The 57671-nt window shown below is 46.2% G+C and carries 52 protein-coding genes, 1 tRNA gene, 1 riboswitch and 1 other annotated feature; of the genes, 37 read left to right on the top strand and 16 right to left on the bottom strand.

Annotated elements, in window-relative coordinates; all coding sequences use genetic code 11:
• Positions 1 to 76: 76 nt before the first annotated feature.
• The 7 genes from H6F77_RS06115 to mltA all read left to right on the top strand — a co-directional run bounded on the left by H6F77_RS06115 (position 77) and on the right by mltA (position 8135).
• A complete protein-coding gene (locus H6F77_RS06115; RefSeq protein ID WP_190486361.1) occupies positions 77 to 1120 on the top strand; it encodes an aspartate-semialdehyde dehydrogenase in 1044 nt (347 codons plus the stop codon).
• A 102-nt stretch (positions 1121 to 1222) separates the two neighbouring features.
• Complete coding sequence (gene dapA, locus H6F77_RS06110) at positions 1223 to 2107, top strand: 4-hydroxy-tetrahydrodipicolinate synthase (RefSeq protein WP_190486448.1); 885 nt, start codon at positions 1223 to 1225, stop codon at positions 2105 to 2107.
• A 420-nt stretch (positions 2108 to 2527) separates the two neighbouring features.
• Entirely contained in the window at positions 2528 to 4300 is a 1773-nt protein-coding gene (locus tag H6F77_RS06105; protein ID WP_190486353.1) for a ribonuclease J, read from the top strand.
• A gap of 448 nt (positions 4301 to 4748) precedes the next feature.
• The gene (locus H6F77_RS06100; protein ID WP_190486351.1) at positions 4749 to 5126 is read left to right on the top strand and encodes a Mo-dependent nitrogenase C-terminal domain-containing protein; all 378 of its coding nucleotides are present in this window, start codon (positions 4749 to 4751) and stop codon (positions 5124 to 5126) included.
• Positions 5127 to 5194: 68 nt separating this feature from the next.
• Positions 5195 to 5965, top strand: a complete 771-nt coding sequence (locus H6F77_RS06095) for a hypothetical protein (protein WP_190486349.1) — start codon at positions 5195 to 5197, stop codon at positions 5963 to 5965.
• Between the two features lie 249 nt (positions 5966 to 6214).
• Positions 6215 to 6475: a hypothetical protein gene (locus H6F77_RS06090; protein WP_190486347.1), complete on the top strand. Its 261-nt coding sequence runs from the start codon at positions 6215 to 6217 to the stop codon at positions 6473 to 6475.
• A 475-nt stretch (positions 6476 to 6950) separates the two neighbouring features.
• Entirely contained in the window at positions 6951 to 8135 is a 1185-nt protein-coding gene (gene mltA, locus H6F77_RS06085; RefSeq protein ID WP_190486346.1) for a murein transglycosylase A, read from the top strand.
• Between the two features lie 80 nt (positions 8136 to 8215).
• Here the strand turns inward: mltA and H6F77_RS06080 are convergent, their stop codons facing one another.
• The 6 genes from H6F77_RS06080 to H6F77_RS06055 form a co-directional block, all read right to left on the bottom strand.
• Positions 8216 to 9085, bottom strand: coding sequence for a DUF5895 domain-containing protein (locus tag H6F77_RS06080; RefSeq protein ID WP_190486343.1), 870 nt, complete (start codon positions 9083 to 9085; stop codon positions 8216 to 8218).
• A gap of 638 nt (positions 9086 to 9723) precedes the next feature.
• Positions 9724 to 10101 carry a response regulator gene (locus H6F77_RS06075; protein ID WP_199321199.1) on the bottom strand — a complete coding sequence of 126 codons (378 nt, stop codon included), beginning with the start codon at positions 10099 to 10101 and terminating at the stop codon, positions 9724 to 9726.
• A gap of 494 nt (positions 10102 to 10595) precedes the next feature.
• Positions 10596 to 11657, bottom strand: coding sequence for a dTDP-glucose 4,6-dehydratase (gene rfbB / locus H6F77_RS06070; protein ID WP_190486341.1), 1062 nt, complete (start codon positions 11655 to 11657; stop codon positions 10596 to 10598).
• Between the two features lie 24 nt (positions 11658 to 11681).
• A complete protein-coding gene (gene rfaE1, locus H6F77_RS06065) occupies positions 11682 to 12710 on the bottom strand; it encodes a D-glycero-beta-D-manno-heptose-7-phosphate kinase (RefSeq protein ID WP_190486339.1) in 1029 nt (342 codons plus the stop codon).
• Positions 12711 to 12826: 116 nt separating this feature from the next.
• Positions 12827 to 14353 (bottom strand): energy transducer TonB, encoded by a 1527-nt coding sequence (locus H6F77_RS06060; protein WP_190486337.1) that lies wholly within the window; start codon positions 14351 to 14353, stop codon positions 12827 to 12829.
• Positions 14354 to 14606: 253 nt separating this feature from the next.
• Positions 14607 to 15344: a precorrin-2 C(20)-methyltransferase gene (locus tag H6F77_RS06055; RefSeq protein ID WP_199321198.1), complete on the bottom strand. Its 738-nt coding sequence runs from the start codon at positions 15342 to 15344 to the stop codon at positions 14607 to 14609.
• A 1-nt stretch (position 15345) separates the two neighbouring features.
• Between H6F77_RS06055 and H6F77_RS06050 the strand changes: the two genes are divergently transcribed.
• The 8 genes from H6F77_RS06050 (at position 15346) to H6F77_RS06015 (ending at position 23372) form a co-directional block, all read left to right on the top strand.
• Entirely contained in the window at positions 15346 to 16047 is a 702-nt protein-coding gene (locus H6F77_RS06050) for an esterase/lipase family protein (protein WP_190486335.1), read from the top strand.
• Positions 16048 to 16522: 475 nt separating this feature from the next.
• Positions 16523 to 16674: riboswitch (guanidine-I (ykkC/yxkD leader) on the top strand.
• A 117-nt stretch (positions 16675 to 16791) separates the two neighbouring features.
• Complete coding sequence (locus tag H6F77_RS06045; protein WP_199321197.1) at positions 16792 to 17997, top strand: agmatinase family protein; 1206 nt, start codon at positions 16792 to 16794, stop codon at positions 17995 to 17997.
• A 119-nt stretch (positions 17998 to 18116) separates the two neighbouring features.
• Positions 18117 to 18497, top strand: a complete 381-nt coding sequence (gene hypA / locus H6F77_RS06040) for a hydrogenase maturation nickel metallochaperone HypA (RefSeq protein ID WP_190486333.1) — start codon at positions 18117 to 18119, stop codon at positions 18495 to 18497.
• Positions 18442 to 19188 carry a hydrogenase nickel incorporation protein HypB gene (gene hypB, locus H6F77_RS06035; protein WP_514131584.1) on the top strand — a complete coding sequence of 249 codons (747 nt, stop codon included), beginning with the start codon at positions 18442 to 18444 and terminating at the stop codon, positions 19186 to 19188. Before hypA ends, hypB begins: the two co-directional genes overlap by 56 nt.
• 357 nt (positions 19189 to 19545) lie before the next feature.
• Entirely contained in the window at positions 19546 to 20610 is a 1065-nt protein-coding gene (locus H6F77_RS06030) for an aliphatic sulfonate ABC transporter substrate-binding protein (protein ID WP_190486328.1), read from the top strand.
• A gap of 46 nt (positions 20611 to 20656) precedes the next feature.
• Positions 20657 to 21502 (top strand): ABC transporter permease, encoded by an 846-nt coding sequence (locus H6F77_RS06025; protein ID WP_190486326.1) that lies wholly within the window; start codon positions 20657 to 20659, stop codon positions 21500 to 21502.
• A 123-nt stretch (positions 21503 to 21625) separates the two neighbouring features.
• Positions 21626 to 22399, top strand: a complete 774-nt coding sequence (locus H6F77_RS06020; protein ID WP_190486325.1) for an ABC transporter ATP-binding protein — start codon at positions 21626 to 21628, stop codon at positions 22397 to 22399.
• A 277-nt stretch (positions 22400 to 22676) separates the two neighbouring features.
• Positions 22677 to 23372, top strand: coding sequence for a cytochrome b N-terminal domain-containing protein (locus H6F77_RS06015; RefSeq protein ID WP_190486323.1), 696 nt, complete (start codon positions 22677 to 22679; stop codon positions 23370 to 23372).
• A gap of 84 nt (positions 23373 to 23456) precedes the next feature.
• On the opposite strand, the gene H6F77_RS06010 is transcribed toward H6F77_RS06015, so the two are convergent.
• The gene (locus H6F77_RS06010; RefSeq protein ID WP_190486321.1) at positions 23457 to 25400 is read right to left on the bottom strand and encodes a cation:proton antiporter; all 1944 of its coding nucleotides are present in this window, start codon (positions 25398 to 25400) and stop codon (positions 23457 to 23459) included.
• Between the two features lie 474 nt (positions 25401 to 25874).
• Between H6F77_RS06010 and H6F77_RS06005 the strand changes: the two genes are divergently transcribed.
• The 6 genes from H6F77_RS06005 (at position 25875) to H6F77_RS05980 (ending at position 31395) form a co-directional block, all read left to right on the top strand.
• Positions 25875 to 26528: a hypothetical protein gene (locus H6F77_RS06005; protein WP_190486319.1), complete on the top strand. Its 654-nt coding sequence runs from the start codon at positions 25875 to 25877 to the stop codon at positions 26526 to 26528.
• Positions 26525 to 27124, top strand: coding sequence for an RES family NAD+ phosphorylase (locus tag H6F77_RS06000; protein ID WP_190486317.1), 600 nt, complete (start codon positions 26525 to 26527; stop codon positions 27122 to 27124). The genes H6F77_RS06005 and H6F77_RS06000 overlap by 4 nt, the downstream gene beginning before the upstream one ends.
• 291 nt (positions 27125 to 27415) lie before the next feature.
• Positions 27416 to 28912 carry a DUF3370 domain-containing protein gene (locus H6F77_RS05995; protein ID WP_190486315.1) on the top strand — a complete coding sequence of 499 codons (1497 nt, stop codon included), beginning with the start codon at positions 27416 to 27418 and terminating at the stop codon, positions 28910 to 28912.
• A 439-nt stretch (positions 28913 to 29351) separates the two neighbouring features.
• Complete coding sequence (locus tag H6F77_RS05990; RefSeq protein WP_190486313.1) at positions 29352 to 29822, top strand: MarR family winged helix-turn-helix transcriptional regulator; 471 nt, start codon at positions 29352 to 29354, stop codon at positions 29820 to 29822.
• Positions 29819 to 30571 carry a nitroreductase gene (locus H6F77_RS05985; protein WP_199321196.1) on the top strand — a complete coding sequence of 251 codons (753 nt, stop codon included), beginning with the start codon at positions 29819 to 29821 and terminating at the stop codon, positions 30569 to 30571. The genes H6F77_RS05990 and H6F77_RS05985 overlap by 4 nt, the downstream gene beginning before the upstream one ends.
• A gap of 59 nt (positions 30572 to 30630) precedes the next feature.
• Positions 30631 to 31395: an NADPH-dependent F420 reductase gene (locus H6F77_RS05980; protein WP_190486311.1), complete on the top strand. Its 765-nt coding sequence runs from the start codon at positions 30631 to 30633 to the stop codon at positions 31393 to 31395.
• A 437-nt stretch (positions 31396 to 31832) separates the two neighbouring features.
• On the opposite strand, the gene H6F77_RS05975 is transcribed toward H6F77_RS05980, so the two are convergent.
• The 5 genes from H6F77_RS05975 to rpaB (H6F77_RS05955) form a co-directional block, all read right to left on the bottom strand.
• A complete protein-coding gene (locus H6F77_RS05975; RefSeq protein ID WP_199321195.1) occupies positions 31833 to 33524 on the bottom strand; it encodes a CapA family protein in 1692 nt (563 codons plus the stop codon).
• A 134-nt stretch (positions 33525 to 33658) separates the two neighbouring features.
• Positions 33659 to 34192: a DUF456 domain-containing protein gene (locus tag H6F77_RS05970; RefSeq protein WP_190486309.1), complete on the bottom strand. Its 534-nt coding sequence runs from the start codon at positions 34190 to 34192 to the stop codon at positions 33659 to 33661.
• Positions 34193 to 34198: 6 nt separating this feature from the next.
• Positions 34199 to 34867: a cofactor assembly of complex C subunit B gene (locus H6F77_RS05965; protein ID WP_190486306.1), complete on the bottom strand. Its 669-nt coding sequence runs from the start codon at positions 34865 to 34867 to the stop codon at positions 34199 to 34201.
• Between the two features lie 200 nt (positions 34868 to 35067).
• On the bottom strand, positions 35068 to 35802 hold the full coding sequence (gene rpaB / locus H6F77_RS05960; RefSeq protein WP_190486304.1) for a response regulator transcription factor RpaB: 735 nt from the start codon (positions 35800 to 35802) through the stop codon (positions 35068 to 35070).
• A gap of 88 nt (positions 35803 to 35890) precedes the next feature.
• Positions 35891 to 36619: a response regulator transcription factor RpaB gene (rpaB, locus tag H6F77_RS05955; RefSeq protein WP_190486302.1), complete on the bottom strand. Its 729-nt coding sequence runs from the start codon at positions 36617 to 36619 to the stop codon at positions 35891 to 35893.
• A 170-nt stretch (positions 36620 to 36789) separates the two neighbouring features.
• Here rpaB (H6F77_RS05955) and radA point away from each other — a divergent pair, with 170 nt between their 5' ends.
• Both radA and H6F77_RS05945 read left to right on the top strand, forming a co-directional pair.
• Complete coding sequence (gene radA / locus H6F77_RS05950; protein ID WP_190486300.1) at positions 36790 to 38373, top strand: DNA repair protein RadA; 1584 nt, start codon at positions 36790 to 36792, stop codon at positions 38371 to 38373.
• A gap of 545 nt (positions 38374 to 38918) precedes the next feature.
• Complete coding sequence (locus H6F77_RS05945; protein ID WP_190486298.1) at positions 38919 to 40259, top strand: MFS transporter; 1341 nt, start codon at positions 38919 to 38921, stop codon at positions 40257 to 40259.
• A gap of 72 nt (positions 40260 to 40331) precedes the next feature.
• Here H6F77_RS05945 and H6F77_RS05940 read toward each other — a convergent pair whose 3' ends face one another.
• The 4 genes from H6F77_RS05940 to H6F77_RS05925 all read right to left on the bottom strand — a co-directional run bounded on the left by H6F77_RS05940 (position 40332) and on the right by H6F77_RS05925 (position 43667).
• Positions 40332 to 40856: a hypothetical protein gene (locus tag H6F77_RS05940; protein ID WP_190486296.1), complete on the bottom strand. Its 525-nt coding sequence runs from the start codon at positions 40854 to 40856 to the stop codon at positions 40332 to 40334.
• A gap of 51 nt (positions 40857 to 40907) precedes the next feature.
• On the bottom strand, positions 40908 to 41978 hold the full coding sequence (locus H6F77_RS05935; protein ID WP_190486293.1) for a tetratricopeptide repeat protein: 1071 nt from the start codon (positions 41976 to 41978) through the stop codon (positions 40908 to 40910).
• A gap of 91 nt (positions 41979 to 42069) precedes the next feature.
• Positions 42070 to 42777 (bottom strand): Uma2 family endonuclease, encoded by a 708-nt coding sequence (locus tag H6F77_RS05930; protein WP_190486291.1) that lies wholly within the window; start codon positions 42775 to 42777, stop codon positions 42070 to 42072.
• A gap of 143 nt (positions 42778 to 42920) precedes the next feature.
• Positions 42921 to 43667: a creatininase family protein gene (locus H6F77_RS05925; RefSeq protein WP_190486436.1), complete on the bottom strand. Its 747-nt coding sequence runs from the start codon at positions 43665 to 43667 to the stop codon at positions 42921 to 42923.
• Positions 43668 to 43796: 129 nt separating this feature from the next.
• Here H6F77_RS05925 and H6F77_RS05920 point away from each other — a divergent pair, with 129 nt between their 5' ends.
• From H6F77_RS05920 to H6F77_RS05855, 14 genes are all read left to right on the top strand, one after another.
• Positions 43797 to 44549 (top strand): response regulator transcription factor, encoded by a 753-nt coding sequence (locus tag H6F77_RS05920; RefSeq protein WP_190486289.1) that lies wholly within the window; start codon positions 43797 to 43799, stop codon positions 44547 to 44549.
• Positions 44550 to 44655: 106 nt separating this feature from the next.
• Positions 44656 to 46002 (top strand): sensor histidine kinase, encoded by a 1347-nt coding sequence (locus tag H6F77_RS05915; protein WP_190486286.1) that lies wholly within the window; start codon positions 44656 to 44658, stop codon positions 46000 to 46002.
• Between the two features lie 352 nt (positions 46003 to 46354).
• Positions 46355 to 47023: a phosphate signaling complex protein PhoU gene (gene phoU, locus H6F77_RS05910; RefSeq protein ID WP_190486284.1), complete on the top strand. Its 669-nt coding sequence runs from the start codon at positions 46355 to 46357 to the stop codon at positions 47021 to 47023.
• 455 nt (positions 47024 to 47478) lie between these two features.
• Entirely contained in the window at positions 47479 to 49431 is a 1953-nt protein-coding gene (locus H6F77_RS05905) for an iron uptake porin (protein WP_190486282.1), read from the top strand.
• Positions 49432 to 49744: 313 nt separating this feature from the next.
• Positions 49745 to 50887: a phosphate ABC transporter substrate-binding protein PstS gene (gene pstS / locus H6F77_RS05900; RefSeq protein WP_190486280.1), complete on the top strand. Its 1143-nt coding sequence runs from the start codon at positions 49745 to 49747 to the stop codon at positions 50885 to 50887.
• Between the two features lie 153 nt (positions 50888 to 51040).
• Entirely contained in the window at positions 51041 to 51403 is a 363-nt protein-coding gene (rplS, locus tag H6F77_RS05895; RefSeq protein ID WP_190486278.1) for a 50S ribosomal protein L19, read from the top strand.
• A 93-nt stretch (positions 51404 to 51496) separates the two neighbouring features.
• Positions 51497 to 51569 (top strand) — tRNA-Trp (locus H6F77_RS05890).
• A gap of 193 nt (positions 51570 to 51762) precedes the next feature.
• Positions 51763 to 51996, top strand: a complete 234-nt coding sequence (gene secE / locus H6F77_RS05885) for a preprotein translocase subunit SecE (RefSeq protein ID WP_190486276.1) — start codon at positions 51763 to 51765, stop codon at positions 51994 to 51996.
• Positions 51993 to 52619, top strand: a complete 627-nt coding sequence (gene nusG, locus H6F77_RS05880; RefSeq protein WP_190486274.1) for a transcription termination/antitermination protein NusG — start codon at positions 51993 to 51995, stop codon at positions 52617 to 52619. Before secE ends, nusG begins: the two co-directional genes overlap by 4 nt.
• Before the next feature lie 9 nt (positions 52620 to 52628).
• The gene (gene rplK, locus H6F77_RS05875) at positions 52629 to 53054 is read left to right on the top strand and encodes a 50S ribosomal protein L11 (RefSeq protein WP_190486272.1); all 426 of its coding nucleotides are present in this window, start codon (positions 52629 to 52631) and stop codon (positions 53052 to 53054) included.
• 124 nt (positions 53055 to 53178) lie between these two features.
• A complete protein-coding gene (rplA, locus tag H6F77_RS05870; protein WP_190486270.1) occupies positions 53179 to 53895 on the top strand; it encodes a 50S ribosomal protein L1 in 717 nt (238 codons plus the stop codon).
• A 39-nt stretch (positions 53896 to 53934) separates the two neighbouring features.
• Positions 53935 to 54099, top strand: a sequence feature (ribosomal protein L10 leader region).
• 60 nt (positions 54100 to 54159) lie between these two features.
• Positions 54160 to 54708 (top strand): 50S ribosomal protein L10, encoded by a 549-nt coding sequence (gene rplJ, locus H6F77_RS05865; protein WP_190486268.1) that lies wholly within the window; start codon positions 54160 to 54162, stop codon positions 54706 to 54708.
• A 156-nt stretch (positions 54709 to 54864) separates the two neighbouring features.
• Positions 54865 to 55260: a 50S ribosomal protein L7/L12 gene (rplL, locus tag H6F77_RS05860; protein WP_190486265.1), complete on the top strand. Its 396-nt coding sequence runs from the start codon at positions 54865 to 54867 to the stop codon at positions 55258 to 55260.
• A gap of 685 nt (positions 55261 to 55945) precedes the next feature.
• The coding region (locus H6F77_RS05855) for an ATP-binding protein (protein WP_190486263.1) at positions 55946 to 57671 on the top strand (1726 nt) is incomplete at its 3' end.

Raw genomic sequence — 57671 nt, 5'->3', positions numbered from 1 at the left:
GCCAGTAAGCGCCAAATATTGGTAAATTTTATGATAAGAACGAGAAATTATCCTATATCAACTGGAGGGAGCCTAATTGTCTGATTCATATCGCGTAGCTATCTTGGGGGCGACAGGTGCGGTAGGCACGGAGTTGCTGGAACTGCTCGAAAGTCGCCAATTCCCCTTGGCGGATTTGAAGCTACTAGCTTCACCCCGCTCGGCTGGCCGTAAAATGTCTTTTAGGGGAGAAGAACTGCCCGTTGAGCCAGTGAGCGATCGCTCCTTCGATAATATAGACTTGGTATTGGCCTCTGCTGGTGGCTCTACTTCAAAGCTGTGGGCACCAAAAGCTGTAGAAGCTGGAGCAGTGGTAATTGATAACTCCAGTGCCTTTCGGATGCAAGCCGACGTGCCTCTAGTTGTCCCCGAAGTCAACCCAGAAGCAGCCGCAACGCATCGTGGAATTATTGCCAACCCCAACTGTACGACAATTTTGATGGCAGTAGCCGTGTGGCCGCTGCATCAGGTACAGCCAGTTCAAAGAATTGTTGCAGCAACCTACCAATCTGCTAGCGGTGCTGGAGCAAGGGCAATGGAAGAAGTGAAGGTGCAGTCCATGGCTATTTTGCAAGGCGAAACACCAAAACCAGAGGTTTTTCCCTACCCGTTGGCGTTTAATTTGTTCCCCCACAACTCCCCCATGACTGAACTGGGGTATTGTGAAGAAGAAATGAAAATGGTTAAGGAGACGCGCAAAATCTTTGGAGCGCCTGAGTTGAGAATTACTGCTACCTGTATACGGGTTCCTGTACTCAGGGCACACTCAGAAGCCCTTAATATAGAGTTTAGCGAACCATTTCCTGTAGAGAAAGCGAGGGAAATATTAGCAAAGGCAGCCGGAGTTCAACTGGTGGAAGACTGGCAAGCGAATTATTTCCCCATGCCAATTGAAGCTAGTGGTCGCGATGAAGTTTTAGTGGGTAGAATTCGTCAAGATATTTCTAACCCAAATGGTTTGGAACTATGGTTGAGCGGAGACCAGATTCGTAAGGGTGCTGCTTTGAATGCAGTACAAATTGCAGAATTGTTGGCGACAAAGAATTTGATGAAACGCTCTAAGCCAGTACTTGCTAGTTGATTGTTCTAGTAGATTGTTGGCTCTTGACTGTAAACAGTGAACGGCGAACAAGGGACGAGGCACAATAAACGATGAACAATGAACGATGAAAGTGAGAAGAGTGTGGTAAATTTTGGGCGCGTGATCACCGCGATGGTGACGCCATTTAAGGAAGATGGCAGTGTAAATTACGCTGTGACAGAACAACTGGCGGCTCATTTGGCGGAGAGTGGCACGGATGCGATAGTAGTATGCGGCACAACTGGCGAATCTCCGACACTAACCTGGGAAGAAGAGTACGAATTATTTCAGGTAGTGCAAAAAGCTGTAGCAGGGAAAGCAAAGGTAATTGCCGGAACTGGTTCAAATTCGACCAACGAAGCGATCGCAGCAACCGAAAAAGCCGCTAAACTAGGGTTAGATGGATCTTTACAAGTAGTTCCCTACTACAACAAACCACCGCAGTCGGGGCTTTATAGCCACTTCCTGGCGATCGCCAAAGCAGTACCCGACCTGCCCCTGATGCTATACAACATACCAGGCCGCACAGGTCAAAACCTCCAGCCAGAAACGGTGGCCCGCCTTGCGGAAATACCGAACGTTGTAGCGATTAAAGAAGCCACAGGCAACCTCGATCAGGCAAGTCAAATACGATGCCTGACGCCGCCAGAATTTAAAATCTACTCTGGAGATGATTCCCTGACTCTACCATTATTGGCTATTGGGGGTGCAGGAGTCGTTAGCGTGGCTAGTCATCTTGTAGGCACTCAGATGCAACAGATGATCCAAGCGTTTGAAACTGGTCAAACCGGGGTAGCAGCCCAGATTCACCAAAAACTCTTCCCACTATTTAAAGCTTTGTTTTGTACCACCAACCCGATTCCGGTCAAAGCAGCTCTAAAACTGCAAGGCTGGGATGTTGGCGGGTGTCGTCCACCAATGTGCGACATCCCAGAGGACTTAATAAAAACCTTAGAGAGCGTACTCAAAGATCTTTCTTTGATTTGAGGAATAAGTTTTTGCATACACAAGAAGCGAGAAGATAGTTAGGGGTAAGGGAGTTAGACATTAAACAATCCGCTTATCTATAACCTTTAAGAGTTATGAGTTAAAACCTTTAACCCAATTGATTGCAACTTGTATTAATTCAATACGCGAGCTAATCTGCGTCTCTACACTCGATAAATCCGCGTCTGTACAAAACTCGTTAAGCACCTACCTATCCAAAAAGCTTGTTGACGCCTTGTTGCTGTCCAAGAAGCGATCGCACCAAATTGAAAGCTCGGCGCATTTCTCAAAAATAAGCAACGCCAGGATAACTGTCGGTTGATCGAGGACAGCAAATAAAAAGTTTAACGTGGTGTCTAATGACTGGACAACCTTGTTTTGATTACAAACAACACACTTTCAACAGATAAAAGGACTCAAATGACTAAAAACGGAACTGCACCCTCATTAAAAATTATTCCCCTCGGCGGACTGCACGAAATCGGCAAGAATACTTGCGTATTCGAGATGAATGATGAAATCGTGCTATTAGATGCAGGTTTAGCATTCCCCTCAGACGGAATGCACGGCGTCAATATAGTTCTGCCGGACGTAACGTATCTGCGAGAAAATAGCCACAAAATCAAGGGCATGATCGTCACCCACGGTCACGAAGACCACATTGGCGGAATTGCTTATCACCTCAAACAGTTTGATATCCCAGTCATTTATGGCCCCCGTTTGGCTATGGCTTTACTGGAAGGCAAACTAGAAGAAGCTGGCGTTAGAAACCGCACAGAGCTGAGAACTGTGCGACCCCGCGATATCGTCCGCATTGGCTCCACGTTTTTTGCAGAATTTATTCGCAACACCCACTCTATCTCCGATAGCTTCACCGTAGCTATCCATACCCCAATCGGTGTCGTTATCCATACGGGTGACTTTAAGATCGACCACACCCCAGTAGATGGTGAAGTTTTTGATTTGCAAAGGTTGGCCGAGCATGGCGAAAAGGGCGTTCTATGCCTGATTAGCGACTCCACAAACTCGGAAGTACCTGGATTTACTCCCTCAGAGCGTTCGGTATATCCAAATCTCGATCGCATCATTTCCCAGGCACAGGGGCGCGTGCTGCTGACAACTTTCGCCTCCTCAGTTCACAGGGTCAATATGGTTCTGGAACTGGCGCAAAAGCATAATCGGAAAGTGAGTGTGGTGGGTCGCTCGATGTTGAACGTGATTGCTCACGCACGCAACTTGGGTTATATCAAGTGCCGAGACGATTTGTTCTTGCCTATGCAGGCGATTCGCCAGTTACCTGACGAACAGGTTTTGATTCTAACCACAGGTTCTCAGGGTGAACCTATGGCGGCGCTAACTCACATTGCCAACGGCGAACACAGGCAAATACAAATCCGCAAGGGCGATACTGTAGTGTTCTCGGCTAACCCGATTCCCGGCAATACTATCGCTGTAGTTAATACCATCGATAAGCTGATGATGCTGGGAGCAAATGTGGTTTACGGACGTGAAAAGGCAATCCACGTTTCCGGTCACGCCTGCCAAGAAGACCAAAAGCTGATGATTGCTTTAACTCGCCCGAAGTTCTTCTTGCCAGTTCACGGCGAACATCGGATGCTAGTCCAGCACTCCAAGACTGCCCAGAGCATGGGCATCCCTGCTGAAAATATGGTGATTATTGATAATGGGGATGTCGTGGAAGTCTCTGAGGAGGCGATTCGTGTCAGTGGGAAAGTTCCTTCGGGGATCGCTCTGGTCGATAATGCTGGTGTGCTGCATGACAATGTGTTGAAGGAACGGCAGCAGTTAGCTGAAGATGGTGTGGTGACGGTGGCGGCAGCAGTGACCAGCGATGGTAAGCTGATGGCGAATCCAGAAGTACATCTGCGCGGGGTTGTAACAACGGTAGAACGCAGTCTCCTCCAGTCATTAGTTCAAAAGACGATTGAAAATCTGCTTACAGAACGCTGGTCGGAGTTTGCCCGTACCTTTGAAACCTCGGAGATAGATATTGACTGGGCTGGCTTGCAGGTGCAACTTGAACGCGATTTGCAGCGCCTAATCCGTCGCGAACTACAAGGTCGTCCGCTATTAGTTTTCTTGCTGCAAACTCCTTCAGAGGAATCAGCAGCGGTTAAATCATCGGCTGTAGGCGGACGGCGCCGCCGCCCATCTGCCAAGGTGGCTTCTTAAGTGAGAAAGTAGGGCTGGCATCGCTAGCCCTGTTGACTTCCAAACTGAAGGACAGACAATGGACGAAAGGCGATAGGCGAGGGGGTTTCCCTTGCCTATCGCCTTTTTGCATCTGCGTGGAATCACGCAAATTACTACAAAGGCTCACAAAAGTTCAGTGATACTGCTCACGCATGAAGCTTTGTATCTTGGGCAGGATATAAGAGTAAGGATTAACTGCATGGGAGCGATGTAGCTTTTACATCAGGTGCAACCCAGCACCGCACTAGCCCAATAAAGTTATTAAAGTAGGACAGATAAACGCAGCTTGATTCCGGAACCAATATTGGGTGTTTGCCCCTCATCATCCTGGTAAAATCCCACAGATAGTTCCGGTAAAAACAGAAAGAGACTTGTAGGAACAGTGTAGTCAGTCTGGTTGGAATTTGGAAAGCACAGAAGAGGACTTATGAATGTATCTCAATATACAACACGGAATATAAACTTGGCAAGTTGGGTATGGATGCCCCAAGAAGAGACACCCAACAACGCATCAACCAAGTTCAGCCCAACTGCTGTGAAGAAAAAGTTTGATTTGTTGCAACCGTTACGCCAGTGGATGGATGGGCTACAAGTTCGCGATCGCGACCTAGCTCACCAGCTGTGCAAAATGATTCCCTCCCAGTGCCCCTTTGAGCGCGACGTTAAATTATTTGGTCGCACCCTGTTTCACATCCCCCCAATGTGCAAGCTGAATCCGCTCTACGAAGAAGTAGTTGGTCTGCGATTCCGGGCACTCTGCTATCTGGCAGATGAATGTGGTGAAGACATCACAGCATACTGCTAAGATTAATATCCCAGTCAGGCGTCTGCTGCAAGCAGGTCTTGGGGATAACGTTGATATAGAAGGATGTCATGGCAATCATTGCTCTGAGAGCTTGGTATCTCCAAGAGTATGAGCCAATTGAAGAATTGGAGAAACGCGCTCACGATATCAGACTGAGTAAAAATAGCTTGCTCAAGTCAGGTTTACGAGCAGACTTTTTAGAAGACAGCCAGGAAGTGAAAAGCTCGGTTTGGTTTAAGCGCTACCTGGAAGGAGAAACCGTCGAGTTTTACATTGAAGGCAGTGGCAGCTACACAATTTCCAACATTGACTTGATCAGCCACGAGATTTACTTTACAAAGCAAGATGCGATGGCTGGCTTAGAGCCAACGCTGTTTTTCTGCCCTCAAAGGGAGTATGCTGCATCGAGTGAAGCCTTGCGCGAAGCCCTCACTCAAACATTAGATACCCTGAATGAGCGATCGCGGGTAGCCCTAAATTTGGTAGAAGCCCAACGCCCCGCCGACGCCCCAATCCGGCTTAACAGCACAGCGATCAGAAGAATTCGTAAGAGTCTGCTGTTTATTGCCGATGGTACGCCTATTACTAGCATTTCTGGGGAGAAAACGCCGAAACTAATTCCCAGCCCCAATGTATGTGTAGAAATGGGTTACGCGCTCCAGAGTAAGAAGACTGAACAAATTTTGCTCGTACAGATGGAGCGAACAGACTTATCAGGGCAGTTGACTTTTGACTTGCCCAACCATCAACAGTTATTCTTCAAAAATGCAGCGGAACTTGATAAAATGCTGCCTACGGTGATCGAAACGTTGCTACAGCGGTTTAATTTGTTTTCCTGATTTTGCTTTAGTCCGCTCTCATCTACTTATGGTGATAATTTAACCTGATAAATGGAATCAATTTTTGAGGATGCATTCTCAATCCTCATTGTCTATAATCGCTCTGGGGTTTCATGATTCCCAAAACCAGAGTTTTCCATGCACTTGTGCAAGAAAAGGGTAAGGAGAGAATTTTGCTGGAAATGTAGCGTGATTTTCGACAACCGTTACCCCATAATAATCAGGATGGATTAAGGATTATTCGACCCTATGCCCAGGACTCCCGATGAATATGCGGTACACCTGATGATCGAAGGTGGCCACCGGGAAATAGTGCGTTTTGCGACTATTCAAGAGTTTCAGAAGTGGTACAGCGGTGAACTGATGCCCAAGGCTCAGTCTCCTGACTTTATCAGCGTGCCGATAAAAAATGTCCCAGGCGAGTACATGGTTGTGCGTCCCGTCAGCATTAGAGCCATCCGCGTGGAACCTGTATTCGGCTCCAGCGTAGATAGATACGCAGACGAATAGCAATAGCTTTGTGCTGGGCAGCATATTCCCAATAATCGAGATAGAGGCAAAAATTTGTCAGCGTTTGTTGTGTCTCTTTTTGCAATATCTCTGCTTGTAAAACCTAGTAGGGCAAAATTAAAAGCGAAAAGGAGGCAATCTAAACAAACCGACCACTGACAATACTGCTAGCAAAGGTTCTAGAGTTAGGAGCTGTTATCAAAAACTCCGGATGAGTATGTCGTACACCTGTTGATGGAAGGTGGATGCAGGCAATAACTGCGTTTTACAACCATTCAAGAGTTTTACAAGTAGTACAGCGTGGACTGATGTACAAGTACGCGCTGTACTACTTGATAAGTGTGACGATTAAAAATCTTCTAGGCGAGTAGATGGTTGTATGCTCGGTCAGTATTATATGCACCAGCGTGGAACCTGTATTCGCTTCTTGTGTCGATAGGGATTAACTAGAGCTATTAATTTCGTTTTGGGAGTTATGAGAAAAACAATTTCGCTGCTGTCGGTCAGTTTGGGTTTGGCGCTGGGAATTTCCAGTTGGCAAAGCCTTGCCAGCACTCCACTGAATCGTGATAATCAGGCCAAGCAGAAAATGGCCTATTCTCAGGAAGAAGTGCTGGGACTCGATGAGCAGCTTTGGGGTGATGTCAGTAAAGCGGGGGATCGTCAAGCGCTGTTGCAGTCTATTGATAATAGTCTGCGTTATTTACAGACCAACGATGCAGCGAAAGCTTATCGGCAGTATCAGGTAACTGGGATTACACGCGATCGCGTGGTACGTTCTCTCACGCGCTTTCGGCAGCTAGTGGTTAATTCTAAGTCAGCGGAGGAACTACAAGCCGCTGTACGCCAAGAATTTATCTTTTACCAGTCTGTAGGTAAAGACGATAAGGGAACAGTCACCTTCACTGGCTACTACGAGCCAATTTATCAGGGAAGCCGCGTCCGGACGGCAGAGTATCGCTATCCTTTATATCGAAGACCTGCCAACCTCGCTTCTTGGAAAAAGCCACATCCCACACGCGCCCAGCTAGAAGGGGTGGATGGAATACCTGGAGAGAAGAGTCCGCTACGGGGATTGGAACTGGTTTGGCTGCGCGATCGCTTTGAAGCTTTCCTAGTGCAAATTCAAGGTTCTGCAAGGCTTACGCTTACTGATGGCACTGTAATGACGGTCGGGTTCGGAGGCCGAACCGATTACCCCTACACCAGTATTGGGCGAGAAATGGCCAAAGATGGCAAAATATCTGGGGCAGGTCTGACGCTACCAGGCATGATCAAGTTTTTCAAGGAAAATCCAACCGAGTTGAGTACCTACCTACCGCGAAACCAAGGCTTTATCTTTTTTAGGGAAACTAACGGTGCCCCAGCAATGGGTAGCATCAACGTGCCAGTAACGCCGGAACGGTCGATCGCTACAGATAAATCCCTGATGCCCCCCGGCGCATTAGCTTTGGTGCATACGCGACTTCCCTACGCTACAGATCAAGGCCAGATACAGCAGCGTTTGGTGAGCAGATATGTGCTAGACCAAGATGCAGGCAGCGCCATCAAAGGGCCAGGTAGAGTGGATTATTTCATGGGTGTTGGCAAAGTGGCGGGCGATCGCGCTGGCGTTACAGGCGGAGCCGGACAACTCTATTATTTGCTACTAAAACAGTAATCTCTTTTCAAAATAAAAAGTAAAAGGGCAAAAGAAAAACTTCTTGCTTTTGCCCTTTTACTTTTCATTTTTGCCTTGTTTTAATAAGGAGGTTCGCCATATTCAAATTCATCAGGGTAGTCGTAAGAACTAGAAACGCCAGCCAATTCCATCTTAGGCATTTCTGGTTTTACTGGTTCCTTACCAAAGTCCTTGTATTCCTCAAAAATCTTGGATATGGTAGCAGACTCTAACGAATCGGAAGCTATCATAAATTTTGTCAAATTATCAGCTGTCGGATGCCCGTAGTCGATCGTGGTAGATACCAGAGCTGTATTTAATCCAGTGCCCCTTTCCTCGACTTCAATAATAGGACAAAAGATACCGTGAGCGTGGAATAGAGGGCCTTTTGGTGCCAGGGGTTGCTGGCGATATTGGGCATAAGCTTTCTCTAGTTCAGCTATAAATCCACCAGCTACGCCGTTGGTACGATTGGAGTAAGCTTTATTAAAACTAGCGCTTGCTGCACCGCTTAGCGAGATTTGCAGCGGCGATTCATGCAAAAATTTTCTGTTTTTACCCACTAAGAAAATTAGGTGACGGGTGAAGGTTTTAAACTTCAATTTGTCTGCTAAGAAAGCTTGTTCGTATTCTTTAAAAGTACCTAGTTTCTTGCCTGTTTCGCGGTCTTTAACAGATAATGGCCCGCGACGTACTATAACTAAACGCGGGGTGGGCGTGATAAAGAGCGTTTTGACTTCATTATCGCTAAACTCATGCTCCACCCGCTCCCAAGTGTCATCTGGAATGAAATTGACCGCATTGGCATTTTCTAGCGAAATCGCCAAACCGTGCGACTGCATCTCAGTTTGGCTAACGCGAGGATTGATCATCTGACACCAGGGGAGTACCTGAGATGGCGGTGCGCTGTATTTTTCGTCGTCGAAGTCGAAATTCGCAGATGCTTTCATGGTTATAATCTTTTATTTTCTCTGCTGATATTTACTGGTCTGGGAGAAGCGATAGTGAGCGACAGGGGCGATGAGTCACTATTAAACCGCGATTGTACCCCAGCTTACACGCGATCGCAGCGATCGCCTTCTCGATCCTTGATGTATTAGTACAAGTGTACTGTTAAGAGCGATGCTTGTCACCCCTAATCTCAGCTGGAATAACAAAAGATGTATAAAGTAAGTTTTAAGCCGATAATACTCGCAGCATGAGGTAAGCGATCGCATTATTACTTAACTAACAAAAGAATATTGCCCATATGTATTGTTCAAGGCGAGATAAAAGCCACTTCATGTTTCTTTCTGGTTGACCATTTCCAATTTCACATTGCCTACAATACCAGCGGAGGTTTCTAGCTTTTCAACCTAGCCTTTTAATATGGTTTTTATTTATTAGACTTTTACTTTAATATCGATATCCACCTTATAATATATAATCTTGTATTTTCCTATCAAATGCATTATACAATTTCAATAAATCTCGAACTTAGCTATAATACAACTCCTTCTGTGTTAGCTGCTATCACAACAGGAAATAGTAACTACTACAGAAAATTAACTTCTAATATTAATAGATACACTATCCTCTAACTCATAACTTAATTATATTCAGTTTCAATTGCCATTAATAGATCATTTAATTGAACTGATTTATTTAAATAAGCATTAGCGCCCAATTTTAATGCACAAGCTCTTTTTTCGGCGTCTGCTTCAGATGTGAGAAACAGGAAAGGGGTCTTTGCTGTATCCGGATTGCTGCGTAATTCTTTTAAAACTTCATATCCATTGATACCAGGCATATTAACATCACAAATTATCAGATCTGGGTGATGTTCTGTAGCAAGTTTTAAGCCGATTAAACCATCTTCAGCATCGATAACCTGAAAATCGAATAAGGTGAGAAAATCGCTAAGCGTTGAGCGAAAAGCCTCGTCATCTTCAATTATTAAAATTTTTTTCATGGTGGGTTTTCCCATAATTTAGAGTTAGTTTATTAATTTAGAGAACCAAACTCGTCAGTCTCAAGAATGAATTTGGGTTAAATTTTATTGTTGCCAGCGTTACAAAATTTAAATAAACTTTGCCCTATATGCACATATATTATTTACAAAGAATAAGCGATCGCTCTACCACTTGCTAATTGCATTTATGGTAACAATAATATAATTTGCTGAGGAGTAAAAGGGCGATCGCTCAATACTAAACCAACTTTTTATTGTGGGAATTAGGCTGAAAAAAACCAGATTATCAAAAGTTTTTAATGGTTGACTATGTATTTTCGCTTGCGTCTGCTTTATGTAAGTTTTTGTAGCTAATTGCGTAATTGTCTAGACTTATTAAGCTTGTTGCCAGCAACAGCGCAGTTATAATTTTAAATTGTGGATTTATTTTATAGCAAATGTTAATCCCATTCCCAACCAGCCGTATTAAGAACGAGCAAAATCTAAAACCCCAGGATAGAACAGTCAGCCTAAGAAATATAAACCTGTCGGTAATAAGCTTGATACTCCTCTGACAGCAGCGATCGCCACCAATTTTGATGCGTAAGATACCATTCAACTGTCTGACGCAATCCCCGATCAATCGTCACTGACTGATTCCACCCCAGCTTATTTTTAATTTTACTAGCATCAATAGCATAGCGGCTATCGTGCCCTGGGCGATCCTTGACAAATGTAATTAATTTACTTGAAGGACGCACGGGCAAATCGGGCGCTAATTCATCCATTAAGTGACATAGCATATTAACTAAATCGAGATTTTTGACTTGATTATCACCACCAATATTATAAGTTTCACCCGGCTTACCTTGATGAATTACCATATCCAAGGCGCGACAATGATCGCCCACAAAAAGCCAATCGCGCACGTTTTGCCCATCTCCATAAACAGGCAAATCTTTACCCATTAAAATGTTGATGCACATCAGGGGGATTAGCTTTTCGGGAAACTGATAAGCGCCGTAATTGTTAGAGCAATTTGTGATAACTGTAGGTAAGCCGTAGGTGTGGTAATAAGCCCGAACTAAGTGATCGCTTCCAGCTTTTGAGGCAGAATAGGGACTATTAGGAGAATAAGGCGTTATTTCTGTGAAAGCTGGGGCGTTAGGAGAGAGACTGCCGTAAACTTCATCGGTGGAAACGTGGAGAAAGAGCAAATCGATTTTGGATTGCGAGTGCTGGCGGAAAGCTTCTAACAGCGTAAAAGTGCCAACAATATTAGTTTGAACAAACGCTGCTGGGCCTAAAATAGACCTGTCAACGTGGGATTCAGCGGCAAAATGAGCAATTGTGTCGATGTTTTCTTCTGTTAGCAGACTATCGACTAAAGCGCGATCGCATATATCCCCTTTCACAAAGCGAAAGTTTTCTCCACCCTCCAAACTTGCTAAATTGTCTCGATTACCAGCATAAGTAAGCGCATCCAAAACTACCACGCGATCGCCTGGGTAGCGATCGCACCAATAATGCACAAAATTTGAGCCAATAAACCCCGCGCCACCAGTCACCAACAACCGACGACACTCTCTCATCTTTCCCTTTCCTCTGCGTTTCGTTTATTCTCCCTCCAACAACGTCAACAAAGCCGCCTTCATCTCATCAGGGCTTGTCGTCGCCGTCCCAAATTGACGCACCACAATACTAGCAGCCAAATTGCCCAACACCGCCGCTTCCCAAAACGACGCCCCCGCACACAAAGCTAACGTCAGCGCCGCCACTACAGTATCTCCTGCACCAGTAACATCAAATACATCGGTACGGTTAAAAGCGGGAATATGCTGTTGCTCTCCAGCGCGGTCAAACAAACTCATTCCCTCATCACCCCGCGTAATCAAAATTTGCTCTGCCTGCGTCATCTCCAAGAGATCGCGCCCAGCTTTAGCAAGCGATTGAGGAGTAGCGATCGCATAACCCACCGCCTGCTCTGCTTCTGGCAAATTAGGAGTAAACAGCGTCGCCCCTCGGTATCTTTCTAGACCAACTTGGGCATCGACAATTACATGCGAGTGAGACAAGACAGCAGCGATCGCAGGGTTAGTAAACACCCCATCGCCATAATCCGAGCAAACAACGGCATCGACGGCATCAATCTGCGACCGAATATAACTGGCAAGCTGCAACTGCAACTCCAAGTCTGGCAACTCATCCGATTTACGGTCAACCCGCACAATCTGCTGAGTTACAGACTGCCGCGCATGACCAGAAATGCGGGTTTTAGTCACCGTTGGGCGGTCTGGATCTAGCAAAATACCGCCAGTATCAATACCAGCTTCTTCAAAAATGCGGCACAGCGCTTGCCCTTGGTCATCCTTACCCACAAACCCCGCGCACCGCACCTGCGCTCCCAGCTTCGCCAAGTTATAAACAGCATTAGCGCCACCCCCAGGCACTTGCCGGGTATTTTCGTGGCGAATAATCAAAACAGGAGCTTCCCTGGAAATCCGCTCCACCTGACCCGTGAGAAACTCATCCAGGGTTAAATCGCCAACCACCAGCACCCGTACCTGGGCGCATTTGTCCAAGATTTGGAATAATCGATCGGCTGAAGTTCGCAGCCGATCCGCAAATGTTGCATCTAAAGCCATAGAGGATGGTAACAACAGTCCAACGCTCTATTATCCTGCAAGCCGTTGTAATAGTCCGGAGTTCAGAGAAATAAGGATGAGTTCTAGAAGCGCGATCGCACTTCTGGAACCCATCCTTAACCCGCAGGTGGGGCTTCTGGAAGGCTCAACTGCGGACAAATTTCCTTCTTGTATTCAAACTTAACTTCGACCAGGTAGGGCTTTTTCTTACCAGTTTTGTCAAAGGTGTGTTTCTTAACAGCCGAGAGTGCTTCTGACTCAAAGATTTTGTAATCGGAAGCAATCATCATAGGCTCATCGATTACCTTCCCATTAGCATCCGCTATTGTAGAAACTTTAGCAGTACCATCCAGCTTCTTCAGGCAAGCGTCTCTCGGATAGCTACCAATAATGGTAATTGTCTCCCCTTTCCCGTTACGCGCTTTATCCAACAAATCGACAAAACTCTGCTGGGTTTCTTTGTCTTGTTCGTTAGCCACTTTTGCCAACGAAGCGCCGATATTTCGCTGCGTTTCATTGTAAATGGTGTTAGCATCCTTACGCTTTAAAGCTTCTCGTTGCTGCTCTATATCCGCCCTAAGTCTCGCCATCCGCTGATCGTCTAATGTCTGGAGGGCAATTTTTTCAGGCGAACGTTGTTGGGAAGTAGGCGTTTGGGTTGGGCTTGGCGTTGGTGTTGGCCTGTCGCTAGCTTTTGGTTCTGGTGTCGGCGTTTCGCTAGGAAGTGGCTGCGGTGTGGGCTTGTCGCTAGCTTTTGGTTCTGGTGTCGCCATCTCAGTAGGGTTTGGCGCTGGCGTAGGTTTGTCGCTAGCTTTTGGTTCTGGTGCCGCCGCCATCTCAGTGGGACTTGGCTCAATTGTAGGCGGCAAATCAGTGTCAGGCTCTACCCCTCCAGGGATTTTGCCATATCTTCTAAGCGGCTGGCGAGGATTGTTATCAACTTGTTCGTTGAGGCGATCGCTTTGCGCCTGTTGTTGGTCGAGAGGGGAAAACTGCCGTTCTTTAAAAATCGGCTTGTCATACACTCGCGTCTTGCTTTCCGCTGGGGGATTGCTAGAAGCAGCTACCCTTCTGCTGGGGCGAGGTTCCCTGGGGTTACTGTTATTAAATCCTTGTGGCTGGCGATCGCTTGTTGTCTTGGGTGGGCTAAAAGCAAACCTCCGTCCCTTAAAGACGCGATCGCCATACACTTGATACCTTGAAGAAGTCTCGGTTCTGCTTTCTTCCCTGACTCTATTAGGCGTTGTTTCCCTAACCGAGTCGTCAGCAGGCAGCCGTAAACTTATACGTGGCGATGATTCCGAGGTTCTTGTCGGTGGCACGGGCACCGTTGAGAGGCTAGAGTCAGGGGGCGGCGGCGGTGGCAACGGCGGCGACGGCAACTCCGACAACGGCTGGTTTTGGATTGCACTAGGCGGTAGCGGCTGCGTTGCTAGTTGCGGCAGGCGGCTCATCTCGGCTGGTGTTAACTCCACTACTTGCACCTGCCCTTTCTCATCCTGCTGTGCTGTTTTGGAGGAGGCGGATAAACTTGGCAGGGCGATCGCCACTAGCGCGTGGATGCCCAACGAGCCAACAGTTGCAACTAGAGTCGGCTGACGCAGAATGAAAGGCAGGTTCTTAATCAATAAGAGCTGAGACATAACAGGGACAGTAAACTCCAAAGGCTTCGTGGCAGGTTGGGAATCTGTTGGAGCGAGCGCCGCATTACAACAACGCGATCGCCATCAATATAAACATCCCAATCTAATGTTAGTTTCCAAATATAAATATTAATTTCAGAATTTTAAGAGCAAATTGACCTTGTAGACACTTTTTAGCTTGTCTGGCCAGATCTCAATGACGGCACACAAGAGCTAAAGGTTGCCATTTATACAGACAAATTAGTAAATTAACTTATGCGCTGACTTGGACAATTAACAAAGAAAAGTAAGGTAGTTTAAGGTTGGGGCGATCGCTCAAACCCTCATAAATTACCATCTCTGGTAGTGTCGCCCGTTCCACAACAAAGCTGCGTTCCAGCAACCCCCGCCGCTGCAACACCTCCCAAACCTCCTCATACACAGAACTCACCTTCATCAGCACCAGCACATCTGCCCAGTCTAGCGCAGCTTCCAATTCTCCCATCGAATACACTGCTGGTAAGACTGCCAATCGCTGGGAACGAATCGTCAAAGGAATTCCCAACACACCTGCCGCCGCTAGAGGAGAGCAAATTCCCGGCACTGTCTGCACTAAAACTTCAGGATGCAGATGTTGCAACGTTTGAGCCAAATAAGTAAAGGTACTGTAGAAGCTGCTATCCCCTTCGGTTACAAAAGCTACCTCTTCTCCTAGCTTGAGATATTGCCAAACTTTTTCTGCTGCTAGCTGCCAGGCTTGGGTTAGTACGGCCTCATCCTGCACGTAAGGGAAAGTCAAAGCTAGCTGCACTTGTTCTGGCTGTAACCATTGGGCGACAATTTGCTGGGCAATCCCTGGTTTGCCATTAACGCCAGCAGGGAAAGCTACAACGGGTACACTTTTGAGCAAGCGCAGTCCCTTGAGCGTAATCAATTCTGGGTCGCCTGGGCCAACGCCTATACCGTAAAGAGTTCCCACTTGCACAATAGAATCTAAAAATCCTAAATTCAAAATGCCATTGCCGACTGTAATTTTACCCGGTTATTTGGAAGGCGCGATCGCCTACCTACCCCTACAACAATCCTTAGAACAGTTGGGCTTCCCTACCCTAACAGTACCAATCCGCTTCCGCGACTGGGTGCCCACCGTAGGAGGACGGTCGATGATACCCATTTTGCGCCTCCTCGACATGACTGTAAAACAAGCATTGCAGCAATACAACGCTTCTGCAATTAATTTGATCGGTCACTCAGCAGGCGGTTGGATTTCCCGCATCTATATGGGAGAACTGCCTTATTCAATTCACGGCGATGTCACAGATGACGCTGGCTTATGGCACGCTCACCCTTATGTCTCTACTCTAGTTACGCTGGGAACTCCCCATATCAGTGGCGAACGCTGGACTCGCAAGAATCTAGATTTTGTCAAGATGAACTATCCAGGAGCTTTTTACCCCAAGGTGCGCTATGTCTGTGTTGCTGGTAAGTCTATTTTCGGTGCTAGGCGCCCGGGACAGTGGCTAGCCCATAGCAGTTATAAATTAACTTGCGGAAATGGTGAAACTTGGGGAGACGGCATTACTCCTATTGAAGCTGCTCATCTGGAGGGAGCAACCAATCTTGTCATAGAAGGTGTCAAGCATTCGCCTAGAACTCCTGGCATTTGGTATGGTTCGCCTGAAGTTATACAATCTTGGGCGTCCTATTTGGCTTAAGCGGCTAACCCCACCCTCTTCCTGTAATCCGGAAGGGGGAGAAAGAACCCTCAAGGGTAGGTTTTAATAGCAATCCTAAATTAGTTGTGAACTCTCTCTTCTACTCTTTCCTTCGCGCTCTAACGCGCTGACGCGCTTCGCTCCGCTGGTGCGTCTTCGCGGTTCCTTAAAACAACTTCTCTTACAAATCAGCTGACATTTTTAACCCGAATGCTGGACATGGCAATCCACATTCTGCATATAGCCGCAAAAGCGAGTTTATTTGTTAGATAACTTTATATTGAACGTAAAATAGAGTATTGGCGTGAAATTTAGTAACTTTAAATACATTTTAGGGCTTAACTCACTGGTAATTTAAGCAAGTAATATCTAGAATAAGTTCTCAATAAAGTTCCAAGTATCTCTGTTCTGTAGTTTGTACCGTCAAAGCTTAAACTGTTTTAGGGCAATTTACAGAGCCAGTAGAAACTAAGAATTTTATAGCTTCTAGGGTTCCGGTTTAGACAGAGCAATAAATAAAATTGCATCGCTCTAAATGCTGGTCCAAGAGAAGCAGCTGGCCGCTTCAGAATTTATAGTTTTTTGAAGGATTAGCTAGCCACACGGCGGGAGAAAAGCCCGGGAGGAACATATCAGTCTATAAGGCTGAACTTGTTCTCCTGGGCTTTCTTCGTTGGCATTCAGGAGGCAAGCAAGTGAATCTGCTCCAAAAATGTTGTTTTGAAAATCGCGCTAGGGTGCCAAATGACTGAAAATTCTCCTGAAAACCCCATATTTCAAAGCCCAGCTACAAATAATGGGGACTTCCCAAGCCAAGCGCAACGTGCCTTAGATTTGGAAACCAGGCTGCCAATGTCGGGGTGGCAACAGGAAGTATCGAAAGGGCTGGAATACGGATTAGAAGCAGCAGAGAGTATACGCGATCGCCGGATTCCTACCTTCTCTCGTGGCGAACTACCCCACTACGCAGGCATCAACACTTTCCTCAAAGCACCTTACCTCGAAGACGTTCGCAGAGTTGGAGAATACGATGTAGCCATCGTCGGCGTTCCTCACGACTCCGGAACCACCTATCGTCCCGGAACCCGTTTTGGGCCGCAAGGAATTCGGCGCATCTCTGCACTCTACACCCCCTACAACTTTGAATTAGGGGTTGACCTGCGCGAACAAATCACCCTTTGCGATGTCGGCGATATCTTCACTATTCCCGCCAACAACGAAAAATCATTTGACCAAATTTCTAAGGGCATTGCCCACATCTTCAACTCTGGTGCTTTCCCGATTATTCTGGGTGGCGACCACTCTATTGGTTTCCCTACCGTGCGCGGTATTTGTCGGCACTTGGGTGATAAAAAAGTGGGTATTATCCACTTCGATCGCCACGTAGATACCCAAGAAACAGACTTGGACGAAAGGATGCACACCTGTCCTTGGTTCCACGCCACCAACATCAAGAATGCTCCCGCCAAGAACTTGGTACAACTGGGCATTGGTGGCTGGCAAGTGCCTCGCGATGGGGTAAAAGTTTGTCGCGATCGCGCCACCAACATCCTCACCGTTACTGACATCGTAGAAAAGGGAATTGATGCAGCCGCAGACTTCGCCTTAGAACGCGCCCTCGATGGTACAGATTGCGTGTGGATCAGCTTTGACATCGACTGCCTCGACGCTGGATTTGTACCCGGTACTGGTTGGCCGGAACCCGGTGGCTTGCTGCCTCGCGAAGCCCTGAGTTTGCTAGCCAAAATTGTGCAGAAAGCACCCGTATGCGGCCTAGAAGTAGTGGAAGTTTCTCCCCCCTACGACATTAGCGATATGACCTCACTAATGGCAACTAGAGTAATCTGCGACACCATGGCGCATTTAGTAGTGTCGGGTCAGTTGCCACGTAAGCAGAAAGCCCCCTACATTTTCCCAGAGTCAGAACCTGAACTCGTGGACTGGACGTAAAGAAGGCAGGAGGTAACGAGGATAAAGGAGGTAGAACCTCCCGGATTTCGTTCCCAGCTTGAACCTGGGAACGAAAATCAACCCATCCAAAATCGAAAATCCAAAATCAAAAATCGGCTATGCACGAAACCGACATGACAAAGGCGTTAATTGTGACTGTGCGAAATTGGTGGGAAGCGCAACCAGAGCAACCCAAAATTTCCCACATTCATCTCATAGTCGGCCAGTTCACCTGTGTCGAACCTGTGAGTTTACAATTCGCCTTTGAAGTCCAGACCCGCAACACTTTCTTAGAAGGAGCAACCTTAGTAATTAGGGAAATTCCTTTAATTGCTTTTTGCCATCCTTGTCAGCAAGAATATCGTCCTGAAATTGGCATTCAATACGCTTGTCCAAGCTGTCGAGCGCCAATGGAAGATATTCGCTCTGGGCGAGAGCTAAAAATTGACCGAATTGAATATTGTTCTGACTCTGCCGAAACATATGCATCAAACGTTTGACGCTGCTTTAGGAATTAACTTGCTCCATGCTAATCAGGAAGGAGCAGACCACAACCGCGCCCATTTTGATCGATGGGGCATCACTTGCTTCAACGTTATGAGCAGCCCCGGTGCAGGTAAAACTGCATTGCTAGAAAGAACCCTAGCCGTCCTCACAAACGAATACAAAATTGCAGTAATTGAGGGCGACATGACTACGGAACTGGATGCGGATCGCCTCCGCAAATACAACGTTCCGGTGATTGCGATTAATACAGGTCGTTCTTGCCATTTGGACTCCAAAATGGTTGCGGGTGGGATTCATCGCTTAGCCCATGAATACAACCCTGCGGAATTTGATTTTGTACTTGTAGAAAACGTTGGCAATCTAGTTTGTCCGGCTGAATTTGAAGTGGGCGAACACGCTAAAGTTGCCTTGTTGAGTTTGACAGAGGGCGAAGACAAGCCCTTGAAATATCCGGTAATGTTTCAAGAAGCGGATTGCTTGTTGATTACCAAGATGGATTTAGCACCCCATCTGGATGTTGACGTGAATCAAATTGTGGAAAACGTCCGACAGATGAATCCTCACGTAGCCATTATTCCTGTATCTACCAAGACAGGAGAAGGGTTAGATGCTTGGTTTGATTGGTTACGCTCTCAGATTAATCAGTCGCCCACTGCTCAACATCAACTATCCACTGTTCATTGAAAATATAACAAGTTTATAGCAATCCTAAATCATTCGTGAACTCTCTCTTCCGCTCTTTTCTTCGCGCTCTTTGCGTCTTCGCGGTTCCTTAGTTTAGTCTTGCAGGGTGGGCATCTTGTCCGCCCAGGAATTTACCATGGGCATTATTGCAATACTCAAAGAAATTGAGGAGCAAAAGCTGTAAAAATATTGGGTTTTGCATTATTTAACCCAACAGCAGGATTTTGTAACAGAAATAACAAAGCGGTGGGTACATTATTTGCTACACATAAGCAACCGCTCTAAAAAATCATCATTCCCAATCGCCAAAAACAAACATCTGGCAACTCGCTAAAAATCTCTGTCTAAGGAGATAGTATGAAAGTGCGATCGCCCCTATCCTTCTGCATCCTTTTTCTAGCTGGATTAATTTTTGTTGTAGGTTGCGTTAATCCTGCAACGTATATCAAAACAACGACTGAAATCGAGTCCAATACCAAAGTAACTGCTAGTTCAGTCCGTCTAGGATTCAGCGCGTGGCCCGGTTGGTTTCCTTGGCAAGTAGCGCAAGAACAAGGAATTTTTCAGGCAAATAAAGTCCCCGTAGACCTCAAGTGGTTCGACGGATACCTCGAATCTATCAGCACCCTAACTGCGGGACAAATAGATGCCAACAGTCAAACGCTGGGAGATACAGTTAGCTCCCTATCGGGTGGCGCAGATCAAGTCATTGTACTGGTAAATGACAACTCCACTGGTAACGATAAAGTTATCGTCCGGGAGGGTATTAACTCAATCGCTGACCTAAAAGGCAAAAAAGTAGCCGCAGAGGAAGGCACGGTAGATCATTTTCTGCTACTGCTAGGACTGAAGAAAGCAGGTTTACAGAGGCAAGATATAAAATTTATACCTTTAGAAACAGGCAAATCCGCCGCAGCATTTGTAGCAGGACAAGTCGATGCGACGGCGGTATTTGCCCCCTTCACCACTCAGGCATTGAAGCGTCAAGGTAGTAAAGAATTATTCAGTTCCAAAGACTTTCCCGGAGCAATTTCCGATCATCTAGTATTCACGCGCAAATTTGTGCAGGAACATCCCGACCGCGTGCAGGCATTAGTTGATTCCTGGTTTGTCACTTTGGACTACATGAAGGCAAATCTAAACAAAGCCTATGAAATTATGGCTAAACGAGCAGGGGTTCCTGTTAGTGAATACAAAGATTATGCTGATGGCACTAAGATTTTCACGGTAGAGGAAAACCTAAAAGCTTTCCAAGTAGGTAACGATTTGGGTTCGCTACAATTTGCAGCTCAGGAAATGAACAAGTTTCTTACAGAAGTGGGTCTAGCAAAAAGTCAATCTGACATTAGCAAATTATTTGACGATCGCTTTGTCAAAGCCTACGCAGAAAAGATTAAAACATCATCACCGATTAGCCCGTAAGGAATGATAATAGCTGCCAATAAATATATTAAAATCCAAAACCATTATGAGTCAAAACCCTGATTCGATTCGAGATTACATCCAGCATAAAAAACTTAATTCAACGGTTTTTTGGCGACTTGCTGAAGACATTCCCAAACCCCTCAGCACAGTATTAATGGCTACATCTATTGCCCTTCCAGTGCTGTTATGGTGGTTGGCGACAACATTTGGAAACATAGACCCTCAGTTTTTGCCTTCACCGGGTAAAGTACTTGAGGCATTTGGCAGGTTGTGGAGTACTCGCGAACTCCTCAAAGATACCGTCGCAAGTTTGTGGCGCGTTGGCGTAGGGTTTATATTTGCAGCAGCTTTTTCTATCCCAGTTGGGGTTTTGATGGGCAGTTTTGCTAGCATCCGCGCCTTGCTAGAACCGCTTTTTGGGTTAATGCGCTATATGCCTGCGCCTGCATTCATTCCTTTGTTAATTTTATATTTGGGCATAGGAGAGGAACCCAAAATTACCCTCATCTTCATCGGGGTATTTTTCTTTAACTCCCTGATGGTGATGGATACGGTGAAATTCGTATCAAAAGACTTGATTGAAGCAACCTACATTTTAGGAGGCGATCGCAACCAAGCGCTACTACAGGTTATTTTTCCCCACGTTTTGCCTGGAATTCTTGATGCTTGCCGTATCAACTTAGCAGCAGCATGGCAATTAGTAATTGTTTCAGAATTGATTGCTGCAAATGAAGGTTTAGGCCGCAGAATTAGCATAGCAGGTAGGTTTTTAAGGACTGATGAGATTTTTGTTGGATTAATTGTAATTGGTGTAATTGGGCTGGCATTCGATCTAATATTTCAATATTTCCTACGTGTTTCGTGCAAATGGGCAAGTCAACAACGATAGTTATTTGCCAACGTCGCTTATGGAGAGAATAAACGCTCGCGAGGCAATTAAAATTAAAAATATATCGTTATTTGTTTATTTTATTAATTGCGAAATCTAATTTGTGTTTAAGAGGCTTAATTTATGTATCTGCAAATCAACAACCTGCACAAGCAATTTGAGACAAAAAATGGAAAATTAGTTGTCCTCAAAGACATTAACATGACCATTAAACAGGGGGAATTTATCTGCGCTGTGGGAGCATCGGGGTCGGGCAAATCTACCCTGCTGCGACAAATTGCCGGACTTGATAAGCCCACCTCTGGGGAAGTCAGAGTTGATGGAGTGTGCGTCACTGCACCGGGGCCAGACCGAGGTATGGTGTTTCAGCACTATACGCTTTTCCCCTGGATGAGCGTGCAAGAAAATACCGAGTTTGGACTCAAGCTTCAGGGCGTACCGAAGAAGATAAGACGCGAACAAGCTAGCTATTACCTTAGCGTCGTAGGGTTGGCTAACTTTGCCAAGGCATTGCCGAAGGAGCTATCGGGTGGGATGAAGCAACGGGTGGCGATCGCGCGTGCCCTTGTCTCAGAACCTAAAGTTTTGCTGATGGATGAACCCTTCGGTGCATTGGACGTTCACACCAAAGAGTCGATGCACGAATTTATGTTAGACCTGTGGCAACGCACTAAGATCACAGTCTTTATGATTACCCACGATGTAGAAGAAGCCGTCTTCCTTTCTAACCGAATTTATGCTCTGGGTGCGCGTCCTGGTACTGTGCGAAAAGAAATAACAATTAAGCTACCCGAACGCACCCAAACGGTTAAACGTCACTCTAAATTCCACGACTATCGCGACGAACTTATGGATCTGATGCGGAAACACGGACAGGAAGCATTAGCAGTTGCTTAATTAACACAAAAATAATAAACGTATGGTGCTGCGGAAGCAACTGGATGTAAAACGCGATCGCGCTTTACCTTCAGACTTCAGCAGCATTTTAATTTTATTTTTTTGTGTTAAATCAAGCGCTAGCTTTTATCGCTTTGCACCTAGAAAACGCTAATTCATAATATTTTTTTTACTTCTCTCTTCAGGAATATGCTCTTAGAGCAATAACTTCCCTTCAGAGTCTCGCTAGCATATTAACAAATGTAAAGCTTTTAGTTAAGAAAAGTAAAATCAAGCCATGAAAAGCGAGAAATATGAATTCATCTTCCGACGTTTGGCTACGATTTTAGCCACAGCTATTGTAACGTTGAGTCTGACAGCGGCGGTCACTGGTATTTTGCTGGCTTACTACTACGAACCATCAGCTGGCGGTGCTTATGACTCGCTACAAACAATAGACACAGAAGTTTCCAATGGCTGGTTAATTCACACCGTACACAATTTAGCTGGGAATGGACTAATTGGAGTTTCGCTAATAGAAATTGTAGTGATGTTTTTGGGTAGGAAGTATCAGCCTAGCTGGTTGACTGCATGGATTAGCGGGATATTGTTAACGCTTAGTGCGATCGCGCTAGGTTGGACAGCCATGATTTTAGACTGGAGTCAGTTGGGTTACTGGCGTCTTAGTATTGAGTTGCAAACCATCGAGGCGATTCCTTTCATTGGCCCGCAACTGCGAGCTATCCTGACAGGCGGCGGTGCAATTGGTACAGAGACAGTCGAACACTTTTACACCATACACAGCTACGTGCTATCAATAGGAGCGATCGCGATCGCTATTATCCATTTGGCAGCGATAATTTTACAAGAAATAGAGCAAAAGCGCCTTCAAATGAAATTAGAGGCCAATAGCTTAGTAACAGAATCCGAAAATGGAGAAACTCCGTTAGAGCCTACACCATTAAGCTTAACTGGCGGCACTTCCAAGAAATAAGGTAGAAAGTAAAAAAGGTATTTTAAGCAGCAGCAAATTTGTTCTTTCTTTTGCCTTTTTTCTTTTGCCTTTTGCCTTATTTTGTCAGGCTTCTGTAGCTTCCGCTTGAGGTTCCTTTAATTCTTGGTGGTTCGCTACAGCTACAAAAGAAATTGGTACTTCCTCAACTTCGGGCAACTTTTCCAGCGTCAGAGGAGAAGAGGGACTCGCACCCGACAAACGCTTCAGCAGATTCGGTCGAGGATCGTGCAACACATAAATAATGCGATCGCCCACTAGCCACTCCTCTGTCGCTGGCATCACCTGAAGCCGTTCATCCCGTTCCACCAAAAGTGGTACTAACTCACCAGAACGAATTAATGCTTGCAGATGAGCCTGTTGAAAAGCAAAACCATCCTCTCTCAGCGCCGTTTTTCCCAACTTCACCTGCCCTTCGCTGAGATACTGGTTCCAAGTCTTAATCGGCAAGTCAGGAATAAAAGCTTGATTAACCTTAGAATTGGTAGGCAGCGTACTAGCCTGTGGATCGCGTGGAAATACTGCCAAAACGCGAGGCGGGCGAAACTCCTCTGCTGCTCGTTGCGCCAGAACTACATTCACCTCACCATTACTCGTCATCGCCAGGAAAGTCCCCATCGAGTCGAGTCCAGCTTCTTCCAGAACTTCAGTATCCAAACCGCTACTTAAAAACACGCGCAGATTTTCCTCTTCAGCTTTGCGGCAAGCCTCCGGGTCTGTATCGATCAGCACTACGGATTCGCCCTTTTCCTGAATCAAACGAGCAATCAGAAGGCTGAGGGGATTGCAACCGATAATTACTGCGCCAGTTGCTTCATGAGAAGTGATTTGCAGCCAGCTAGCCACCCAGCGCGCCGTCAGCCCTTGCAAAAACACTGTCATCATTATGGTGAGGAAGACCAAAGCCTTGATAGAGTCGCCGCCGTTGATTCCCCTTTGGGTCAGCAAAATGGCAAACAAGGAAGCAACAGAGGCCGAGACTATCCCTCTAGGAGCAATCCAGCATAAAAATAACTTTTGCCGCCAGTTCATCCCGCTATTTAAAGTACACAGCCAGATGTTAATCGGGCGCACGATAAACATTAGCGCTAGTACCGTATAAAAGCTGCCCCACCCCAAAGCAACAACGCTGGCCATCGACAAGTCGGCAGCTAGCAGCACGAACAAGACCGACACGCCTAGAATTGTTAATTGTCCCTTAAAGCGACGCAATAATCGCTCATCGGGAACCGAGGAGGCTTTCATCACAATTCCGGCGACGACGGTTGACATCAACCCCGCCTCGCTGCGGATAGTTTGCGCCAAACCAAACATCCCCCACAAACCTGCTAGAACTACCAAGTTTTTCAGGTCTTCTGATAGAAATTTGGCCTCTTTGAGAATCCATCCCAGCAACCAGCCACCAAAAGCACCGATACCGCCGCCAATGCCGAGACGCAAGATAAGACCAATAAAAGCTTCTATCGGGTCGGTATCCACGTTCAAAATGGTGTCTAGCACGACAACGGCTAGGATAGCGCCCACTGGGTCGATTAAGACACCTTCGCCTTCTAATAGGGTGGCGACTTGCCTATCTACTTTTACCTGCTTCAGCAGGGGGCTGATGACTGTTGGCCCCGTTACAACTACTAGGGAAGCGTAGAGAAAGGCAATGGGCCAAGGAAATTCGCCCAACCAGTGCGCTGCCATCCCGCCGCCAATCAGGGTGATGAGGGTGCCAAGCGTGACGAGGTTGCGGAGGCTACCGGATACGCGACCCAAGTCTCGCAGTTCTAGGTTTAGTCCACCCTCGAATAAGATTACTGCCACTGTCAGCGCCACAATGACTTCGAGACCGCTCCCCAACATATGGGGGTGTAGCAGGCGAATGCCATCTGAACCAAGCAGGATGCCAAACAGCAGCAGAAAGACGATGCTGGGCACTTTGAGGAATTCGGCCAACACTTGGGCAGTTATGCCTGCGATGACGGCCATGACCATCTGCAAGGTTAGTTCAAAAGATGCTTCCATAGGCGCGATCTTCGCAGATTGCAAGCTGGGGTCTAAGAGTCTTGTGTTTGCGATTGAGACTGGTTTTTAGCCCAGCTGAGTCGCTTCGCGACTATTGGGTGTAGACGCGAAGCAGACAGAGTTAAACTTTAGCATAGCTATTAATACTGTTTTTGTTCACTATTATCGCCACTCGCTTAGGGAGCGATCGCGGTATTTGCTAATAGCGTTGTTGCTCCTAGCAAATCGCTTCTTGACGTAAATAGGCAGCTTGCCAGTGTTTCTATACCTTAAGTCATCGGTTTGCGTCTCAATAGGAACAATCGCTCCTTAATTAATACGCATAAAAGCAGCGATCGCGTTGAGGATGCAAAAGAGCGATCGCCTATTTCTTCTCATTTAGCTTGCAATAGGAATATCAAGCGATCGCTACCTAAGTTTACAAAGTATTTTTAAGATTGCTAGACTATACTTAGTCAACCAAGAGTAAAGACTATGCTAGCTGAAACGCGGATGCTCTTTGAAGAAGCTATCCAAGATATGTCGCCAAATGACGAAGGAGACGCAACAGCGAATCTAAACGGCAAAAACTCCTCGCTTAAGCGTATCCTCGTCAGTAGGGCACTCAACGGTTTAGCCAGTCTTTTAGAGCGAACTTCCCCAGAACTGGCGGCAAAGGCTTCCTCTGACAGTGAAGTGCTGTTGCGTTTACTGGAAATGCCAGAATTTGGCGAAATGTTGATCGAGAGCGATCCGCTAGCTGCTGCAAGAGTGCGCGGACTAAGAGCTAGAGAACAACTGCTCAATGCTAATGGTGGAGTTTTATCCAGCCAAGAAGCAGCAGAAATATTAAACATCTCGCGTCAGGCTATCGATAAACGGCGTAAAAAAGGGCAACTCATTGGTTTGTCTATGGGAAGGCGCGGCTATGTTTATCCCGTCTGGCAATTTGCACAGGGGGGTACGCTTGCAGGACTTGAGTCTGTACTAGCCGAATTGCACGACCAAGATCCCTGGATGCAAACAGCCTTTATGTTAAATGGCAATACGCGCTTAAATGGCGAATCACCATTAACGCTGCTGCTGCGCGGTGATGTAGAAGCAGTAATTGAAGCTGCACGCGAGTACGGGAAGCACGGTGCGGCGTGAACCCGGAACATCATCCCGAACCACCAGCGGATCTAGGAAAGCGATCGCTGCCAATTGTAACTCTGAGCAAGCCTTGGTTTCGCATTCATCAAACCAAATACAGTCCCCTTTACTTCGGATTTACAGGGGAAAATCGCTTCACTGCTCCAGATAAAGAATACGGCGTTTTATATATGGGAGATGACGAAGAATGCTGTTTTATTGAAACATTCGGTCAATCTACTGGCATTAATACAATTACAGCCAGCGCACTCAACAAAGTCTGCATTTCGCGAATAGAATCAATGCGATCGCTCAAATTTGTAGATTTAACAGGAGCGGGACTTGCTCACCTTGGTGCTGATGCACGACTAACTACAGAAGTACCCCATGATGTTGCGCGACGATGGGCACTAGCGCTGTGGCAACATCCCGACTCACCTGATGGTATTTATTATCGGGCGCGACATGACCCTTCAAGGTTTGCCGCAGCTATTTACGATCGCGCTGGCAATGCTTTGCAGTCTGTTATAGTAGCCAACTTGTCCAGTGCTGCGTATGCTAAAAAACTTGGCGCAATTCTCGATAATTATAAGTTTGGTCTTTTACCCGATTAATAACTCTCCTCGACATAAATTTGGCATTAGTCGGGAGCAAATAGCGATCTGCGCTAACGTGCTGAAGCACTTCGCTTCGCTGACGCAGCAGCGCTTCGCGATCGCGCTTTTCTGTAACTAGGAAGCCAAGGAACTTGTAGTTAAAACAACTGGTCAGGTTTCCTTGAAAGCGTCTGATTCACCCATAATCGCTCACCCGATAAGGCGATGGCGCATCAAGTCAAACCGGGAGAGGATTAAATACAGCGCGTGAAGCGTTAGCGAATCGCCCTTTGCTGAAGTTAAACCATCATGCCAACTGTTCAGCTTAAACATAAATTGGTTGCCCCTCTTGCCATCCTAATTGGATTAGCAAGTAGCATTGCTGGATGTGGGCCTTTTCCAGGAGGTTACACAGAAAACGCATTTCGTGGAGAAAGCCGCGATCGCGAACGAGATTCAGCAGTTATTGCTCAAGCGGTTCCTTTACCAGCACCCCAGGAAATTTTTCAATCCCAGGAAGTGCGACCTTTACCTGGCAAGCTGGACAGCGTGCCTATGTTCAACAGCAATAGTCCAGAATGGGTGAAAACAGAGGGAATTTTGCTCTCTACCTTTCCCCCAACTGGGAAAAAAGTCCCAACAGCTCACCTAAATTTTCCTTTTCAGGGGCGATTTGACTTATTTATTCACCACCAAACAATCAATCCCAAGGATTTGCAAACCTTCTATCTGGGGGTAATTCTGCACAATCCCAGCAAACAACCAGTTACGGTAGATGTGTTGCAAGCAGCGACTTATTTAACTGCTGATGCACCTTATATAAAATTGCCCCCTTATGTAGAAAATCCAGAAAATACCAGTTATGCTGGCCCAGGCGATCGCGCCGTCCATGACGTACTTAAAGGAAAAAGACAAGCTGATTTTCCGGCAAAACTGGTGATTCCCCCAGGTAAAAGCCGGATGTTGATGAATCTTCCCACACCAGTCAGAAATCTAGAAAAACCCCAGAATGGTCGCTCTGCCTTAATTCGGGTGCGTAGTAGCGGCAAAATTTATGCAGCTAGTATGACCATGTTTGCTAAGAAAAATGCTGCTGGTAATGACCGACCGCCCACCCTCGAAGAATGGCAAGCTTTACTAGATACAGGCAGTTTATCAGGCCCGCGTGATAAAGCCCCTACCGTTCCTGGAGCATCCGGTCAACTAATTTACGGTCGCGTTGCTGGAGTCGCCGACGGTTCTCTATGGAAGGCGCAGTTAACCGACCGTCCTGCTGCAAAGGATTTCACTATTCCTCAGCAAGGCAAAGCAGTTTCCTACGGCATCAGTACCCTCCGAGGCGGACAGTTGGGCACTGCTCAAGTGCAAACGGCAAAGATGCTAGTGCGCTATCCCGATACAGCCTACGAATCTCACGGTAACTATGCTGTAGAGTACAACCTCAGCTTGCCCCTCTACAATCCTACGAAACAAAGCCAGACTGTTGCTTTAACCCTGGAAACACCTTTAAAGGAAGACAAGTTAACTAAACAAGGGTTGCGTTTCCGCAAACCAGCGCTCGATTTTCCTTATTTCCGAGGTAGCGTCCGCCTGCGTTACAAAGATGACCAAGGTGCGGAAAAGACTCGCTACGTGCATTTGTGGCACAAAACTGGTCAGGTTTTGGAACCATTAGTGTCGCTCGTGATACCACCTGCAAGCCGCAGGTCGGTGCAGGTAGACTTTATTTATCCTCCAGATTCTACGCCGCCGCAAGTTTTTACTGTTAGAACTTTGAACAGTGCCAATTCTAATTCTTCTCAGTGAGAAAAGCAGGGATTAGCTTTAGCAATTTAGTTGTATTACGCCCAACATCCGGCTGATTAAATTTAAGCCGGATTTTCTCTTTATATAAACGGTCTGTTATTTTAACCTGAGTTCGGGTTAAGCAGAAGGGAGAAAAAAGGCATCGATATTGAGAGAAGGCTTTTTAGGATGAACGCACTTTCGCCCCACTGGGTCACAATCGGCGTCTGAGCAAAAATTATGAGGCGCTGCCGCCTAGCGGCAGCACCTTCGTATACGTGTCCACGATCCGCCTCATGCTCAAGCGGTGAGCCAAGCCAAAGCCGGCGAAACGCCAATTTCACGCCCGATGAAACACGCGCTTATAGGGTTCACCGTAGAAAACCCAGAAAAAAAGTGAATTATAGGTATTGCACGATTATACAGTACACAATATAATAGTTGATGACTGGATTTTTAAATGGATAACAACTCGAACATCAACCAACGGCGACAGGTGGGGAGGCAGCTTTCGTTTGCCCTCTATAGTGCGTCGAACCGCGTCATTCGGCTTCATCGGCCCTTTCTTGAGCCTTTGGGCCTGACCTATCCTCAGTTTCTGGTCATGCTCGCTCTCTACGAGGGCACCCCGCGCACTGTTGGGGAAGTAGGGCAAGAACTCGGTATGGATAACGGAACCTTGACGCCCCTCTTAAAGCGCCTTGAGAGCGCGGGGTTGGTGACGCGCACTCGTGACCTGCTGGACGAACGCCGCGTTCTTATCGATCTGACAGAAGCGGGCGAGGCACTTCGCGAGGCAGCGTGCTCGATCCCTGAAAAGATCGAGACGGCCTGCCGTCTCTCCGATGAAGACGTTGCCGAGCTTCGCGACACCTTGAACGGGCTAGGTCATCCCCGTTCAGCCAACGCCCCCGACTGGATTACCGAATGACCACCTTTTTGGGATTCACCATGTCAAATACAACACCTGTAACAAGCAGCACCATCGAATTAGCAAACGGGCCGTCGCAAACATTGTCTTTTAAAGAGACTGTGCGTGAGCGTCATTCTGTCCGGAGTTTCCTGCCAACCCCTGTCCCCGACGCTGTGCTCCGCTCGGTTCTGGAAGACGCACAACGCACACCCTCGAACTGCAACACCCAGCCCTGGCAGGTTCACATCGTCTCCGGCGCGACACGCGACGCGCTCAGCAAGGCTCTCCTTGCGGACGACGAGGCTGGTCGGATGACACCGGACTTCAGCTTCTCCACCGCCGATTTTTGCGGCGTCTACAGCGAGCGCTCAAAGGCGCAAGGGGCGGCCTACTATCAGGCGATTGGCGTCCCGCGCGAGGCGACCGAAGATCGCCGGCTCGCATCGCGATACAATCTGGAATTTTTTGGTGCGCCGCACGCCGCGTTGCTCTTCATGCCTTCCTTTGGCGACGATGTGCGAGTGGCTGGCGACATCGGAATGTACGCTCAGACGTTGTTGCTGTCGCTGACGGCGCACGGACTTGGCGGCATACCGCAGACGATGCTCGGCTTCTACGCCGACACGATCCGCGAGCTGTTGGGCATCGATCCGTCCCTGAAGATGCTGTTCGGTATCTCGTTCGGCTATCCCGACAAGGCGGCCACCGCCAATCGCTACCGGATCGACAAGGCCCCTATCGAAGAAAGCGTGACTTTCCACAATTAACAGACATTCACTATCAGACATTCACATTCAAAACGGAAGATTTACACGGAGGATTTACCATGAGTAACACGAAGAAAATGAACATCGGGATCTTGGGTACTGGTCATATCGGGAAGACTTTGGCACGCAAACTGGCTGAGGCCGGACACGACGTGAAGGTGGCCAACTCTCGCGGCCCAGAGACGATCGAGGCCGATGTGCTGGCTTATGGCGCACGCGCGGTCTCGACGGCCCAAGCGGTGGAGGACGTTGACGCGGTGATCCTCTCGATCCCTCTCAACCGCATTCCCACAATCGCGCCGCTAATCGCTAACCTACCAGCCGAGACAGTCGTCATCGACACGTCCAATTACTATCCCCACCGCGACGACAAGATCGATGCCATCAAGGCCGGGCAGGTTGAGAGCCTTTGGGTAGCCCAACAGCTAGGCCGGCCAATCGCCAAGGCGTGGAACGCGATCGGGTCCGGCTCCTTCGCCACTAAGGGCAAGCCTGCTGGAAGTCCTGACCGTATTGCCCTCCCTGTGGCTGCTGACCGCGAGAACGATCGCTCCGTGGCGATGGCGCTCGTCGAAGACACCGGGCTTGATGCTTTCGACGCCGGCACGCTCGCCGATTCGTGGCGTCAGCAACCAGGCACGCCCTGCTACTGCACCGATCTCACGCGCGAACAGATGGCGGCAGCGCTGGCATCTGCCGACGCATCACGATCGCCAAAGCGCCGGGACTTAGCAGTTGCAGTGATGCAAGAGCGGCTTGGTGACGCCACGACAAATCCGGATGCCGATTTCGGGGTTCGTCTGAGCCGTGCGATTTATATGTAACGTGAGTTCGGGATAAGAAAGGGACAAGCAAGTAAGCTAAAAGTCATTACACCAAAGCTTTACACGCTCGTCCCCTGATTAGTTTAATTGATTGCCTATTGCCTTCGTCCTAAGAAGCCTTCTCTCAATATCGATGCCTTTTTTCTCCCTTCTGCTTAACCCGAACTCAGGTTATTTTAGGATGGGTAGATTGCAAGCGAAACCCATAAACCTTTTGCCAATTTTGAGTTGCGTGCCTCAAGCCAACCTACGCTATGAAGTTGTTTAATTCATTTTTTATAGTTAAATATATTTGATATTAAATCAAAAATGCGCTTTAATACTTCAAGGTAAACCTAACACGCAAACCCTTTTACCTTGCAGCAAAGGGGCAATAAATCTTAGCCCCTCTCTTTGCAATAGATGGGTTGGGGAAGATTATAACGCGATCGCTCTTACTATTCTTTTGAAATTTCCCCTTTTTCATTTATAGTAATTGGCGTATTTGGAAAATCTTTTTTAGTTAAACTGCGAAGCATTTCTACGCTGCGAAGCTTATTATCTGGTTGGGGGATTCCTTGGCTATTTAAATAAACAGGAATAATGTTTCCAGCAACAAAATTTCCTTCTTTGCTTAATTGCACGTTTAAAATTAGCGAATTACTCAGCACTCCTTTAGTAGATAACGCTCCGTCTCCTACAAAATTGCCCAAAGAATATGCAATCAATTTTCCTTTATAAACTTCTACAGATCTGACAACGTGGGGGCCATGTCCTAAAATCAAATCTGCTCCGTAATCTACCATGCTCCTGGCAAAGAGAACCATGTTTCCTCGATTCTCTCCATAAAATATTTCCTGCTTATTCTTAACTCTAGCTGCGTCGATTCCCTCAGCACCACCATGAACTGATATCACGACAATTTCGGCAGTTTTCTTGGCTTCTTCTACTAAAGCTTTTGCCGCAGGTAGATCGTTTATGGAATTGTGAAAATCCGAATGGCTGAAACCAATAAAAGCGACGGTAATATTTTTAACATTTAAATATAGTATTTGATTTTTCTTGCCAACATATTTCATTCCTGCCTTCTCTATATTTTTTATAGTGTCGGCAAAACCTACTAAAGAATAATCTAATGAATGATTGTTAGCAACACTTAAAACATCAAAACCCGTGTCTTTCAACAGCTTTGCATATTCTGGCGGCGTGCGGAAGGCATGAACCCTTTCACGCTTGGTATCTTTGGGGCTTTTGGTATAGTTGGTTAATGTACTTTCAAAATTGCCAAATAAAATATCAGCGCCTTGCAAATAGGGTTTGACGCCTTTAAATATGATGTCATTGCCAATGTTTTGTGTCCGTTTGCGAGAAAGCTTTGTACCAGGAACCATGTCTCCTACGGCTTTTATGGTAATAGCTGTATCGGGGTTTCTAGATATTGGTTCTAATGCAGAAAAACCTTCTAAACTTTCCGCAGATTTGCGGAGTTCTTTAACTTTAGGCTTCTTGCTTGCTGGTGGCTTTTTTGCCACTAAACTAGATGGCGTATTCCGCGAAGGTTTTTTAGAATTCCTGGCTTCTTGGGAATTGAGTTGAGCGCCGACGAGATAACCTCCCGTCGCTATCAGCACCCAGCCGATGCAGCCTAATAACCGCAATAATTGTTTTTGCTGCTGCTTTTTTCGGTACTTTGTTTGTATAACTTTTGGTTTGCGATCGCTCGTTACAGCCGAGGGCTGCATCTCAATTTGTATCGATTCTGGGCTTGCAGTCGTGGCTGCGATTAAAGTCTCGGTTGGAGATAAATGCGAAGAAAGAGGTTCGCGTAGGTTTAACTTAATTGTCCAGTTATGCCAATATCGATCGCTTTGTCGCCCGTAAACGCGCACGCAGTCTATATATGGGCTGCCCAGCCGTTGCATCCCATCATAAATCAAGCGGATGCATGGGTATTGTTCTGGCACTTGAGCAGACACCAGCACCACATGCAAGCAGCTACCGTTTCGGCTGACTGTGGCGGTTAAACCGTGTTTCTGCGAAGCAATATTAATTAGAGTAGCGATCGCGCTCTCGTCGCCCTGTTTTGCTAGGGCTAAAAGGTCTGGACGACCCACAGTAGTTTTCCTCACACCACCCAAAGTCTTTCTCATACTACGCCTGAATAGCCCTAAATCCGGACAAAAACATGATATTGCCGGACTTTCAGCTCTTGCTAAGGCTAGGCAAAGGTTAACACACTATGAGATGGTATGCAAAAAGAAATACGCTATAAGGAATAGGGCAATTACAATCCTGCTGTTGGGGGCCAAGTTGCGAACACAAAGACCACAACAGTGGCGATCGCTAACACTCCCTGAATCAAATTTCCAATCAGCGAACCTAACACAATCCCCAAACCAGCTTTAAGTGCTAACTTAGCTCTAGGCTCGAATTCCAACTCGCGTCGATAGAGAAATTCGCCAATAATCGCCCCCACTAATGGCCCTGCTATAATCCCCAACAGCGGCCCACCAATGGGCAAAGCTGGCAGCAAACCAAAAATTCCTATAAATAAGCCCGCGATCGCTCCTATTTGCCCCCACTTACTAGCGCCTGCTTGTTTGGCTCCCCAGTAAGTAGCTAAAAAATCTATGCCAATACTCAGCAGCAAAACCAGTATCGCCACGCCTAACGGCACGCCGAGAGAACTGAAACCTGTAACCGCACCCCAGACTACAATAGCGATCAAAATTAAGCTCGATCCCGGAATTCCAGGAACCACAGCACCGACAATGCCAACAAGCATCAGGAAAAGTAGGAGCCAGTACAGAATCACCATAGTTTTTTAGATCTCAGCGGGAGCGACATTATCTAAACAATTACTTAGCGTATTTTCTATTTTTTCAGCAATTCCCTCGATCCAGGTTTCATCTTGCTTGGTATAACTGCGAGGCGTATTTGCTCCTAATATTATCGCGCCTTTATTACCAAGGGGCTGACAAATTACCCCTTGGGTATTTTCAGGCAAATAAACAAACTCAATTTTTCCTGGATAAGCCTTCAAATCAACTAAATAAACTGGCTTTTGTTTTTCCAGCACCCGTTGCAAAATTGGCCCCGGTTTCACTTCTGGGTTAACGCCCAAAATGCCCCGGCGCAATAAAACTTTGCCTTGATAGTAAACTACAAGCGATCGCGTCACTGTATTAGTAAGCAACAAATGCGATGCCCAAGCTAATTCTGTCTTGACATCTTGCGGCAAATCTGGTTTTAGTTCAAAACCTTCTTCGCCGATGAGATCCACAGCGTCGGGCGATCGCGGCTGCACTTGCTGCCACAGCAACCCAGTCAAAATCAGAACCGCACTTATAATTACCCCCAACGCATCAGAACGCGCTTGGGAATCGGTAAGCTGGGGAGTCAGCAAGCGATTAATTAGTAACAAAAAACCAGCCAACCCGCCAACTACAATTGGCAAGAGGCGCAAGACTCGATTTCTATCTGGTTTAGCCATGCTTCAGAATAGTTTTGAGAAGAGCAGGAGCTGCTCTACCTCCGGTTTTGAATTGAAGAAAAAGCCGTGTTTCTTAACTCAAAACTCAACCCTCATAATTATTCATAGTTTTGAGTTTTGAGCGGAGCAGGAGTTGCTCCGCCTCCAGTTTTGAAGTGAAGAGAGAGTGTTGTTTTTTCACTCAACACTCACACTCATAATTATTCTCCAACTTCATCTTGCTCAACAATCCGCTGGAACTTATAACCAATATTTCGTTCCGTGAGAATTAACTCTGGATTGCTCGGATCGTCTCCCAATTTTGCCCTAAGCCGCGAGATATGCACATCAACCACGCGAGTGTCTGCGTAGCGTTCTGCGGTATAACCCCAAACCTTCTGCAAAATCTCAGCACGAGAAAAAGCTTTTTCAGAGCGACTGACCAATAACTCTAGCAGGTTGAACTCCATCCCCGTGAGCCGAAGCCGCTCCGAGCCTTTGTAGACTTGCTGTTTATTGGTATCGATTTTTATACTTCCCACATAGATGACGCCAGAAGTGGGAATTGCAGAAGTGCTGGTTTTCTCCGTCCGCCGCAAAACGCAGCGGATACGCGCTTCCAGTTCCCTTGGCGAGAAGGGTTTTACAATGTAGTCATCGGCTCCCAACTCTAAGCCAGTGATGCGGTCAGCAGCATCCCCCAGCGCAGTCAGCATGATGATGGGGACATCCGATTGCTTCCGCAATTCCTGACAGACACCGTAGCCATCAAGCTTTGGCATCATCACATCTAAAACCACCAGATCGGGATCGTCACCGCGAAAGGTATCCAGCGCCTCTTCTCCATCGGCGGCAGTGACGACATCGTAGCCTATCATTGCAAGACGAGTTTCTAAGATCCGACGGATGCTAGCTTCGTCGTCAACTACCAGGATTTTTTCTTTACGACTTTCCAAATTCCTCGATGCTCCAAAATAGTTTTGAGTTTTGAGTAGAAAGGTTAGTTTGATTTTTTACTCAACACTCAACACTCATAAATTATTCTTAGACTTCATCTGGCTCAATAATCCGCTGGAAGAGATAGCCCGTCCCTCGTGCTGTGAGAATAAGTTCTGGATTGCTGGGGTCATCTTCCAACTTTGCTCTTAAACGAGAAATGTGGACATCAACCACGCGAGTGTCTACGTGGCGTTCTGGGGTATAACCCCAAACTTCCTGCAAAATCTCAGAACGGGAAAAAGGTTCTCCAGAACGGCTAACTAACAATTCGAGGAGACTAAACTCCATTCCAGTCAACCGAATGCGTTCATCGCCTTTGTAGACTTGGCGCTTGTTCGTGTCGATTTTGATATTCCCAACATGGATAACTCCAGAACTAGGAATACCAGTTGCACCAGTTTTATCCACCCGCCGCAGGACTGAACGGATGCGAGCTTCTAACTCTTTGGGTGAAAAAGGCTTGACGACATAATCATCAGCCCCCAGTTCCAGACCAGTGATGCGGTCGGCCACATCCCCCAGCGCTGTTAGCATAATGATGGGCACATCAGATTCTTTTCGCAACTCCTGACAAACTCCGTAGCCATCGAGCTTCGGCATCATCACATCCAAAACCACTAGGTCAGGACAGTCGCTGCGAAATGTTTCTAAGGCTTCTTCACCATCGGCGGCTGTAACTACATCGTAGCCAATCATGGAAAGACGAGTTTCCAAAATCCGCCGAATGCTTGCTTCGTCGTCTACCACCAAAATTTTTTCTTTATGGCTTTCCAATCTCTTAAACCCTCCTAATCACGGATCTTTCTTTTCATTAAGTTTTAGTACCTTATCATTAAGATATCACTCAATTAAGTCAGAATAAAAACGCCAAAATACTCATAATTAAAGGATTTCAGCCTTTTTTAAGATTAGGTGCAGACGTTAGATTATTTCACAATTTAAAAATGGCAAAGCCTCGAACAACTTATGTTTGTAACGAATGTGGGGGCGAATCCTCACAATGGTACGGTCAGTGTCCATCGTGCAAAAGCTGGAACAGCCTGGAAGAACAGTTAGTTACCCATTCAGCGGCTCTTCCGAGTAGGGGTTTGCAATCTAGTCACCGGGGCAATGGCAAGTCAGCAGGGAAAGCACCGCAGCCGAGAGCTTCTCTGACGTTCCCGCAAATTATTGACGGGCAGGAGGAGCGATGGTTCTCTGGCTATGGGGAACTGGATCGCGTGCTGGGCGGCGGGGTTGTTCCTGGCTCTTTGGTGCTGATTGGGGGCGATCCGGGGATTGGGAAGTCAACGCTTCTGCTTCAGGTGGCGAATCAGATGTCGCAGAATTATCGCGTTCTCTATGTCTGTGGAGAAGAGTCAGGCAAACAGGTGAAGCTGCGGGCTTCGCGTCTGGGTGTGGGGATTACTCAGGATGTAAACTCCGAACTCCCCCTGTTAGAGGGAGAAGCAGATGAGACAAAATCCCCCACTACGAACCCAACAGAGGAAGAGAATGAAAAAGCTCCAAGGCGTCCACCTGTTGATGGCGCTAACCTGTATGTCCTTGCAGAGACAGATCTCGAAGAAATTTTGAAGGAACTGGAATCGCTCAAACCTAATTTGGCGGTGATTGACAGTATCCAGACGGTGTATTTTCCTAATTTGACTTCGGCGGCGGGATCTGTGGCTCAGGTGAGGGAATGCACTTCGGCGCTGATGAAGGTGGCGAAGGGAGCGGATATAACTTTGTTGATTGTGGGGCACGTTACGAAGGAAGGCGCGATCGCTGGCCCCAAGGTATTAGAACATTTAGTAGATACTGTGCTTTATTTTGAGGGCGATCGCTTTGCTTCTCACCGCTTGCTGCGTTCGGTAAAAAATCGCTTTGGTGCAACTCACGAAATCGGCATTTTTGAAATGATTCACCAGGGACTTAGGGAAGTCCCTAACCCCTCTGAGTTATTCATGGGAAATCGCGATGAAGCGGCTCCCGGTACTGCAATGGTAGTAGCTTGCGAAGGCACGAGGCCAATTGTAGTAGAATTGCAAGCCTTAGTGAGTCCTACGAGTTACCCTTCGCCCCGCCGTTCTACTACAGGTGTTGACTACAACAGATTGCAGCAAATTCTAGCAGTCTTAGAAAAAAGAGTAGGGATTCCTTTATCGAAATTAGATGCTTATGTTGCTTCGGCTGGGGGATTGAACGTAGCAGAACCAGCAGTAGATTTGGGAATAGCGATCGCAGTTGTCGCTAGTTTCCGCGATCGCATTGTAGATCCCGGTACTGTACTCATTGGTGAAGTTGGTTTAGGCGGACAAGTTCGAGCCGTTTCCCAGATGGAACTCCGGCTAAAAGAAGCTGCTAAATTAGGCTTTAAAAGAGCTATCGTTCCCAAAGGGCAAAAGTTCCCCGAACTGGATTTAGAAATTATCCAAGTCTCTAAAGTTATAGACGCCATCGTTGCGGCTATCCCTGCTCAACCGCGTGAAGACGAGGATGAATTTTCCCCCTATGATGAAATCGAGGCGGCAATTTTAGATGATTAATCGCCTTCGATATATAATTCGGCTGGCATAAACAACCGAATATACAAGAACAAAACTTTTTGAAAGAGTAACAAAGAGGTAAAAGCATACTTCTCGGTTAACCTCTCTTTAACGCTGTCTTGAAAAGCTCCTCTTGTTGGAGGAGCTTTTCATTTGTCTCTCCATTCCTTGTAGGGAAGGGGATAGGGTTGCCTTATCCAAAAAGTATGGGGTTAACACCATACAAGCGTTTATGTTTTTTTACATAAAAAGGGATTTGCTAAAAATACTCCTTAGTACCAGATGATTGCTCCTGTTTTTGCTGAGTAACGCTCGTAAATCTTTTACGGAGGTGCTGTGTAGATGTATCCCATTTTTGTAAAAACATCACTTGCAATCCCACCCTCTTTAAAATGAACAAACCCTATTCTTTTGATTACCCCAGGGGTGGCAAATTAAAATCCTCCCATTGACAGGGGGGTGAGTGAAGTTTTAAGTAATTTTACATAAATGGGATGCATCCATTACTAGCCAACTCCGCCAACAGACTACGGACTTTTTCAGCAATGAGCATCACCATCAAAAACATTTTTCGCAAACCAGGAAATTCCGTTCCGTTGTGGTTCTTCGCCTTTGTCCCCTACAAAGTGGGCGAGAGTTTACTAATTATGCTATTACCCCTATTTATTGTTCAAGTAGTAGGGGGAAATGTAGCAGATTTCGCTAAAATAAACGCCCTAACATCATTAGTAGGTATGCTCGGTTTCATTGTATGGGGCAACCTATCAGACTGGACTGGCTACCGTCGTATTTTCTTACTTATGGGGTTTCTGGGATTCGCCATATGTACATCAATGCTCAGTTTTGGGAACAACATCTCACAAGTGTTATTGTTAACCGCCTTGGGGGGATTTTTTATGGCTGCTGTCACACCAGTGGGGTCGGCGCTGGTACTAGATAGCTTTCCTGAAAAGCAATGGTCTAAGTTCTTCGGTCGCTTTTATCAGATAACTGGTTGGAGTTTTGTAGGCAGCCTCTTGTTCGGGATGAGTTGGCTCACTTTTGCATCCAAATGGTTTAGCACTGTTGCTATCATGCGGGGATTGTTGTTATTTGCAGGGGTTGTTTCTTCACTAAGTTTGATTCTCTGCCTGCTCTGGATACCAGAACCGAAAATTGTTCGCAGACACCGAAAATTTAGCCCTAAACTAATCGGACAACTTACAGTAGGCGTGATTGAAAGGCGGACAATATTTTATCCAGCCCGCGTCCTATACTTTGTATTTAACCGCAATTCTTTCAAGCAGGTGTTTCAGCCGCTAGGAAGCCCCTTGGGGCGCTACTATTTGTGTTCTATACTGCTTTTCTTTGCTTTTAGTGTGGTTTTTGTGTCCTTCCCAATTTTTCTTACAGACACATTGAAGGCTACAAATGCCCAAGTCTTCTTGATTGCTTTAGTTAAGTCGGCAATAGAGTCTTGGTTGTACGTTCCTGTTGGCCATCGGGTTAATCAAAACCCTGGTATAAAACTTTTAGCCCAAGCGATCGCTCTTAGGTGCGGTATTTTTGGAATTTTTGCGTTCCTTGCTCTCATGCCACCTGCACCAATTAATCTGGTGTTTATTGGACTAACTCATATCTTAACTGGTGTTACTTGGGCAGCAATTAGCGTATCTAGCAGCACAACAGTTGGTCTACTAGCTGGCAAAGATAAGGAAGGCTCTGCAATTGGATTTTACAACGCAATAATCGGGGCAGCAGGCGCTTTGGGCAGCTTGGGAAGCGGTTATTTGTCCGCTACCTTTGGGTATAGCGTCTGTTTTGGGACAGGGGCACTATTAGCTGGGTTAACCTCCGTTTGGTTGTGGCGGCTACATCCGGTTGTGTCGTCCAAGGTATCGCAGTAAAGTAACTTTAGCAATGAACCAAAAATACTACGCGATCGCTTTATTTCCCCCAGCAATTCTCTATTCCGCTTATTAGCCTAGTAACATTGTCACAGCCAAAAAAGTAATCAAAATAGCATTGTAGATAGCATGGTCAGCTGTACTTGCTTCTACTCCAGCAGCAACCGCCTGGTTCTCATCATTGAATTTCCGCAAATGCCTGTCGTAAACATATTTATAACGGCAGGCAAATAAAAATCCTGGAACCGATAAACTTAAAGCCCAACACAAAGGAATCCCAGCCGTCAAATGCATCAACCCAAACTTGAGGGAATTGATTGTCATTCCCTTCCAACTGCGAACACCCTTCCGAAACCATTTTTCTTCTGCCTCAGCCCAAAAAGGAACTGAAAGAATAAATACCATCCATATGGGAATTCCAATTATCCATTTTAAATAAAAGCCGTTTCCTTGAACTGGACTAACTCGTGGACTAATTTCTTTGTTCTCAATCAACGGGTGTATAAATAGAGGCTCTGAGTTCTCAAGCAATTTCCAATCGGCGCTATTGTCTGGGGAAGCGTTAACTTTTTGATTAAGTTCTTGGATGGCAATCAATGGCTGTAATATGACATTGCCTGAGTTACCAAAAACTAAATTGCTCCATCCCTATCTCATAAAGTTCGGAACATACATATATATGACTGTTCCAATAGTTATTGTTGTAATAACTATTACTAACGCTCTAAAATAAGCTAGTATACCACTCCTAAAATAAATATTCACCGCCCAGCCTAGTTTTTTCTTATTTCTCCACAGTCGGTTGCTAATTAATAGTATAAACCCTACATAAAAACCTATGTAAGCGAGGTTTCTTAACATTTCATCCCAGACCAATTTATGGCCATATTTTACAATAAATATAAAAGCGCCATAAAATAATATCAGGTATTTGAACGTATCAAAAAATACTTTTACCACTAAGAATACATCGATGTTTTGCGTAATCAGTATTTTCCTTTTGTTGGAATTCAACAGATGATTAAATATCTTCCCTGTTTGTATTAAAGTTATTATTTTTACATTTTTAGCTGAATCTAAATCAGGGTTTAACTCTAAACATTTATCGTAACTAGCGATCGCTTCTTCATAGCGACGTAAAGCATCAAGGGCAATACCTCGGCCAAACCAAGCATAGGAGTAATCGGGCTTAATTTCGATAGCCTTGTCATAGTTAGCGATCGCATCCACGTAGCATTTTAGATAACGCAATGCATCACCGCGACTGTCCCAAGCTTGGTAGTAATCAGGTTTAATTTCTAAGGCTTTGTCATAACTAGCGATCGCTTCTTCATAGCGTTCTAAGTTATGCAGGCTCCAACCTCTGTCCAACCAAGATTGGTAAGAATCAGGTTTAATTTCTAAGGCTTTGTCATAACTAGCGAGCGCTTCTTCATAGCGTTCTAAGTTACGCAGGATCAGACCTCTGTTGAACCAAGCTTTATAATAATCAGGTTTAATCTCTAAAGCTTTGTCATAACTAGCGAGCGCTTCTTCATAACGCCCTAAAGCATCTAATGCACAGGCTAGATTATTCCATATTTCTCGATCTTTAGGCTGAATTTCTAGTGCTTTATTATAGCAGTCAACAGCCTCTTTATAGCACTTTTTATTATATAGATTAAGACCTCTGTTATACCAAACTTCATAATCATCAGGTTGAGTTTCTAAATTGCTCATGTGTTTTTCCCTATTTTATTTTTTTATTGGATATTTTAAACTCAAATATCTTGCCTATAAAGTGGGTTAAATTAGAAATGCGATCGCTTCACTAATTATTACCTAAACTTTCAACAAACGTCGCGTGTTCTGCTGTCGTCAAGCCTGCCTGCACTACCGACAAAACATCAGATAAATTTCCATCTAGCATAGCCCCTACTGCTAACCACAAACCCGGAAATACTTCGCTACGCACAACACCATCAGCATCCGGCTCTAGAGCAACATATTCACCTTCCCTCAGCCTAAACCAATCAATTCTATTATCGTAAACCTGCCACACCAAATATTCCTGTACCCCATTACGACGATAGACATTAAGTTTGTCTCCCAAATCATAAGAAGCACTACTTCCCGCTACTTCTGCAATAAATTCTGGTGCGCCTTCCACATAGTCATCTTCACTAATAGTTGATTGACCACCTATCTCTATTCGCAACAGTGCATCTGGCTGTGGTTCATTGTCCAAATCTAGGCGAGTAGTCGCATTATCAATTAAATCAACGCCTGGTGTCGTTGCACGGTATACACCCAACCAAGTGATAATTAAAGCATGAGGTCTACCATGATTTGCTGCACGAACTGGCGAGGCTATATACACTACTCCTTCAATCAATTCCGCTTTTTTAATATCGGGCATCGCATTGTAACGCCGCTCGAATTCATAGCGAGTCAAGCGATCGCCATTCTCTAAAGATGGCAATTTAGCAGCGCGATCGCTCTTTTTCTTATGGTTTTTAACGCGCAAAGGTGAAGACATATACACAACTCCTTCATTCAATAAATTGTGATTTTTATAAATGAAACAGAGCGCATTACCCCTCTCTTAAACTGGTGTTACGCTCCTATCTCCCCTTTCTTCCTCTGGTTCCTCTGCTTCTCTGCGGTTCGACTTTCAATCTCTCACTCCGCAGCCAAAAACTCCAAATAGTTATTACTAAGTTCCTTCACCGCCAAATCATAAAATTGCTTTCCATGTTCAGGCGTTGCCAAAGCAGGATTAGACCCCATGCGCCCATCAGGATAACGGCGTCTAAAGTCAGCAGCACCATATATTGAGTGTCCTGCACCAACATCAGGAGACAAAGGCGCTTGCTTAATCGATTCTGGATAAACATATTGAGTTACAGCCACCTCGCTAGGCGTCGCATGCGAACCTTCTTGATCCCCGTATAACTCCTTAGCTAACTTCCAAACAGAACCGCACATAAACCAATTCCCCACCGTACACTGCACCTGTTCTGCATTGGGAATATTTAAATCTGCTAAATGCTGATAAGTTTCCGAAAAAGCAGCCTTCATGGTAGCAATATTGCCACCGTGACCGTTAATAAAGAAATACTTAGTAAATCCAGCCTTTGCCAAACAGGTGATGTAATCTCGAATCACCATAATCATCGTGCTGGGTCGCAGGCTGATGCTACCAGGAAAAGCCGTGTGGTGCAGAGCCATCCCCACGTTTATAGTGGGGCAAACCATAGCGTTAATCCCTTCACCGACACCACGAGCGATCGCTTCAGCACAAATCGCATCAGTACCAATTAAACCAGTAGGCCCATGTTGCTCAGTTGAACCTATTGGGAGAATAATACCCTTGGATTTCTCCAAATAAACTTCTACTTCAGGCCAGGTAGACAAATGCAGCAGCATACACAAATCCAAGACAAGCTTCGACTCCATCGTAACTGTCTTGCGCGATCGTCTACCAAAGAAAGAGGAATTCCTGCTACCGTTTTGTAGTATGAATTGGTTAGTATTGTAAGCTAAATTTCACTACTTATGCTTTCTCTCGACATCCCGAAGAGTCCTTCTAGTCCGCAACTAGGACGAAACAGCCACATCCTGGTGGTTGAAGATGAAGCACTTATCCGGGAAATGTTAGTTTTGGCTCTAGAAGAAGAAGGCTACAAGGTCGTCACTGCAACAGATGGGCGTACCGCATTGAACTTTTTTCAGGGTGACAACTTTAGTACCGAGCAATTCTCTTTTGACTTAGTTATTCTCGATTTGATGCTACCCCAAGTCAACGGCTTGGATCTATGTCGCTTGTTGCGCTATCAAGGAAACCAAGTACCAATTTTAATTCTCAGCGCTAAGGCAACTGAAACCGACCGCGTTTTAGGCTTGGAAGTGGGAGCCGATGACTACCTTACCAAGCCTTTCAGTATGCGGGAGTTAATTGCCCGCTGTCGCGCCTTATTGCGACGACAGAGACTAGCCGTGTCGCCTCCACCCCCCACCCTACAATTCAAGGAAGTTATCCTTTACCCCCAAGAATGCCGGGTAATCGTGCGGGGAGAGGAGGTAAACCTTTCGCCAAAGGAGTTCCGCCTTTTAGAATTATTTATGAGTTATACCCGCCGAGTTTGGTCGCGGGAGCAACTCATCGATCAGGTATGGGGTTCAGATTTTGTCGGAGATAGTAAAACAGTAGATGTACACATTCGCTGGTTGCGTGAAAAATTAGAACGCGATCCCAGCCAGCCAGAGTACATCATCACAGTTCGGGGATTTGGCTACCGATTTGGATAGTTGTTGGTTGGCGCTTAATCATTAGTAGATAGTAGTTAGTAGAGTTGAGACTGATAGTCATATCAACTAGCAACGGCCAACCAACAACTAACAACTATCAACTAACATGACTATCGCTGCATTTTGCCTGGGGCTAGCTATAGCAATTGCGTTTTCACTCTGGCGGCAGCATCGACTCTATCGGCAACTGCGGCAAGTTTTGGGATTGTTGCCAAGAGATGCAGCTGAAATTTCTTTGCCTCTGGTTTCTCAACTGCGGCGGGGCATTGCTCAATTAAATCAGTATCAGCAAGAGCTTGAGGCTGAGTTGGAATTCAAGGAAAAGCTGCTTGAGGTCGCACCTATTGGGTATTTGCAGGTGGATGAAGAAAACCAACTCGTATGGTGCAACGAGCCAGCGCGGCAGATGTTGCAAATTCACCGCTGGGAGCCTGCAAAGACGCGCTTGTTGCTTGAATTAGTGCGCTCTTACGAACTTGACCAATTAATTGAGCAAACTCGTCACCAGCAGCAGCCAAGCCAGCAAGAGTGGGTGTTTCACCCGGCGTGCGCCGATGCTGCTTCTATGGGGGAAGTGCGTAGTCTCACCTTACGAGCTTACTGCTACCCCTTACTCGAAGGGCAAGTGAGCGTCTTCCTAGAAAACAGGCAACCGCTAGTGCAGTTGCATCAATCCCGCGATGCTTTTGTTTCTGACTTAGCCCACGAACTTAGAACTCCTCTCACCTCTATCCGTTTAGTGGCTGAAACCTTAGTGGATCGGTTGCAGCCTCCTATGAGTAGGTGGGTTGAACAAATGCTGCAAGAAACTAACCGACTAAGTAACCTTGTACAAGACTGGCTGGAACTGAGTCAGTTGGAGACAGATCCCCACAAACATCTCACCCCTAAACCCGTAGAACTCCATAGTTTAATTCAGCGTGTTTGGCAGACACTAGAACCGCTGGCTCGACAAAAGGAGTTAAGTCTTACTTATTGTGGCGCTGATTCACTGTGGTTGAAAGCAGACGAATCGCGCCTTACGCAAGTGTTTGTAAATTTATTTCATAACAGTATTAAGTACAGCCCCCTAAAATCCAGTATCCGCGTCGAGGTCACTCTATTAAGCGGTGAAGACACAAGCCTCTCGCCTGTGCGAGAAGGGGTGGAAATTAATATCATTGATTCAGGGCCAGGTTTTGCCAGCGGGGATCTACCCCATGTGTTTGAAAGACTGTATCGAGGCGATCCATCAAGAGCGCAACCGCCAAAGTCTTCTGATGTGGGAGAAGATCTGCGATCGCCTAGCGTCTCTGAAGGAGACTCGCCTATCAGCAGTGGTAGCGGACTTGGACTCGCCATCGTCAAGCAAATTATTCATGCTCATGGTGGACTGGTCAAAGCTAGCAACCATCCGGAAACCGGGGGAGCTTGTTTGGAGATAAAATTGCCCTCTGAATATGTCAATCCCTAACACCCATTTATATAGCTCCAGCCAGCCCCATGATTGAGAGTAATTTAATCCCTGCTCCGAGATCAATACAGCCCAATGAGCCAATATCGGTAAATATCACCCTCTTAATACCAAGCGTCTATTCGACCCCTAAGCTTCCCTAAACGTTAAGCTTTATATGAAAGGTGCTATAAACTAACTTTGTATTTTATTCAAACAAGAATTGCCTTAACCTTGCGCGAATAAAATATATCTTCCTAAAGGCGTATATCTCAGGATAGTTATCATGCATTGTATTTGTGCATACGGCACAAATAAAAATAATAGGTCAATCTAGGTATTAGAGTAGTTTCTTTTTAAACCACATATTAGAGTGACTCTTTCAATCTCACAAACAAATTCTGAACGAAGCCAGTTCAAGCGAAGAACCAGACGCTTAGAACAAGATGTGTTGCGAATGGGAGCATTGGTGGAAAATTCCTTCCGCCTGAGCCACCAAGCTTTATTTTTCCGTAATCTGGCTGCTGCTAAACAAATTCCCGTACTTGATAAAGAAATTGACCGATATTACCGCCAAATAGAGCTAGATTGTGCAACTTTGATGACGCTGCAAGCCCCAGTAGCACAGGATTTGCGCTTGCTGAGTGCTTTTATGCAGATGGTGCGAGACTTGGAGCGAATTGGCGATTATGCCAAGGATTTAGGAGAAATTGCGATTAAACTCTTTCCTTACACGCCTCATACTTGTATATCGGAAATTGAGGTAATGTCTCATCACGCTCAAGCAATGTTGGCGGTGAGTTTGGTGTCTCTAGTGGAATTGGATGCCCACGCTGGACGAAGTATTAAGCAGTTGGACGATGCTGTAGATAATGCGTATGAAAAAATCTATCAAATCTTAGCTTTCCAGTGCGATGTTCCCGGGGTTGTTGAGCCTATTTTGCTGCTAACTTTGGTGATTCGTCACTTGGAGCGAATGGCAGATCATGCGACCAATATTGGTCAGAGGGTTGCATACATTGTTACTGGCCAACGGTCTTGAATAGTATATTTGTTTTATGATGTTTGATTTTTAATTTCAGGATTAAGAAGGGGAAATAGGTAATGGCTAATTTGTGGTAATTATCCTTGGTTCTCGCTGTACCAACTTGCCCTTAATTCCTTCTGGGAAGCCAATTACGGCTCCTCGCCTTAACCTGAATATCACCAAATAATTAGCTAATCCTAATCTTGCACAAGTAAGATTAGGATTAATGTTTAAATGCACTCTACTCGACCTCCAATATAGGAGGGTCGGGTAATTTTAGATTTAATTTTTGATTGTAGGCGGCGTTTTATCCAGGCATCCAGAGGGAAAGAGGCGATCGCAACTACAAAATTTGGAAGCGTTTGGCTATATGTGTAAAATGATGTAAATAATTTTCTAGAACGCTGTGCGACGGCATAATGCCGATTCCACAATGTTCGTGGTGTGTTCTGTCAGGTGTGAGGAGTTAAATGTCTACGAATTTTCTGTGGAACATTGTAAAAGTAGGGCCAGCCGTCCTTGGTGCATCTTTTTTAATTTCTAGCAACAGCCTTGCAGCCCAGACGCCTGCTTCGGAGGTGCTTCCCCAACAAATCGCGGAAAATGCTGCCGACAAAACGCTTGTCCAAGAAACAACAAGGCAACCAGACCGCGCCCCACAAACACCCGTTGAGGTGGCGTCTTCTAACTTCAAGGTTAGCCCAAACCCGGTTGCAGCAAGCAGCCCAGTAGAACAGACACAGGTAGCTCAAGCCGCACCTGCCGAAACTACCGACAGCGGTTTGGAAGAAATTAATCCCTACAGCAGCCCAAACACGCCTGAAGATAATGGGATGGATCAGGTGAACAACGTTTCCCAGCTGCGAGATGTGCGCCCTACAGATTGGGCATATCAAGCACTGCGAGATTTGGTTGAACGGTATAACTGTATTGCAGGATATCCCGATGGTACTTTTCGCGGCACCCGGGCGATGACCCGTTACGAATTTGCCGCAGGTCTGAATTCTTGTCTGCGTCAGATTGAAAAATTGATTGCAGGCGGCGGCGGAGACGGGGCTACCAGAGCAGATTTAGACAAGCTGAATCAGTTGGTTGCACAGTTTGGGCCGGAACTAGCTACGCTGCGAGGACGGGTAGACAGGCTGGAAGGTCGCGTTGGGTTTTTGGAAGCGCATCAGTTTTCGACAACCACCAAGCTGAATGCAGAAGTCATTATTGCTGCGTCTGATGTGTTCGGCGATCGCTTCGCTGAGAATTCTGTGGACGCTGCTGGCAATCGCATACCACGCTCATCAAGAGAGTTGGATGTTAACACCATATTGAGCAATCGCGTCCGTCTCAACTTGGATACCAGCTTTACAGGCAAAGACCGCCTGCGAACTCGTCTTCAAGCCCGTAACACCACTCCGTTCAGCCCAAATCTAAATCTCCCGGGAAATCCCCCGCGAACCATACCCCTCACGGGAACCAACATGACTCGGTTGAGCTTTGACGGAACTGAAGATAACGATGTCGTTCTAAGTCGGTTGGATTATCGATTCCCTCTTGGACCCAGGACAACCGTTAATATTGCTGCAACTGGGGGTGAGTACAATGAATACGTGGAAACCTTTACAGGCCAGATTGCAAGCAGTGGCGATGGCTCCATATCGCGGTTCGGGCGCTTCAACCCCATCTATCGCCAAAGTGCTGAAGGTTCGGGCATTACTTTAAACCACAACATTAGCAACCGCCTGGGTCTGGCTGTAGGCTACATGGTTCCTAGAAACTCAGTGGCCGGAACAAGCATTCAAGGTAACGTAGCGTCTAACCCCGCTGAAGGTTTTGGACTTTTTGAGGGCGGTTATTCAGCTTTGGCGCAATTAACTTTCAAACCCACTGATGCACTGAACGTAGGTCTGACCTACATACGCTCCTACCAAAACCAAGAAAGCGGTATTGCTGTTTCTTCGGGTACTGGCAGCACCTTTGCTAACCAACCTTTTGGTACCACAGCTACTTCATCCAACCATTATGGACTGGAAGCAAATTTCCGGATCAGCCCTCGTTTTAACGTTGGAGGTTGGGCAGGTTACACAACCGCGATCGCTGAAAGCGGCAAGAATTTGCCACTTGTCAACACAGGAGATAGCGCAACTATTTTCAACTATGCCGTAACTTTGGCTTTCCCAGACTTAGGCAAAAAAGGCAACCTGCTCGGTTTCGTGTTCGGGATGCCACCTAAAGTTACTAGCAATGACTTTGGCGCTGGCAAGCAGCGTCAAGATCGCGACACCTCCTACCATTTGGAAGGATTTTATCGCTACCGCCTGACCAACAATGTTGACATCACGCCTGGTGTGTTTGTGATTCTTAATCCAAACCACAACGACAACAACGACACGCAGTATGTAGGAGTGCTGCGGACTACCTTTAAGTTCTAGTTCCTACTAAAAAAAGGCAATTCCCAAGGGTGTTATAGCTGCGAGGCAAGAGGAAAAAAATCTTGCCTCTCGCCTTTGGCATTTTTGGCAGCATTTTTATTTTCATGGCCTTGCCACTCTGCAATCGCCGTTTGTGCAACTGGATTCCTTCCAAACCTACAACAGCTCGTATCAATGTCAAGGTTAATAACCATAACCTTGACATTACCAAAGCTTTACTTTTGCCTAACCAGGCAAACATACGATGGTGTTGAAATCTTGACAATTTCTTACAATGGGCGATTCTGCGCCTTGGAAGATTTAAAGGACAAATATGTTTTCTCTAATTCCATCAAAGCGACAAAATTGGCTTTTCCCCGCGATCGCCCTTTCAATGAGTATCGCTTCATGTGGGCCATCCACCCCACCAACTCCGACCGCAAGTTCTGCCCCAAATAACACAGGAGCTGGTAGTCCTGCGGCTACAGCCCCTACCACGCCTGCTACAACTACCGCAGCAGGCAGCGGTGCCAGTGCCTCCTTGCAAGGCCAAGGTGCTACTTTTCCTGCTCCTTTGTATCAGAGATGGTTTGCTGAGTACAACAAAGTAAACCCTAACGTACAAGTCAGCTATCAACCAGTGGGCAGCGGTGCTGGGGTGGAACAGTTCACTCAGGGAACGGTGGACTTTGCTGCTAGCGATGTCGCCATGAAAGACGAGGAAATCGCTAAGGTAGCTAAAGGTGCAGTGTTATTACCTATGACAGCTGGTAGCATCGTCCTTGCCTACAACGTGCCTGGTGTACAAGGTCTGAAGCTATCGCGCGGGGTTTACACCGATATTTTCTTAGGGAAAATAAAAAAGTGGAACGATCCGCAAATCGTTAAGCTAAACCCAGGCTTAACTTTGCCAGACAAGGATATTACTCCTGTCTACCGTTCAGATGGTAGCGGCACTACGGCAGTCTTTACCCAACACCTGAGTACTATCAGCCCAGCATGGAAAAGTGGCCCAGGGCAAGGCAAAAGCGTCAACTGGCCAGGTGGTATCGGCGCTAAGGGCAACGATGGCGTTACTGCTCAGATTAAGCAAAACGAAGGTAGCATCGGCTATGTAGAGTATGGGTACGCCAAGCAGCAAAATATGACTATGGCAGCCCTGGAAAATAAAGCAGGTAAGTATGTTGAGCCTACTAGCGAGTCTGCTGCCAAGACGCTTGCCGCAGTCAAACTGCCCGAAAATTTGCGAGCTTTCATTGAAGACCCAGAAGGACCCGACTCTTACCCAATAGTTACTTACACCTGGATTTTGGCCTATAAGACCTATGAAAATCCTACTAAGGCAAAAGCTTTAAAGGATGTCCTCAAGTGGGGCTTAACTGATGGACAAAAATACAGCACTGAGCTGGGATACGTGCCATTACCCCCAGAAGTCGTGACTAAAGTCCAAGCTGCTGTCGATTCTATTAAGCCGTAGTACTTCGAGAGTAAGGTGGGCATCGCCCACCTTACTAGGCCTGACGCTAATTCTCCCCTTCTCCCAGACTCCGGACTTTTGACTTACACTCCCCTATAGACTGGCAGACGCTATCGATCTATAATGGGAGGCTGTGAGTTTTTTTGTGAAACGATGAAAGCTGAGGAGATTATTCGCTCGATTGAGAGCGAGCAATTGAAAACCGACCTCCCCATCATCCATGTGGGTGACACTGTAAAGGTTGGCGTGAAAATTCGAGAAGGAAATAAGGAAAGGGTACAACCCTACGAAGGTACTGTCATTGGAAAGCGCAATGGTGGGATTAACGAAACCATCACTGTGAGACGTATTTTCCAGGGAGTAGGCGTGGAGCGGGTATTCCTGATCCATTCTCCCAGAATTGACAACATCAAAATACTGAGACGCGGTAAGGTGCGCCGCGCTAAACTTTATTATCTGCGCGATCGCGTTGGTAAGGCCACGAGAGTCAAACAACGCTTTGATAGAGAACTGTAATTGCAATTATGCCTGTGGGGTCTTCCATTTGACGGCGATTTGCGTTAAACTAAAGAATAGAGAAGTTCAGGTTGTGACTTCAATTTAACCTGTGCGCTCTTAGTTCAGTTGGTAGAACGCAGGTCTCCAAAACCTGATGTCGGGGGTTCAAGTCCTCCAGGGCGCGTGAACAACACAACAACATAAATCCTGCCCGAAAGTATCTCTGGCACTGGATAACCAGGCTAATAGAGGTAAGGCGGGGGTAAAGGGGCAATGCCCCTATAAACCAGCTTAGTTTCGGGTAGACTTGTTGTGTGAGTATTTAAGAACGTCGCACGGTGGACGCTTGCGGCAGGATTCAAGGGGGAGAGATTATCGTGGCCAAAAAAGACGCATCTGAGATTCAAGAAAAAGAAAAAACAGCTGGGTTTGATCTGAAAAACTTTTTTCAGGAAAGCAAAGAAGAACTCAATAAAGTTGTTTGGCCTTCTCGGCAGCAATTGATTAGCGAATCAGCTGCCGTAATTTTGATGGTAACGCTCTCTGCAACACTAATTTATCTTGTGGATAACTTCTTCAGTTGGTTATCAGGAAAGGTGTTCCCATTATGACTTTTGCGAGCGAAGAACCATACGATTCAGCACAGTTGGAAGAAACGTCAGAAAACCCCACAGATGCGCGTTGGTATGCAGTTCAGGTAGCCTCTGGTTGCGAAAAGCGGGTCAAGACAAACCTAGAACAACGCATTCAAACGTTGGATGTTGGTGACAGAATTCTCCAAGTGGAGATTCCTCAAACCCCCATCGTAAAAATGCGAAAAGATGGCACTCGACAGCAACTGGAAGAAAAAGTCTTTCCAGGCTATGTGCTAGTGCGGATGCTGATGGATGACGATGCATGGCAGGTTGTCAAAAACACCCCAAACGTGATTAATTTTGTGGGGGCAGAACAAAAACGCCGCTACGGACGGGGGCGCGGACACGTAAAACCCCTGCCGCTGAGCTTTTCTGAAGTCGAACGCATCTTTAAACAAACCCGCGAACAGGAGCCGGTTGTCAAGACCCATGTGTCTGCCGGGGACAAAATTATGGTACTGTCCGGGCCGTTTAAAGATTTTGAAGGCGAAGTCATTGAAGTCAGCCCAGAGCGGAGCAAGTTAAAGGCGTTACTTTCAATTTTTGGACGCGATACGCCAGTAGAATTGGAATTTAATCAGGTTCAGAAACAGGGCTAAAGAGTAGAGATGGCAAAAAAAGTTGTTGCGGTTATTAAATTGGCTCTTCCAGCAGGGAAAGCCAACCCCGCTCCTCCGGTTGGTCCGGCGCTAGGTCAGCACGGCGTCAATATCATGGCGTTTTGCAAAGAGTACAACGCTAGAACATCCGACCAAGCTGGAATGGTGGTGCCAGCAGAAATTTCAGTCTATGAAGATCGCAGTTTTTCCTTTGTTCTCAAAACGCCACCAGCGTCGGTTTTGATTACAAAAGCAGCAAATATTCAGCGCGGTTCTAACGAACCCAACAAAAAGAAAGTTGGGTCAATTACCACGGCTCAGCTGAGGGAAATTGCTCAAACAAAATTGCCTGACCTCAATGCTAACGATATTGAGGCCGCAATGAAGATTGTGGAAGGAACCGCTCGAAATATGGGCGTTACCGTGCGCGATTAGGGAAGGATATTTCCCAAACAGAGATGCAGAATGAAAGCTTCTGAATTCTCTAAAATCTAAAGTCAAAAATCCAAAATTGATAGGGGGAGAGGTGTGACCTCGTTTGTTACCCCAGGAGAGAAAAATGGCCAGAAAAGTATCGCGTCGTGTCCAAGAACTGCAAAAGAAGGTTGAAGAGCGAGCCTACGAGCCGTTAGAAGCGATTAACCTGCTAAAAGAAACAGCTACAGCCAAGTTTGCGGAATCAGTGGAAGCCCATATCCGGTTGGGAATCGATCCAAAGTATACTGACCAACAGCTCCGGACGACAGTAGCGCTGCCGAAGGGGACTGGTCAGACCATCCGGGTGGCTGTAATTGCTAGGGGAGAGAAGGTACAAGAAGCTAGCAGTGCTGGTGCGGATGTAGTTGGTTCGGAAGAGTTGATTAACGAAATCCAAGGCGGCAGAATGGACTTTGACCTGCTGCTGGCGACGCCAGATATGATGCCGCAGGTAGCAAGATTGGGCCGTTTGTTAGGACCTCGTGGTTTGATGCCTAACCCCAAGGGTGGGACGGTGACAATGGATCTAACAGGTGCGATCGCTGAGTTCAAAGCTGGTAAACTAGAGTTTCGGGCTGACCGTACTGGCATCGTCCACGTTCTGTTTGGTAAGGCATCCTTCAACGCTGAAGATTTGTTGGTGAACCTGAAAGCTTTGCAGGAAACAATTGACCGCAACCGCCCTTCTGGAGCCAAAGGTCGCTACTGGCGCACGATGTATGTATCGGCAACAATGGGGCCGTCAATCGAAGTGGATATTAACCTCTTGCGCGATATGAAGCTCAACGACGCAGCCTAAAACTAAAAATTGAGGAATCAATTTAAAACTCAAAACTCAAAACTGAATAAGCTTTCGCCGGAGACAGCAGGAGCTTAATAGCTTAATTTCCTGCCGAGGTTGACGCGCCAAGTGCCTAAATTCCCAGTGTTATTACTCGTGAAGTGGCATGAATCGCATGACTGACAAACCCCGGCTCAATAGCTGGGGTTTTTTAATCTGGCTTTGTCGGCGAAAGAGTACGCAAATTTGAGATTTTGATACATTCAAGGAGGTGAAAACCAGATGGGTAGAACGCTAGAAAACAAACAAGAGATTGTTGCTGACCTCAAGGAAACCTTGAGTCAATCCCAGCTAGCAATTGTCATCAACTACCAGGGATTATCCGTAGCTGAGATTATGGATTTGCGGCGGCGGCTGCGTCCTAGCGGCACCGTTTGCAAGGTGACGAAGAACACGTTTATGGAAAAAGCAATCGTCGGTAGCGATAACTGGCAACCGATGAGCGAATTCCTCAATGGTTCTTCTGCGTTTCTGCTGGTTAAAGAAGATTTTGGTAGTGCTATCAAGGCTTACCAAGACTTCCAAAAAGCTACCAAGAAGACAGAACTTCGCGGCGGCGTTATGGAAGGTCGCGCTCTTACCGAAGCAGACATTAAAGCGCTTGGAGACTTGCCCTCGAAAGAGCAACTCATGGCGCAAATTGCTGGGGCTATCAATGGGGTGGCAACCAAGATTGCCGTCGCTATCAACGAAGTTCCCGCTTCGCTGGGTAGAAGCCTCAAAGCCGTATCCGAGAAGGAAGACGGCAATGCGCCGCCCGCAGCGGAATAGCGTTTGTGCGCCTCGCTGCTTAAAGGCTGGGGGTTAGAAGTAAAAAGCTCAAAGCTTTCCAGCCGAAGCCAAGGATCTAAAGTAAAAAGTTACTTTTGCCTTTTTGCTTTTGCCTTTCCCGACGACCAAAAAAATTAATCTTACTGGAGTTTATCCATGTCTGCTACAACTGACCAAATTCTCGAACAACTGAAATCTCTGACTCTTCTGGAAGCTGCTGACCTAGTTAAGCAGATTGAAACAACCTTCGGCGTGAGTGCAGCTGCACCCGTTGGCGGCATGATGATGATGCCTGGTGCTGGTGGTGCTGCTGCTGCTGCGGAACCAGTAGAAGAGCAAACCGAGTTTAACGTGATTCTCGAAGAAGTCCCAGCTGATAAGAAGATTGCCGTTCTGAAGGTTGTGCGGACGCTGACTGGTTTAGGTCTGAAAGAAGCAAAAGACTTGGTGGAATCCACACCCAAGCCAGTTAAGGAAGCCGTTGCTAAGGATGCCGCTGAAGATGCTAAGAAGCAGCTAGAAGAGTCTGGCGCTAAGGTCAGCATCAAGTAACGTCTGCTAAATTTCATCCTGAGTTTTTGAAGGGGAGCCTAGTAAAGGCTCCTTTTTTAGTAGCTAAATGCCGCTACACCCATAGTATTTGCGTATTTTTATGCCAAATTTGTGGGTTTATTGCCGTTTTAGGATGCTTAGAGTAATTCCTTGTGCCCAGATTACGAATCCATACTATTTGGTTGCCATAGAGGTAGTGTTTATTTACTTGGTAACTAGATAAAAATTCACATAACTATTAGTAAACATCTAGTAAAAAACGTATTTACTTACCAGGCAGAACTACAGCGCTTCTAGTTGGGCGATCGCGTTTTTTGCAATAAACCCAAACTAAAACCACAATCCAAGCACTGAATTGACGGTGCTGTGCTAGCTAGAGCAAGCAACCTCCAATAATAAAGATTTGTGTAGCTTATTATTGAGATTTATATAACATTAAAGATTTTTTTGATATTGTGGGCATTCTCAATATAGAAGCTAATCAGTTCTAGCGACTTCTCTTCTTCAGCCTGCATAATTAATAGCCTAGCAAGGGGCAATTTCAATACTTCCGTGTAAGGAGCAAATGAGCTGCCGCATAGGTTGCGCGATCGCTCCATCCTTAAAAAGCGAGGGTAGGGTTGTACTCACAACCTAATTTCTCTTGCCAAAATCCTACATACACGTACTCTTAAAGGCTCTAACAATGATTACTTTGACTGGCTACAAAATTTTCACCCAAATCTATGAAAGCGCCAATTCGTTAGTCTATCGCGGGGTTCGAGAAGCGAATAACCAACCCGTTATTCTCAAAATGCTAAAGCAAGACTATCCCACCGCAGCATCCCTCATTAGATATAAGCAGGAATATGAAATTACCCACAATCTAAATTTGGATGGCGTTGTTAAAATATACACTTTGGAAAAATACCATACCAGTCTAGTAATGATTTTGGAGGATTTTGGCGGAGAATCTTTAAGTATATTAAAAAACAATAAAAATTTTATTTTAGAAGAAGTTTTAAACATTGCAATTTCGCTTACTAAAAGTTTGGGTGAAATTCACCGTCGAAATATCATCCACAAGGATATTAACCCCTCAAATATTGTTCTTAACCCAAAAACTGCCCAGATAAAAATCATAGACTTTGGGATTTCCACAGTCTTATCCCGTGAAAATCCTACCATTAAAAATCCGAACGTCTTAGAAGGCACACTGGCCTATATGTCTCCCGAACAGACAGGTAGAATGAACCGCGCGATGGATTACCGCACTGATTTTTACTCGCTTGGTGCCACCCTTTATGAACTGCTCACTCACCAATTGCCATTTGATACCACAGATGCAATGGAGTTGGTGCATTGCCATATCGCTAAACAGCCAGCTTCACCCCATGCTATTAATAGTGAAATTCCCAACCCTATTTCAGCAATTGTTATGAAGTTGTTAGCAAAAACAGCTGAAGAGAGATATCAAAGCGCATGGGGAATTAAAGCAGATTTAGAAGCATGCTTGACCCAATTACAGACGAATGGTCAAATTTCATCCTTCTCTATTGGCCATCAAGATATTTCCGATAAATTTCAGATTCCGCAAAAATTATATGGCAGATCTCTAGAAGTTGAAACTTTGCTAACAGCCTTTGAGCGAATCAGCCAAGGCACAACAGAGATGATGTTAGTATCGGGTTATTCCGGGATTGGTAAATCAGCCCTAGTACAGGAAATTTATAAACCAATTACCTGGAAGAGGGGCTATTTTATAGCAGGTAAATTTGACCAATTTCAGCGAAATATTCCTTACTCAGCTATAGTTAGCACCTTCCAATCATTAGTCCGGCAGCTCTTAACCGAAAGTGAGGCTCAACTCAACAGCTGGAAAGAAAAACTCCGACGCGCTTTAGGCTTTAATGGGCAAATAATTATTGATGTAGTCCCCGAAGTAGAACTGATTATTGGGTCTCAGCCTGCCGTTCAAGAGCTAGGGCCAGCCGAGTCTCAAAACCGCTTTAATTTAGTATTTCAAAACTTCATCCGAGTGTTTTGTCAAGCAGAGCATCCGTTAGTAATCTTCCTGGATGATTTGCAATGGGCTGACTCTGCCACCCTCAAGTTGATAGAGGTAATGATGACGGATGAGGATATGCGCTATTTATTTATGATTGGGGCGTATCGAGATAACGAAGTTGACCCCACACATCCACTGGTAATGACCTTTAACGCGCTCCGCAATCAAGGAGCCATTATCAACGATATCACCTTAGTCCCGTTGGAACTTAAGCATATTACCCACCTAATTGCCGAGACATTACATAGCGACAGTAGCACAGTAAAACCATTGGCAGAACTGGTAGTGCGTAAAACCCAGGGAAACCCCTTTTTTGTAAACCAATTTTTGAAAACTCTGTATCAGGAAAACCTGTTAACTTTTA

This window comes from Microcoleus sp. FACHB-831 (genome assembly GCF_014695585.1).
In the GTDB taxonomy this organism is placed as follows: Bacteria; Cyanobacteriota; Cyanobacteriia; order Cyanobacteriales; family FACHB-T130; genus FACHB-831.
The sequence above is the reverse complement of the archived record's forward strand: the minus strand, read 5'-3'. Positions and strand labels throughout refer to the sequence as shown.

Excerpts from the sequence above, each read along its gene's own strand:
- H6F77_RS05915 (WP_190486286.1), top strand. The coding sequence starts at position 44,656 with ATGACTATCGCTGCATTTTGCCTGGGGCTAGCTATAGCAATTGCGTTT.
- H6F77_RS06030 (WP_190486328.1), top strand. The coding sequence starts at position 19,546 with ATGAAAGTGCGATCGCCCCTATCCTTCTGCATCCTTTTTCTAGCTGGA.
- H6F77_RS06010 (WP_190486321.1), bottom strand. The coding sequence starts at position 25,400 with ATGGAAGCATCTTTTGAACTAACCTTGCAGATGGTCATGGCCGTCATC.
- H6F77_RS05935 (WP_190486293.1), bottom strand. The coding sequence starts at position 41,978 with ATGAGCAATTTAGAAACTCAACCTGATGATTATGAAGTTTGGTATAAC.
- H6F77_RS06075 (WP_199321199.1), bottom strand. The coding sequence starts at position 10,101 with ATGGGAAAACCCACCATGAAAAAAATTTTAATAATTGAAGATGACGAG.
- H6F77_RS05925 (WP_190486436.1), bottom strand. The coding sequence starts at position 43,667 with ATGCTGCTGCATTTGTCTACCTGGCCTGAAGTAGAAGTTTATTTGGAG.
- rplJ (WP_190486268.1), top strand. The coding sequence starts at position 54,160 with ATGGGTAGAACGCTAGAAAACAAACAAGAGATTGTTGCTGACCTCAAG.
- hypA (WP_190486333.1), top strand. The coding sequence starts at position 18,117 with ATGCACGAAACCGACATGACAAAGGCGTTAATTGTGACTGTGCGAAAT.
- H6F77_RS06105 (WP_190486353.1), top strand. The coding sequence starts at position 2,528 with ATGACTAAAAACGGAACTGCACCCTCATTAAAAATTATTCCCCTCGGC.
- H6F77_RS05965 (WP_190486306.1), bottom strand. The coding sequence starts at position 34,867 with ATGGCTAAACCAGATAGAAATCGAGTCTTGCGCCTCTTGCCAATTGTA.
- H6F77_RS06080 (WP_190486343.1), bottom strand. The coding sequence starts at position 9,085 with ATGAAAGCATCTGCGAATTTCGACTTCGACGACGAAAAATACAGCGCA.
- H6F77_RS05990 (WP_190486313.1), top strand. The coding sequence starts at position 29,352 with ATGGATAACAACTCGAACATCAACCAACGGCGACAGGTGGGGAGGCAG.
- H6F77_RS06025 (WP_190486326.1), top strand. The coding sequence starts at position 20,657 with ATGAGTCAAAACCCTGATTCGATTCGAGATTACATCCAGCATAAAAAA.
- H6F77_RS05995 (WP_190486315.1), top strand. The coding sequence starts at position 27,416 with ATGCCAACTGTTCAGCTTAAACATAAATTGGTTGCCCCTCTTGCCATC.
- H6F77_RS05930 (WP_190486291.1), bottom strand. The coding sequence starts at position 42,777 with ATGTCTTCACCTTTGCGCGTTAAAAACCATAAGAAAAAGAGCGATCGC.
- nusG (WP_190486274.1), top strand. The coding sequence starts at position 51,993 with ATGACTTTTGCGAGCGAAGAACCATACGATTCAGCACAGTTGGAAGAA.
- H6F77_RS05905 (WP_190486282.1), top strand. The coding sequence starts at position 47,479 with ATGTCTACGAATTTTCTGTGGAACATTGTAAAAGTAGGGCCAGCCGTC.
- pstS (WP_190486280.1), top strand. The coding sequence starts at position 49,745 with ATGTTTTCTCTAATTCCATCAAAGCGACAAAATTGGCTTTTCCCCGCG.
- H6F77_RS05970 (WP_190486309.1), bottom strand. The coding sequence starts at position 34,192 with ATGGTGATTCTGTACTGGCTCCTACTTTTCCTGATGCTTGTTGGCATT.
- H6F77_RS06015 (WP_190486323.1), top strand. The coding sequence starts at position 22,677 with ATGAAAAGCGAGAAATATGAATTCATCTTCCGACGTTTGGCTACGATT.
- H6F77_RS06095 (WP_190486349.1), top strand. The coding sequence starts at position 5,195 with ATGGCAATCATTGCTCTGAGAGCTTGGTATCTCCAAGAGTATGAGCCA.
- H6F77_RS06100 (WP_190486351.1), top strand. The coding sequence starts at position 4,749 with ATGAATGTATCTCAATATACAACACGGAATATAAACTTGGCAAGTTGG.
- rfaE1 (WP_190486339.1), bottom strand. The coding sequence starts at position 12,710 with ATGGCTTTAGATGCAACATTTGCGGATCGGCTGCGAACTTCAGCCGAT.
- mltA (WP_190486346.1), top strand. The coding sequence starts at position 6,951 with ATGAGAAAAACAATTTCGCTGCTGTCGGTCAGTTTGGGTTTGGCGCTG.
- rplK (WP_190486272.1), top strand. The coding sequence starts at position 52,629 with ATGGCAAAAAAAGTTGTTGCGGTTATTAAATTGGCTCTTCCAGCAGGG.
- H6F77_RS05920 (WP_190486289.1), top strand. The coding sequence starts at position 43,797 with ATGCTTTCTCTCGACATCCCGAAGAGTCCTTCTAGTCCGCAACTAGGA.
- rplS (WP_190486278.1), top strand. The coding sequence starts at position 51,041 with ATGAAAGCTGAGGAGATTATTCGCTCGATTGAGAGCGAGCAATTGAAA.
- radA (WP_190486300.1), top strand. The coding sequence starts at position 36,790 with ATGGCAAAGCCTCGAACAACTTATGTTTGTAACGAATGTGGGGGCGAA.
- rplL (WP_190486265.1), top strand. The coding sequence starts at position 54,865 with ATGTCTGCTACAACTGACCAAATTCTCGAACAACTGAAATCTCTGACT.
- H6F77_RS05985 (WP_199321196.1), top strand. The coding sequence starts at position 29,819 with ATGACCACCTTTTTGGGATTCACCATGTCAAATACAACACCTGTAACA.
- H6F77_RS05975 (WP_199321195.1), bottom strand. The coding sequence starts at position 33,524 with ATGAGAAAGACTTTGGGTGGTGTGAGGAAAACTACTGTGGGTCGTCCA.
- H6F77_RS06020 (WP_190486325.1), top strand. The coding sequence starts at position 21,626 with ATGTATCTGCAAATCAACAACCTGCACAAGCAATTTGAGACAAAAAAT.
- H6F77_RS06060 (WP_190486337.1), bottom strand. The coding sequence starts at position 14,353 with ATGTCTCAGCTCTTATTGATTAAGAACCTGCCTTTCATTCTGCGTCAG.
- H6F77_RS05945 (WP_190486298.1), top strand. The coding sequence starts at position 38,919 with ATGAGCATCACCATCAAAAACATTTTTCGCAAACCAGGAAATTCCGTT.
- H6F77_RS06005 (WP_190486319.1), top strand. The coding sequence starts at position 25,875 with ATGCTAGCTGAAACGCGGATGCTCTTTGAAGAAGCTATCCAAGATATG.
- rplA (WP_190486270.1), top strand. The coding sequence starts at position 53,179 with ATGGCCAGAAAAGTATCGCGTCGTGTCCAAGAACTGCAAAAGAAGGTT.
- H6F77_RS06050 (WP_190486335.1), top strand. The coding sequence starts at position 15,346 with ATGCCATTGCCGACTGTAATTTTACCCGGTTATTTGGAAGGCGCGATC.
- rfbB (WP_190486341.1), bottom strand. The coding sequence starts at position 11,657 with ATGAGAGAGTGTCGTCGGTTGTTGGTGACTGGTGGCGCGGGGTTTATT.
- H6F77_RS06045 (WP_199321197.1), top strand. The coding sequence starts at position 16,792 with ATGACTGAAAATTCTCCTGAAAACCCCATATTTCAAAGCCCAGCTACA.
- H6F77_RS05980 (WP_190486311.1), top strand. The coding sequence starts at position 30,631 with ATGAGTAACACGAAGAAAATGAACATCGGGATCTTGGGTACTGGTCAT.
- H6F77_RS06090 (WP_190486347.1), top strand. The coding sequence starts at position 6,215 with ATGCCCAGGACTCCCGATGAATATGCGGTACACCTGATGATCGAAGGT.